Genomic DNA, 57,671 nt, shown 5'->3' with positions numbered 1-57,671 from the left:
CTCCCAGGCAAGTTTCATGGTGATAATTCAGGTAATCGCCAATGACCGAGATAAACTCGTGCATATCCTGAACCGTGTTGGAATCCAGGCGATACGAAATCCGCGCATCGTCATGCGCGTTACTGACCGAGAGCAAGGCCCGAGGCTCCAGCTCACGCTTAATGTGTTCAATCGTTCTCATGGGATACGATTACCATGTCTGCTTACAGACCCAGCAGGCATGCGGCCCACCATGACCCGATGGCTTTTCACAGACATTCGACCAACATTCGGGACAGGATGAACCGCATGAACCGTAGCCGTGATGATGATCCTCCTCACAGGTGCAGGTTACCGAGGTCTCGGGCGTGTTGATGGTAGTCGTGTCAGTGGATTCGTATTGTGTATCTTTCATAGTGCGTCGTGGTTGTTCGATCGTTACTGGATGCGGCGGTATCCTTCGGAAAAGATCCCCGCAGTCAAAATGCCATCAGTCGCAATGACGGAAGAACGCTCCAAAGCTCCCATCGCAAAAGCGTTTTTGATAAAACAGTAGCGTCTGCCGGTTTTGGTTGGAGAGGCAATCTTTTGCAGGCGATTAACATCAACACTGCCGGGGTCACCAGCAATGCCAATGCAACCAATCGTGATCCCCATCGCAGCGATTTTATTTGATGCGTCCACCGGATCAAGTCGTCCCTCATCATGCCAGCCATCGCTCAGCAGCAGAATCTGCGCATGAGAATTGATGCCCGACTGCTCAAGCAGTTTGGCCGCCAACATCAAGCCCAGGCTGAGATTGGTCTTACCCATACCAGAAAGAGACTCCACTGCCTCACGCAGATCCTCGCATTTGTTGGGCGAAGTCAGTGGACACACCACCTCCGCCTCGGAGCCAAACGCCACCACCCCAATGGATTCAGTGTGCGATTTTTGCAACAGGTCCTGGTGCAATGTCCGCGTTACCAGAGCTGCCCCACCCAGGCGACTGGGAAAGTAGTCGCGCTGCAACATGCTTTCGCTGCAGTCCAAAGCAAACACTGTGTGTTTGATGACCATCCCCAGAAATTGCCCAGTATCGGAGCTGGCTTTTCAAACATAGTAAATTATCCGTAAATGCGATCTAAAAAGTAAGAAACACGCCATTCTTATGAACTAAAATCCAATCATAAGGCATCACGTTTACTACTATTAGAATTATTGAGCGCACGAACCGCATGAGCCTGACTATCGCTGAGCCTCTCGCACCAGCCCTTCTAGCGCCTGCCGCGCATGACTGGACTCCACCGCCAGTCGGTTAACATCCAATCCCCGAGGCAACTGCAAGCGGCTGGTTCTGACCCCACATTCATCAAGCATCTCCGCTGCTTGAGAGGCGCCAGTGTCACCTGCCTTATCCGCATCGTACGCCAAAATTACCTTCTTGACACCTGCCTGAGCCATTTGCTCCGTGTATTGCGTTTTCATGCCATGCGCCCCATAAATTGAAACCGTATTCTCAAACCCCAGCCCATAGCATGTCAGTGCATCAATAATCGATTCGCACAGAATCACCGTCTTCTCATCCAACGCTTGAGGATTGAACAAGGTTTGGTGAGGGCGAGACAGATAGCGGTGCTTATACTGCTCCTTCACGCTTCGTCCATAGAATTGCCTCACGGTCCCTGACGCATCACGAATGGGAACGGTGATTCGTCCAAAGAACGCATCCTGTCCTTTCTGGGTCACCAGTCCCAATTGGGTCAATCGCTTGGCGTTCTTGGGCAAAGCCTTCGCCAAAAATCCTATGCCATACCCCAAGTCAAAATCCTCGATAGCACTTGGCATGATTTTTCGGGAAGCCAGGTAGTCTTGCACAATCTCGCTATTGCTCAACTGGCGCTGGTAATATGCAGCGGCCTGTTCCAAGGCCAACGTATCCGCCAAAGTTAATGGTTGCGGAAGGTCGGGCTCGACTGGCTTAGGAGGCATACTTTCGATGGGATGACCACAAGCGAAAGCTCGGACCCGCTCCACCGCCTCATTGAAACTCAATCCAAAATGCTCCTGAGTCAGGGCAAACACATCACCCTTTGCCTGGCAGCCAAAACAATAATAACCCGAATGCGTCGAATCGACGTAGAACGATGGTGTGCCATCATCATGAAGCGGACAGTGTCCCCGATACCGGGCTCCAACCCGCTTCAACTCGGCAATTCCGCTGTGCTGCACATACGCAGCCAAATCAACGCGTCCTTTGAGCGCGTCCAGCTGTTCCCGAGAATAATAATTCGCCATTTACCCATACCAGCGGCACTTGCCAGCAGACTATTTCACCCGCGAATACAATTCAGCCCGTTCGCAAAGCAAAAAATGCTGTTCTCCGGTCAATGTCGCTCGATAGCCATCGTGCGATGCGATTCGCCTCAAGTCTTCTGCTTCGTATTGCAGCCCAAATGACTGCATGGCAGCCGCAATGGTTGCCGTAGCCATTCTGTGACTGGTCGATAAGGCTCGGATAACCGCGTTGCGCTTAAATCCAAACATGGTACCGGCTCCGAGAACCACCACTTGATCCTCCAGCCCTTTACGGTATGCGGCTTCCAGTCCCTCACGCAGGTCCCAGACCGAGCAGGTCGGAAAGTCGAGGGCATCCATTTTTCTGGATTCGAGCGTTTCGATCCCAAAACAGTTTTGGGCAATGTCTTCAAATATGTCGTCCATGTAAAAGCAGGACCACTTCCAAGTAAAAACACTTGCGCCAAATCACTGGGAGCCGCTGACCGAACAAAAGCATCACCAAGAACAATCATCTAAGCCTGAAATTAATCGAGCATGCATATGGTACTACCGCAATAACGCCATTCGATAACAGCAAATCATTACCAAAAAGGCCCGGATTTCTCCGGGCCAGAAAACGATGGAACATAACACTATGGCAATCAAGATCGACGATGACGAATCCAAGCCAATCCGAAAGCAACTAGCCCACTAAAGATAGCCCAAGTTTGGGGCTCGGGCACTTGCGACACTCGAAAACCGACCTCCCTTAAGTCTAGGCTGGCATTACCGTTATTTTGAAAGTCGCGTGTCAAATTACTGTTTCCCATATCACCATTCGAGCTTCCTCGAAAAGAGCGATTTGTAGTTGAAACAATACCTTCGTTATATTCCCACGCATTGCCTGCCATGTCGTAAAGTCCGTAAGGGCTAAGAGTGTTTTCATAAGCCCCCACGGCGGTAAATGTGCTACCAGGCGTTCCATAATTGGCTGAATTTGTTCCCCCTGGTGGATTTTCGGCAATTGGCTGTATATCACTGGCTGTTGGATAGAGGTAGTATGACGATGTCGCGGAATTGTAATAAGCCGCCTTAAACCACTCATCCTCAGAAGGAATGAAGTATAGACCCGCAGCGCTTCCAGTATTGGGGTTAATGGTGTTTCGCGTCACTGATAAGTTGCTCGGATTTGTTACGCCACCGAGCGTGTAAGCGCCATCCTCCGTTGTGGCGGCAGACTGAGAGCCAGTCGGTTGTCCATTTGACAACCAATTCGCAAAACGAGTCGCATCCCAGAAGCTCACGAAACTAATGGGACGATTTTCGTGTCCGGCAGTCGGCATGTAGACAAAACTACCACTACTGCCAGTACGTTGAATGCCGTTTAACGATCCGTCGGTTTGCATTCCATTACTATAAAGGCTGTGCGTATCAGTTTTGGCCACAGCATTCAAAAACTCAGCATATTGTGTTGTCGTTACTTCATGTTTTGAGATCGAATATTGATAGGGAACCGAACCAAAATCACCTTGAGGAGCCGCATAGGCCGGATTGCCAATATCGCCAACAATGGCCATATCGAAGTTCACTGCCGCAAAGCCGGCAATGGCGTTAATGTGAATACAGGTTATGAGTATAGTAGTTTTCATGGAATCTCCATAAAATATCTAATACAATCATAAATCTACCATAAAAATCTGATAATCATGTATCATGCTATATTCAGCAGTTACACACGAACCAACCGTAGGCAATCTGAGCGAAGTGAATAGGCTACCTAAAAAATATCAAAGCGCCCCTAATTTGGCCAACGATCCTAGGATACTGAATTGCGGTTTCAGTTCGCCACCCCGACTCCACACTGCAGCTCCGGCACCCGCCTGCGCCAAGGACTTATATTCAGTGAGCCAGACAAAGGGTAGCGGAGCCATCTTCTGGCAAACACGAGCAACACCGCGAAGTCGCTTCCATTCCTGACATACCAGCAGCACCCGGAACCCGCGACACGACTCTCCGAACTGTTTATAGCTGCCCGCCAGAAACGAATCACGGTAGGCCACCAGTTTCTCCTCAAGCACCGCTAGCGACTCAGTCCCCATATCTATCTCCAGGAAAAACAGGAGTGATTTGCCTTCATGCGTCAGGATGACAATTCCATCCGGCCACAGTGTATCCAAGGAACCGCGCCGGAATTGCACTGCAAGCCCCGGATACCGCTCCGATAACTGCATCAGCCAGATACGCACCCAATTGAGATGATACTGGTGGGAATAGCAGCGGGATTCCAGTTCCTTGCCTGACAGGCCCAACTCCCCAAGGCCCTTGAGGGTTACTGCCAGCATATTCTCTGGCCGACCCTTGCCATCTGGAGTTTGCCAGGCACCACTTCGAATCAGCCCAATGGCAGTCAATGTGCGAGCATAGCGCCGAGTCATCTGCTCACTGGCAAGTCCCGCCGCCACACTCTGGCGAACCGTTAAGCACCGATACTCAGCCAACGACTGTAAAAAGAGCGATTTTCCAGAAAGTTGCATCGCAAGCATAGCGGCGCAACCGGTGTGGCGGTTTCAGGCACTCTTACCACGAAAGGTTTCCTTACTACTTGAAAATGTAAGGAAAACTATATAAAGTAAGAATAATTCTAAAGATTATGACAATCTCAACCATGACCAGTAAGGGGCAGACAACCATCCCCAAGGAAATACGGGAGTATCTCGACTTGCACCCGCAACAGCAAATCGCTTTTGAAGCCAAGGACGGCTACGTAATAATGCGATCAGTGAATAGCTCCCTGGATCGTTTTGCAGGGATTTTGCCAAGCAAGCGTCCAGCCGCCAATAAGGCGCAGGAGCGAAAAGCTGTCGCAAAAGCACTCGCGCTTAAGGGTAAGAAGCGATGAGCAAACCGGTATTCCTCTGCGATGCCAATATCGTGATTCGCCTATTGCAATGGGATCACGAGAAACTCTCGCCGATTGCCAAGGAAGTATTTGCCAAAGCTGAGGCAGGCGACTACCTGCTGTATTTCACCAGCGGCTGCATTGCGGAAATCGTATGGGTGCTGACCAGCTACTATGAGCAGGATCGCAAACACGTCGCCAGAATCTTAAGTGAATTTCTGCAGCGACCTGGCATTCGCCTCGAACACGCCAAAGCAACGCTTGCGGCGTTGGATGACCTCCAGACCAAATCAGTTGATTACCTCGACGCCTTCCAAGCGAGGTTTGCGATCGAAAAAGGATACGCAGTCATGTCCTTTGACCGGGATTTCAAAAAATGGCCTGAACTGGGTTGGCAACTGCCCGAAAACTAGCCACGGAATCGAAGGCTATCTGCCTACAATTTTTGGCACTAAGCGATGATGGCGCTGTCAGCCTTGCAATGTGACCAGCACTCGTATTCCTTTTTTGTACCCAAGTCATTTTCGGTTCTTACGCCTTTGGTAAAGACCTGTTGCAAATGACGTTCGTCAACCTGAACCCGGTTCCAGGTAGCCAGACAGTTCAGCGAGCGGCGCTTGTCTCGTATATTGCCGATGATGGGCGCGAGTATCCTAAGGGCGTATTTACGACCTTTGCCGACCTTGAAAAGTATCTCACCGCAATGGGTCGAGGTAGCAACCAAATCTATTGCTATGCCGGGTGCATAGATCCAACCCAAGTCTCAATTGGCGATCAGACCGTGTCCATCCACGCATTTAGAGCAATGTTCGAAAAGGCAGGCGTACCACTGTCAATTGGCGTTGGCTTTAAAACCAGTTCTACGCATCATCCTCCATCACAACAGATCGGTTTCGCCCCCTTACTCATCCAAGGGAAGAAACCGTAACAACTGTCACGGCATCAACCGATACGCAGACGACGAGGCGTCCACGATAGTGGCAACAATCCAAATGGTTAGCTGAAACGTACTTGAGTGAAGCGCCTTTTGCAGCTTTGAGCCCCTTCTCGCTCAACTAGAGAAAAATCCAAACCGGCAGGATAACAAAGCAAATACTAATTGAATAAACTGATTCTTATACCTATCTATAGCTTCTTTATTATATTGAACTTACTCGATGTTTTCATACGTGTTCACTGTGCAAAAATTCCTAATAGCTTTTAGCATTGCCCAAATCCTATGCCCTATCGCAGATGCGGTGATCATCAAGGGAACTACCAGTTATCGAGATGATGCGTTTGCCGATGCGGCGTCAAGCACGGGAAGTCCACTGATATATGGTGGCGCATTAAGCATATCGGATGCCCTCTCAGGGAGCGATCTTACCACAGGTGTTGAGTTCGTGGGTGCTGAAACGGTTCAAATCGATTTCATCGATAACACCATCAAAAATATAGCAGGAAACGACTTGGTCATCTTTGAGTATGGAGCCAATCCAGAAACCATCTCCCTCACGGTCGGTTCGATGGAATCAATGTCAATTGTCTATGCCTCCGTGTTTTCCTTCCAAGAAGGTGGCACCAATATTAATGAAATTCGTGTTGATCTTAATGATTTTGGCATCGCAATGGGAAACAGTGTCTCCTCGATTTTCATCAAGGTTGGCGATTCAGCCCATAAGCCTGAAATCTCTGGAGCCGCAAGCTTGGAACCGATACCTGAACCGGGCCAGTATGCGTTAATATTTGGACTGGCAATCCTTGGATATTTGCTGCTCAGGCGCAAAGCATAGTGGCGACGATTCAGCTGTCGCCTATAAATTTAATGACGGCGACTGTCATAATAATGTAAACGAATCCTTCCCATCACAACAGATTGGTTTCGCCCCCTTACCCATCCAAGGGAAGAAACCGTAAAAACTGTCACGACATCAACCGACACACAGACGACGGGGCGTCCACGATCCGTGGCAAAGCTCCAAATGGTTAGCTGAAACTCAACAAGTGAAGCGCCTTTTGCAGCTTTGAGCGCTTTCGCGCTCGACTACTCCAACGCTTCCCGCCTTGGTTCGCCCCAAAAAGGACCATGAAAACAATCCACATCAACAACAAGGCCAAGGAAGCACTCGATCGGCACGCGCATGGAGGACAGCTGTCCATCGGCAGTTACCAGGCAGTCACCGAGGATGTCTGGGAAATCACACTCACCGATGACCTCTACGAGAGACTCACGCACATAGGACAACGCCTGCGGCAAAATGGACTCTCCTCAACCTTTAGCGATATTATCCTCACGGTAGCGCAGCACTACGAACAACACACAGCCAAAGAAATGCACTAAGCACCAACATTTATTAACACGCTGCAATTCCTTGAGCATACATGATTTACTTGGATATCGTCATCAAGGAATTACAGACCCTGATCGCATACATGGATAGGCTACCCCTTACGCTCGGCGAAGCGGAAACCTACAATGCGATGCAAAAGCTTAAGGGATCGACCGAAGCAGAAGTTCAAGCCTGCATTGAACTATCCAGACAACGGACCCTTGATGCCATCAAACGACTAACCAACCGAAAAATTACGTTCCACGACCAAACCGGTGAACTAACCTATCAGATTGTGAATTGGGAGAGCGTGTTTGCAGCCCTCAGCCACCGGGAAGATGAGCTCACCAAAGACATGGCTCACACCAAGGAATTCTCGATTGAATTTCAAGCACTGCGTATACTCTACGGTCTGCTGCTCATCTTCCATCAGCATATCGCAAAGGAATTGGTTCCAGCGAATGATCGGTAGATCGCCTGCGTTGCGTTTCACTTCTTAGACAATCGCATCGCAGCATCCAGATGTATATCAAGCTTCTTGCCTTTGGCCGTAATCTCATACAATCGCCGGGTTTCTTTCGCAGAGATTTTCACAATAGCCTTTGCAATAATCAAATCCGACAGCACCCGTTGCAGGGTGGTGTGGGATACCTGCGTTAGTTTAAACAACCTAGAATACGTTGCAGCCTCAGTGCTCAATCGCTGCAGGACCGAGTGCGTGCAGTGGATTTCCTTAAATTCATACCAGCTCATGACCTACGAAATGAGAAGGTTTATATATAACTGCTACATCGATATACCGATGCAACATGACAGCAAAATATTCAGTCAAGGATCTGGAACACATTCCAGCAGATGCACGGCTTATCGCAAGCAATCTGCTGATTGCCAATGAACTGCACGACATCGCCCAAAGCCTTCGAGAGTTACTCAATCAGCAGTGACGGCCATCGGGAAGTCCCCTGCCCCTTTCCTAATCGTACATTGAAGACGGGCGACCTACCCCTAAGCCGCCCGTCATTGTTTTCTACTTTATCTCGTTGCTTGTTACCCCATCTCCCGTAGGAGAAGATAATGCGAAACAAGGTGGATACTAATACCCCACTGTCAACTTAGAATCAAAATGCAAAGACCTTTCGCCCCATGCAGTAGACCGCCTAATATGGCAGAGCCTAAATACTTATTTTCGGGGCTCGACTAGCACGGAGCTTGCCTGCTTGGTCAACGAAAATGGATGAGATCGACCAGCAGATTGACACGCTAGCCGCCGAAATCGCCACGTTTGGCTCCCTGCTCAACGCCTTTGGTCAGTGCGATAGCAACATCATCACCATCGATCCTGACACCTTGAGCGAACTGGGCGCCATGATTGAGCGACGGGCACTCCAGATCAGAGAACAGCTCAGTAACCGATAAGGGCGCCACAGGAGTATCGACATCAGCGGGCCAGTATCTTCCACTGGAAGGATGCCAACGCCGCCCACACTGCATTTCGATCAGGGAACGCTCTGTGCTCCCCTCGAGCTGGAGAGCGACTTGTGCACAGCGGCCAACTGGAACGAGGATCCCCGCAGCGGTTGTCTGCGATGCCATCCATTACCACACGCTCCAAAGTACACGGATCCCGTTCATCGACACAATCCCGGCATGGCTCCCAACGTCTCTGTCCACTCTACACCTCAAACCATTGCGAGACTACCAGCAAGAGGCCAAGAGCGCATGGCTCCAAAACAAGCGTGGCATGGTGGTCATGCCCACTGGCACCGGCAAAACCGAAGTGGCGCTTTCCATCATCGCAGAACTACAGTGTTCGGTTCTTATTGTCTGTCCGCTCAAAGCGCTCATGTATCAATGGAAAGAACGGCTCCAGCAAGCTTTCGACTGCAAAATTGGCGTCATTGGCGATACCCATTTCCACCTCCAGCCACTCACGGTCACCACCTATAAAAGCGCGTGCATTCATATGCCCAAACTGGGCAACCAGTTCCAGTGTCTGATCTTTGATGAATGCCACCACCTGCCAGGACCCGTGCTGGGCGATTCGGCGCGAATGTCGGCGGCCCCGTATCGATTGGGACTGACGGCAACCCCAGCGGAAAGCACCGACTGTGAATCCTTAATCGGCCCAATCATCTATATGCTGCCACTCGATCAGGTTCCAACGGATTCATTGGCGAAACATCGCGTCAAACGCATCCCCGTTGAACTCACGAAATTGAACGAATCGAATACACACGGCTCGGACAAATCATCCAGCAGTTCGTCGCCGATAAACGAAAAACGATCCAAACTTTGCTTGGAAGGATGCGTATGCCGAGAGCGCCACGGAGCTTGCCGCCCGCAAAGCGCTGAAAGCCAAGCGAGCCCGCACCGCCATTGAGGACCGGGCGGCGAACAAAATCGTGATACTCGAAGAACTCTTATGCCTGCACGCCGATGCGCAAACCCTCATCTACACCGGCTCCAACCAGATGGCCTATGAACTCTCCTCCCGGTTTCTGATTCCCTGCCTGCTCGATCACTGCCACAGCGACGAACGCGCCTTCATTCTTGAAGGCTACCGTGAAGGGAAATTCAAGGCGATCATCGCCAATCAGGTGCTCGATGAGGGCATTGATGTGCCAACCGCCAAGATCGCCATCGTGCTCGGCGGAAAATCCACCACCCGGCAGGCCATCCAGCGGCTGGGACGAATCCTGCGACCCAGCGGCAACGCTCAGGCCATTCTCTACGAAATCGTCTGCGATAATACCGGAGAAGTGCAACGCTCCCGCAAACGCCGAAGAACCGATGCTTACCAAAAAGGAAGTTTATTACCACTTTGATGGCCCGCAGGTTCGACCGGACTGGATCACGCGCAAAGAATAAGCAGTATCTACCGCTGGCAGAGCGTATGCTGAATGTCTACCGCACCGGAATCGGGCTCTCGCGTAAAGAACTGCACCGACGAATCGATGCCCTTTTCGATGACGTTGACAATTGTCCTCCCAAACGCGTCGCGGCCTTTCAAAAACTGCTGGATGAGGGCGCGACTTATGAACGGGGAAATAAGTGGACGAAGCTGCGCCAGAAAGTCTATGCGCTAGCCGCCAAGAGTCACCCGCTCATCTACGAGTCCACCGAAAGCATCTTTGGGAAACCACAGCAAGAAGTAAAAACGGCCATTGCCGAAACACTCAAGCTCCCCTGGGAGGACATCGAAGATAACCTCTTCTCCGACGTCCTGCATTTTCAGCGCCTCAGCAGTTTCGAAGGGTACGCATCGCCAGAAGACCTCTTAGCCCGTTACAACGTCGCCCAAACCCAAGGCGTGCTCTTTGATGCGATTGAACTGGAGCTCTATGTTACGCGCGATCTCAAGCAGGTCATCCGTCAGGCAAAGCTGGCCCGGCTCATGCACACTATCGATAAAACCGATAGCGGCTACCGGATACTCCTCGATGGCCCCGCATCGGTGCTGCGCGAAACCCGCCGCTACGGCTCGGCAATGGCGCGATTTCTGCCCGCGCTCCTGGCCTGTCAGGACTGGCGGCTAAACGCTGCGATCAAGCTCAAGAACACAGCCTTCAACCCACGTTTTACCCTGACCTCCGACTGTCGATTGCGCAGCACCATCACACCGGATGAGGAATTTGATTCGAGCATCGAAGCCAGCTTCGCGGAAAAGTGGGGTGACCAGTCCCGGGATGGCTGGCAACTTATGCGCGAGGAACGTATTCTCCATCAAGATCAAAAAGTCTTCGTCCCCGACTTCGTGTGCGTCCATAAATCCGGCAAAGAAGTCTTCTTTGAAATCGCCGGGTTCTGGACCGAATCCTACTGGAACCGAAAACTCGAAACCTTGCGAACCTTCAAAAACATTCCCATCATTCTCGCGGTTCCCAAATCAATGGCGGGAAAATTGCCGCCCAGCGATCTTCCGGTAATCTGCTATGGTAAGTCGATTCAGTTGAAGGCCGTCTTGGAAGCACTGCAATCGACCAGACCTTAGATAACGGCCACTGGCCACCTACAGCCGAAAACCATATATACCTGAGGCACTGATATGGTGCTATGGCCAACACAGATCAACAGGAACATGTCATCGACAGCATGGTGCGGTATGCACTTACCATGAATGAAGCCCACGTATTCGAAACCTGTAGAGACACCGAAGGAATAAACGCGGAGACAATTGCCAAAGCAACACAGTTGCCTGTTGCCGAAACAAAACAGATATTGGATGCATTACTGACCAAAGAGGCGATTGCGCAGAAACCTGCTGGGACATACCGCGCCACACCATTGAAGATGCATGACCAGATCGCAGGTCTTCAGCAAATTCGAAAACTCGCTTCAAAGTTCTAAGCTAACGCCAGCACCTGACACCGAAATAATAACTTCAACCTGTTCCCACTGGTCACCTACAGCCGAAAACCATATATACCAGTTTGCCTAAATACCCACTCATGGTGAGGCAATCGGTGCGGTATTACTGCGAACTCTACAAAAAACATAAAGACCATGCGGTCGCTCTCGACATCGAGACCGAGTCCATCGACGGACCAATCTCCGTTCTTTCGCTTTGCAAGCAGCACCCCAATGGTTCCGCCGAGACCGTGCAGTTTGCCAAACATCCCGCGTTGCCCAGCAAGTCCATTGCAACCGAACTGCGAACCGCATCACTGATACTCACCTACAACGGACTCAAACATGACCTGCCCAAACTCAAGGCCGAGCAGCCCGGAGCACTCCCAGTAAACACTCCGGTCCTCGACCTCCTGTTACTCGCGCAAGCCATCGGCCTACACGGCAGCCTAAAAACACTGGAACGGGTGCTGGGCATTGCCAGGCCAAATGAAGCCGCCTCCGCAACCGGCAGAACGCATCATCTCTGGCGGCAATATCAATTGCACAATGACCAGGAAGCCCTCGAACAACTGCTCAGTTATGCGGCAGCGGATGTGCGCAATCTCTTCGCACTGGCCGATGCACTAGTCGAGTGGGCGGAAGCCAAGCTATTATTCCAGGAAACACGGGCCACAAAACCACAATTTGACGCGAGCACACTGAGCTTCGATCTCGGGTCATTCGAACAGGCTTTGCCATAGCGAAGCGAACAAAAATTCGGCTTCACGGCGCACCTTCGAAATCCACTCTACTGGAATCAATCGCCTCCGCAATCTCCCGTCGTTCTTCCTCAATCAAATGCTTCAACGTCGATTCCAGAACTGCAAGGGCGCTGAGCACATCCCGGTAACCAGAGAGACTCACCGCCGAACGGGCGCAGCCATGTTCGACTGTCAACCTTGCCAATACCGATCCGCCATTCTTGTCCAGACTTAGCTGCACATTACCGTTTTCCAATACCCGTCGCTCCATGTTCCATCCACCCATCCTGGACCTGCCTGACCAATCCTGCGAAATTGGTACTATTCGACTTTCGTCACCCGAGTAACCCGCTGACAACTAGCAGGTTACCAGAGAAAGGCAGTAACATTACATTACGCTTTTGTTACCCTTATATTACTGGTTTCGTTACCCGGTGTTCATCGCAAATCGCAGTCCCTGGCAAGCCGATCCAATGGTTAGTGATGGTGGGGCATTCGCCCTTAAATACCTTAGCCGCCCGCCTGTCCAGTGGCGAGATTCAGGGTGAGTCGCGGTGGCAAACTGCCAGCTTGATTTAACGCAATGACTGAATAAATCTCTTCGTCATGCCTAAGAAAAAATCCACCAAAAAGAAAACTGTATCCAAGAAGGCCGCCCGCAAACAGGCTGCGACCAATCGTGCCGCTGGCAAAACTCAGATATCCATCAGTCTGTCTGCGGATCTGGTCGAGCGCATAGACAAACTCGCCGCCGCCGAGAATAGGAATCGAAGTAATTTCATCGCCACGGCATTGGATGAACTGACCTCCAAATAGCCAGGAGGAATCCAATACCAGAGTGTGCTTTCAGTGTTTGTTATTGAGCGAACCAACGGTCCCGTTTCGCTGCAGTCGCAAGTACCGGTCGAAGCAATGTCTGGCCAGTTCGTCGAACCGAATCACGTTGCTGGGAATCACGACATCAATCGCTTCGGGACCGATCTGGTAGGTGAGCCGCAACTGTTTGAGCAATCCATTCTGCTCGATCTTGAGTTGCGATAGATTCGACCATGCGTATTCCTGACGCATGAGACTCAGCTTCTTTTCGTCAATGGCGATCACATATCGCCACTGCCGCAGAAACTGATGACGCCAAATCCAGTAGGCCCACCCGAGCGGCAGAAACCCGATCAGGTTCCAGGGCCAGATCGGTGCAGCAATTATCGTCACGCCAACCGCGCACCAGAACATGCACGTCGCCACTGGTTCAATGAGCGGGCCTCGAGGCAAACGATAGTTCTCGGACAATGGCGCATCGGCCATTTTATTTCACCCGCTTTAGCAAAAGTCCACGAGGGTTCACCAATACTTCGGTAAGGTGGAGTTCTTCGCCTTCAGCATTTTCATAAACCGAACGCACCACCCGACCAAGCAGTTCGATGTGGAATCGATCCCACTCCTTGCCCATCAGCATCTCTCGGTGAGCTTCACTCGCCTCGAGCAGAATGCACGGCACGATGGTAGAACCAAATTTCATTCCCGGTTTTTTACTCGGGAAATGTGTTCTCACCAAAAAGCGGATCATTTGCTCGTTGCCTGCGGAAATGGGTTTGGCCACCAGTCTGCCGCTGATCGCGCAAACGTTCATTTTCTCACCTCGGTTTCTTTGTCCTCTTGCTGCTTGGGAGCATAGAGACTGTCTTTAAGGCGGAAGATCACATGTTCCACCTTGGTGTCGATGTCTCCGATCCGGGCAATGAAGTCATCAAGCTTGCGTGTGTTCGACAGGCGCCGGGGTGACGCTGGTAGTTTGGTCTGTTGCTTTTTCATAGTAAAAACAACGAACCACCAGACATTTTAAGCACTTGCCGCCAATCGCTGGGAAAACCGCACCGTATCTTTACTCGTTTCTCCCGGCAGTCAGGTCACGCCGGATCTCTAGCATTTCTTTTAGCAGCTCCTCCTGGTTGTTCCGCAGCGACTGCTCCCGCTCTCTCACGGATTGAAGTTCGGCCTTGAGCAAGGTAATTTCATCGGATCGAGCATCCGGCGAGGTTTCATTCAACTGCCGCTGCGCATGAAAGCGTTCCATCGCGTCTAGAGAAGACGTTGGCAAGCCGCATTTATGACACCATGACGCCGATTTGCTTAACACCATCTTGCACCCTGAACAAGTATGGTGCTCGATGGTTTCGACTGGGCTTGGCGATTCGCTTTCTCGTCCGTAGTGACTGTTGAATCGACGCACCACATCATCCACCGACAGTCTGCCATATGTTCCAACAAAATGCTTCACCGTATGCCCATGCCGCTCCGCCGCCAAATCAGTGGGGAGGTTCGCCATTTTGTCGAGACGGCAACTGGAATGCCGTAGAGGGTAAAACGCCAGAGGTTTGGTCAGTGATATTTTTCGCGCAATACGCCCGATTCGAGAAACCATGCCCTTGTATCCGTAACGCTGAACCCGCATCGGTTGACCGGGCAATTTTCGCATCGAGCCCAAAGCAACCCACAGGGGATCCTCGGGGCGTTTGCTCGGATGGGCATCCAGCCATTTCATGAGGGCGGGCACACACCGGTGAGCCACCACACTTCGGGCACCCGTTTTTCCATCACGCACGTCAATGATCGCCAGAGCGTTCTCGATCTTCACGCAGGAATAATTCAGTTCATGGAATTCCGAGGGACGAAACCCGCAGTCAAGCTGAGTCAAAATAATCGCCGCCATCTGAATATCACCACTGGCCTCCGCGAGTTGCACGCCTTCCTCCCAGGTCATCATGTCCTCGGCCCGAAGCTTTTTATTGCGCGAAGCATTACGACCCACTTTCACATCCCGTAAACTCGCGGGCTTTTCCCCATCATTGAGCCAGGTTAGAAAACGACGGATCACGTTGATGTAAGTCGCATAAGTCGCGGCGCTGTACCGCCCTCGAAGATTCGCAAAGAACAAATTGACCTCATCCCGGTCGGTTAAAGCCGTTTCGACTTTGGGGAAATGAGCCAGGAGCACTCGAATCTTATCAAAGAAAATACTACGGCGTCCGGCGCTGACATCGTAGCTGACCAAAAATCGACGTAGTGCGGTTTTATTGTGCTTGGAAATTTCCTCATCCTCAAACAGGCGGGCTTCGTATCTTCGGGCCCGGGCAGCGTAGTCAACAATTGGCATCGTTACCCATCACCTCATTGCGCCCAGCTTTAAATCTACTGCTGCATTGCTGGAGTGAATGGCTGCTACGACAGCCAACATCGCAACTGGACCAGACTGGAATTTCCCATTGGGAAACTCCACTGGCATTGTCGCCAACCATAGAAAACGGTTGGGGCGTCGAACGTTTAAGTAAACGCCCTGGCCGGAGGTAACGCCTGTCGGAGTGCGCATCTCCAGCCTTCCTTGCATACTTTTCTAATTCCATCATAATTGCCACAAGTCTCCGAAAAATAGCGCCTCTTTATAAAGCTATCGCGCATGCCTGGCCTGTCGCATTACGGGGGTAAACCCGTGGTGTTTTTCTACAGAAACTTGTCCTGCTTATCCGCTTGCGCTTTGGCCAGAACATCCCGGCCCAATGCAGTCAGATCAAAAATCTTGAGATTTCGCTTGGCGGTGTAATCGACTACTTCGACCAGCAGGTGTTGCTCCAGGTATTTGATCGCCGCCAGGACATGGTTCAATCCCAAAGGATGGGTTGGAACCAGGTTTTTCCGAATCTGCGAAGCCGTCAGCGGCTTGGGCTCGAAAGTATGGTCGCGGCCGATTTCCGCCAGCACCGACATCCTTGCTTTAGCTCGACGCAGTTTAGCTTGCAGTTCTATCTCTGGTAAAGAAAGCGCATGTTGGTCCCGTTCGCTGGCCAGCACATACAGCCTGCCAGTCTGATTTTCCGGGTTCAGGCAAACAGCGACTCCCTGATCCTGAAAACTACGCAAGATGTGCCGCAAGTCCTGATAGGTCATGCGGGGCGCCTGCTCACGGGCCAATTCGAGTATCTGCTTACCGGTGCGCGGAACCCGCAGGGCCTCATGCACAGCTTGGCGCTGCTTGCCCCGGATGATTTTCTTAGCAACTGAGAAAGTGGATGTCATACGGGTAGGGACTGCCCCCTGCCGGTCATGTTTGACGCTGTATTAGTGGGGAGACCCTGTAGAATTTGGCTGACTATCCCACCAACATGGGAGTCTCTTTTTAAAGGTGCGTCATTCCGGTTGAGCATGAAAGCGCGTTGCCACTTCACAAAGGTAACGCTGCTCACGCCTCACGATGACCACCGAATCCCCAAACCCAAACCACGATGACGCCAGACCCAGCGGTCCACTAAAAAGCCCGCTCGGTTATCTGGGCGGCAAGTCGAGACTGGCGAAACAGATCGTCGAACGGATCCCCCACCACCTCTGCTATGTGGAGCCCTACTGCGGAGGCGCCTGGGTGTTTTTCACCAAGAAACCCAGCCGAGTAGAAGTGCTCAATGACATGGACGGCGAACTGGTGACCTTCTGGCGGGTGATCCAGCACCACCTTCCTGAATTCCTGCGGTGCCTCGAATTTACCACCATCTCGCGGGAAGGCTTCCAGCAGGACAACGCGCAGGACCCGAGGCTGCTCTCTGATGTGCAACGGGCTGTGCGCTACTACCGTCTCCAGCGAATGGGTTATGGCGGCAAGACCACCGGACGAACCTTCGGAACCAGTTGTGTGCGGCCCAACTCCTTCCATCCGCTGGCTGCTGAGGATATTTTACGGCAGACCTATGAGCGAATGGCGCGGACCACCATTGAGCATCTGGACGCCTGCGAGTGCATCCGCCGGTACGATTCCGAAACCACGTTCTTCTATATCGATCCACCGTACTGGGACTGCGAAAAGATGTACGCGGTTCAATTCTCGAAAGACGATTTTCTGAAACTGCGGAATGCCTTGCGGGAAGTGAAAGGCAAATTCATCCTGTCGCTCAACGACACCCCGGAGGTGCGGGAAATCTTCCAGGACTTCACCATTGAGGAAGTGACCACCAAATATTCGCTGGGCAATTCCCGAAAAGTTGAGGGCACCCGAAACGCGGATCGCAAAGAACTTTTTATCCACAATCTGGATGAGGTGAAGGCTTGAGCGAAGAGCTCCGGCGCATGTGCCAGCGGCTCCGTCCGCTAATCGGAGATGGCGCTGATGCGCTCTGGACTCAATACTCACTGGCGGAAACACCAGTTCAGAAAATGGAAGCGGCTAACCTCATTCAACTTATGGGGCTGCGGCATTTGGGCAGCGGCGCCAGTGACGCCAAGATCTGGCTCACGCCTCCGAGCGCGTCCTTTGGCGATCTGTATCTGGGTGAAGCGCTGTATCCGGGAAGGCCCCCTTCCCCACTGCGGCTGAAACGCAAAGACCTGACCAGGCACATGGGCGTCTTCGCCACCACCGGTAGCGGTAAAACAAACATAGCCTACCATTTACTCATCCAGCTCAGCAAGCAGGGAGTTCCTTGGCTAGCGATTGACTGGAAGCGAAGTTACCGGAATTTGAAGCAGCATGTCGAGCTGCGGAATCTGAAAGTGTACACGGTTGGCCGCTATGCTTCCCCGCTGGCCTGGAATCCCCTGAGACCGCCACCGGGCGTGCATCCGCATACCTGGATTCAAATTCTCGCGGAGATTCTCGAGAAAACCCATGTCTCCGGCCAAGGCGTCGCCGATGTCCTCATCGAACACATGGCCCGAGAATTCGAGTTGCGAGAAAAAGATAATTTGGATGAAGCGGCACGCTCCTGGCCGAACCTGTTTGATGTCAGGGGCCGGGTTGAACGGGCGCGGTATAGTGGACGACAGGCGCTCTGGCGGGACAGCGCCCTGCGAATCCTGCGGACCTTTACCTTCGGCCCCGCCGCCGCCAGTTTCAACTCGAGGCAGCCTATTCATCTGGAAACCCTGCTGGAGCAACCGGTCGTGCTGGAACTCGATCAGGAATTGCCCCGAAATGTGCGAACCTTTTTCAGCGAAGCGATTCTGCGGTGGATTCATCTCTACCGGCTCGGTCAGGGAGAAACCTCAAAGCTGCGCCATGTGCTGATCCTCGAAGAGGCACACAACATCTTTCCCCGAGTCACGGAAGCTGGTTTGCAAGGTGGACTCGAAAACCTCTACCGGGAAATCCGGTCCTTCGGCCAGGGACTCATCTCCATCACCCAGCATCCATCGTTGCTGCCCATCTATGTGCTGGGTAACACGCACTCCCTCATCTTCCTCTCACTCACCCATGAAGCCGACATCATCGCCGCCCGGCAGGCGCTGTTTTTACCTCGAGGCAGCGATCAGTATCTGGACCGGCTCAAACGCGGTGAAGGCATCATCAAAATCAAGGAACGAACCGGGCCCTGCCATGTTCGGTTTCCCCACATCAAAGTGAAAGCAGGCGCGATTCGGGACGAGGATCTGACCGCATGAGAAAGCGTCAATGGGTCGGCTCGGAGATTACCGAGGACTTTGACCTCCGGCAACAACGTCTGCTTGATCTGGTGCTGGCCAAAGTGCGCCATTACTATGTGGAGCTTTACCAGATGCGTGAGCGTGATCGCTACCCCCTAAGCCTGTCCCGGCTCATGAAACTCTGCCATCGCAGCGGATCAGCAACCCTGATGGCGGTGCGGGTGCTATCCTTGTCCTACGATGTCGAAAGTGAATCTACGCCAGCCCTGTACTATGACCGCGCCCCCTCCAAAAAGAATCCCATGAAACGACCGTACCGTATCTTCCTCCGGCACCGGCAACGGCAACGTCCCGTTGCATCGGAGATTGCGAATAAACCATCAGATTGAAAACCAGCCCTGAAGACAACCCCTTCGATCCCACGAAATTATTCACCGACCGGACTGGTCGGCAAAAGGCCAAGCTGGATGTCCTCGTGGCATTCCTGCACGAACGGATGCGGCTGCATCACGAGGCCTCTCAATCTTTGGAATCGGATGCGAGTCGGGTGCGACGAATGCTACAGTCATTTGAGAGCAGACGTGACGACGGGCGTCTGGATGCCTCGCCACTGGAATCCTCGCTCATATCCCAAGGCTTCGCGCTGGAGCGGGAGAATCGCTCCCAGGATCAGGCCTGCTGGCATGATCTGCTCCGGCTCATTCAGCCGCTCATGGAAGCCTGGAATGCATTCGAGGAATCCCAGGCAAAACAGGAAATACTCAAAAGCGCCAGTCAGACTTACCGGCTCAATCCCGAGGAGGATTATTCCGCCAAAGGGCATTCAACTCACAACCGGTGAAATCATGAATTTAGAACAGCAGATAGAAATTTTGAACGAAGTGGCCGAGAACATCGGCGGTGAAGTCTATGAGGGCTACAGTGGACGGTTTATGTATGGGGCCAAGTGCTATGGCATCGTTTGCGAGGAAATCGTAACCTGCATTGAAGAAGCTGCCGAGCAGGGAATCAAGGGCGCCAAATATGATAACCTGGGACTGCAATACATTGTCTACTGGCCGCACCTCAGGCGCGATTGACGAATTAGCTTGATCCAGAGGCTCATTCAATGCAATATCATTACAAATTCACTACATTACGCAATGAAAACGCTGCAAGTCAGAGTGCCCGATGAATTACGCTCCAACGCCGATCAGGTATTGGAGGATATCGGTTTGGATATGCCGACTGCCATCCGCCTGTATCTCAATAAAATTGTGCAAACCCGCAGCATCCCCTTCTCTCTGGAGGCCCCGGACGTCATCCTGAAGGAAGTCGAAGTAGACCAGCCCACCCAGCGCAAAATGGACGCCGTGGCCAAAGTCTGGCGCAAGCGCAAACAATAATGGCGCTAATCGTTGGCTATTCGATTCGCCAGTTAGAATTTGGCGAAACCATTCCCGATCAGGATAAAAGCGTTCTACTGCGCGCAGCCCGTGTTGACCTGACTACACCAATTAAAGGCGAGGATTTGCCCAAGGGAACAAGGCTGCTCAAAGCCTATGCGACCTCGCCAGCCGGCGCCAAACGCATCGTCTTCATGCTGGTCGTCGAGGAAGGCGATCTCTTTCTTCTGTTTTACCGGAATAAGAACGATCCAGTTGGAGAAAATATCACCATCAAAAACAAGGCGTTCAAAACGCAATTGTCCAAGCATCTGGATGTGTTGCTTACAGACATTGAGAACGGCAGGTTTGAAACCCTGGAAATCTGATCATGAATTGACCTCCACAAACGCCCGGGCAAATCCGAGTGGCGTCCTGCTGCGCCAGTTTTTACATTCTCTCGAAGTAAATGAGTAGAACTTACCGGTCTCTGGATCACGCAACTTCGCCATCATACTGCCATGCAAAGGTGGAACCGGCTTTTTTTCTGGCATTCGAAAATGCCCCCAAAGGCAAGTCTTCTTGCTGTAAGCCTCCACGGAAGGATTTTCCAAATACCCAGCATATTCATGAGGATGGAACATGTGTGCTGGTTTCCCAATGAATCGAGTAAGTCGCCCAACCGGATTTTCGATCAGCCAGAAATGAGGCCGGTAAATCTGAACGAGTCGAAACACGGCATCCACACAGCTCAACGCTTCCAGTAATGCCGCATCGCCTTTCTGTTTCCACCAGCGAGCGCCACTGCCTGCTAAATGCGTGCAAGGCGGAAAGGCCAGAATGCCGACGACATCAGCGTATTGCTTGGGCAAAAGCCGGACATCGGTTCCATCCAGTTGCTGGTCAACCTGAACAACGTGATAGCCGAGATTCCGGTAAAGAGTAGAAAAGACTCCTGATGCTTCGTAGAGCACCAGGATGGTTCCTCGCTGGATTACGGGAACTTTGGCAAGGTCGTGTCTTTACGAAACGTTCTTTTATCCGGCAGTTCATTCAGCCGGTATGATTTGAGCAGCGCACACGGATAGTAACCCATCCGGTCCGGCCCCATGTCATACCGCTTGGCTCCCTCCTCGCTCGGATTCAGTTGTTTTCCGCGCCATACCTCGAAGGCATGAGCATCCAAATTGACGATGTAAGCCCATTCACAGTGCAGACTGTCGTAAATAAAATCACTCCCGTCCGCCATGAAGGTCAATTTGCCATTCAGATAGGGTCTCAACGTTCCCTGAACCGGCTTGAACAGGTCATAATAATCCCGGGGTTGACGGTCGTATTTGACCTCCGGTAAATGCCTGCGCATCTCCGCGATCACCATGCCATCGTTTGGGCCGAGCTGTCGCTGTTCGCTGATCGTTACCAAGCTTCGCGCCCGCTCACGCACTATGTCCCACGCATCTGGGTCCACTTCCCTCACCTCTTCCCAGATTCTTGAGCCCAAGTGCTCCGGGTTGGAATCGTAATGGTTGTAGGCGAGTTTGTCGGCTTCATTGAGCCGAAATCCAATTAATCCTCTGGTTGCCATTCTGGTATCACCAGAGAGAAGCAACGAATGCCGCTATAAAGGGTTGTCGCCAAATCAGTGGTGTACGCTGAGATGCGGCCCGAATATCCTCAAGCAACTTTGCGCTTGGCTCGACATACGGAATCACTGAGCTAGGAAATCGACTATGGTTCGAACCGCCAGCAAATGGGATCATCGCCTGCTTATCAAAATCGCCTTGTTTGGCGGGTTAGCTCAATTGGTCCTAATCCCAGTATTTATTCTGATCGGCAATGCCTTTGCCGAAGAGGAAGAGGTGCCCTCCTCCACTGTCGTTGAAGCTGAAGTTGAAACCGCTGAGCCTAAAGAAGAATTGCCTCCAATTCATAAGTCAGACGGGACCATCGATCCATGGCGGCTACTCCAAGCTAATCGGCAGAGAACTTATGGCGACCAGAAAGCTGACCTGCATTCCCTGATTGCGCGAGGCACGCTTGCTTATAGCAATGGCGATGTCGCGGAATTCTCATTGATGCGACGCGATGAAGATAAAATTCGAGAAATCGCCGAAACCCATCAGATCAGGCTGGAATACATCAGCGACGGAGAAACCGTGCGGCGAACGCGCTCTCGTATATCCAATGGCTCAACCAGCGATTTGGAACCGGCGGAGGAGAGCCTTTGGCGCCACTCACGCCTAGCCCCCGGCATGCCGCTGGGCCAATGGCCAGGCGAAGGCACAGATGTGTCCGTTAGTCAACAGGTCGATGGCGCCTATCGCTTAGTATGGAGCGACTCGGAACTCCAGTATGAGGTCTGGCTGAATTCCGATACGCAGCTGGTTGCGAAGAGCCGACTGGCTCAGGGCGAGCAAATAATCGAAGCAACCTTCGCGGATTACCGGGAAGTGGACTCCATGCGACTGCCCCACCAGATCGCATTCACCTACTCGGATGGACGTTTTCCCGAAAGCATTCAGGTAGACGAATATCAGATTAATCCGGGACTGCTGCCCTCCCTCTTTGCGCCATAGCTTGCCAGATAAGTCGCGCCCAAGTTAATCCGCTTTGATCGTTTTCTGTGGTCTGCCCCAATTAAATCCAAGCCACTTGAGGCGATTGATTTGCCGCTTGGTCAGCTTGTTTGCGCGCCGGAGGACGCGCTGCTTACGGCACCATTTGTTGAGCGACGGATTGGTTTGAGGGCTGACGCGGCAGTGGCCATGTTCCTGTTTAAACGCCTTGAGCGCGGCGAACTGCTCATCCCATCGGTCGGTCTGCACGCCCCATGAAAACTCAATCTGGTTGAGCAAAATGACCTGTTTGCGTGGCATCGCGCCAGATGCCTTGCGCTGACGTTGATGGAGCATCCACGCCTGCAGTTCGCGGTTCCGCGTGCTGAGCTGAGGAAGCCGGAGATGACCATGTTCCTCGTAAAAGGCTTTCAGCTCCGCGTAGGCCTGCTCCCAGAGGTGTTCCCACTTGTAAAAAACAAAGCCGATGGACTTCAGCTTTGCCAACTGCTCATCAGTCAAGGGGTTGAAACCGCCAGATCCACGCTGGCGTGAACGCTGCACATCCACCCACACCGAGACCTCCTGGTATTCCGGATCCACCGTAGCGGTGGCCAGTGGACCGTGTTTGGCGTAAATCGCCTTAAGCTTCTGGAAATTAGCCTCCCACTCATCATCGTAGGGCGTCCAAACAAAGCCTATTTTATCCAGGAGCAATACCCGGCGCGGCTCCATGCGCTCGCGCTTCGTCCGCTGCTTTTTGACCCAGCAGGCCAGTTGCTCATATCGCGGTTCATTGACAGGAATTTTGCAGTGACCATGCTGCTCCATGAACGCCCGAAGCTCCTCATAGTGCCCCATCCATTGCTCATAAAGTGGGTCCCAGGAAAATCCAAGGCGCTCCAGCATCAGCCGCTGATCCGTGGGTAATTGAGCGCGGCGCTGGCGCGGCGCCCGAACCCAGAAGTTAAGGGTTCTGTGGTCCGGCCCCACGATACAATGGCCCTGCTGCTGTTGAAAATCACACAGTTCCAAATACCTCTCCAACCAGGCCATCAAATTCCGATCGCGGTAGCTGTACTGAGCCTCGGATAAATCGCGCAGTTGCTTCACACTCAATTCCGAATAGCGGGCGTCGTTGTAGTGCATCCATTCGCCCAGTGGCTTGCCCTGAAAATTGCTGCGGCGCAGTTGCTTGCCCCCGGCATCTTCCTTGGCCTGGCAATACTCACGGTAAAGCCGTCGCCAGCGAGCAGCGGACATTTTGCATGGAAGATCCGGTTGTGGAGCCGATTTCATCGAGAGGGAGAAGCAAGCAGTCAGTATAGCAGTCAGTGCCGAGTTAAGCATCATAACGGCATCAAGCCCAAGCTCCAATCAAAGGCTATCGTCAATCAGTCAGCACGCTAATTCCGCTCAAGCGGACAATTTATCCTGGATTCGACAGAGCTCGATTAGTTCCTTCTTCACTTGATGAAGATGAGCCGTCGCGGCAATGTAGTGGGCAGCGTTGGGTTCGCTGGAGTGGTAGGCGTTCAGTTTTTCTTGGGCAAACCGGGCCAAACGCTCGTACAGATCGAACGGAACGTCGACATCCGGTTCAAATTGGATGACTGGCAATATAAGCCTTGGGGACGTAGCAGCAGGAATCGTCTTCATGGCAGCAGAATCAAGTGGTGAGTGGAAACAACGCCTCGAAAGTTAAGCGATATCTCCTCGCTACTCGATTCTCGAAAGCCCGCAAATCTCAGGGGCGATAGCCTATTGAGTGCTCACCCGAGTCTGCTCTGCCTCCACCGATGCGACTCCAATTGCCTTGAGACGCGCCAGTTCCAAATTGCTGTCCTCATAGGCAATCGATTCGAAAAAAGACTTCGGGGAACCGAGCGCGGCGGCAGCATTAAGGGCCGCCAAAGTCAACGCCTGTGACTCGTGGGCCTGCGCCATTGCCTCCGCATCTTCTCGGACTGAAACGATACCGTGCTTCGCCGCGACCTGTAGGGCCATCAGTTGCACCGCCTCACTGGAGCGCAAATCACGCAGACCGCGCAGTACCCGCTCCTGCATGACCTCTCGATTCACCAGACTGGACTGACGCTCCAGCAGGTAGGCGTCGCCCTCAATCACAGTGGCGGCCAGCGAACTGGACCGGTCGGTGAACAGTTCTGCGCGGACTCGATCAAACACCTGTTTGATTGCGGAATTGGTCTCATTAGATTGACCGAACAATTGATACAGCAAAATTAATGATTGATTGCGTAGTGGCAGCGCTTTGTCCTGATCTAAGGCGATGGATGAGCATCGGTTAATAAGCGATTCTGGTTCCACCTTCGAGCGGAGGAGTATTCCCCCTGCCTGACTCCTTAATTCAAGTGTCTCCAACACGGGATCGTTGGAATTATCGCTAAAAATCACTTCGATGATTCGAGCGATTTGCGTCTCGGAGAGCTCACTGGCGGGTATTTTACGCAAGGCCAGCAAACGTTCACCAGATGGTATTTCCGTGTCAATCGATTCCGCAACCAGCTGATTCACATCCACTTCTAACTCACCGGAAGGAGGCTGGCTTACCGGAACCGCCTTTGGCGATGGCGGCTGCTTCATCTGATAGAGCTCATAAAACAAGTAGCCCACGATCAGGACATTGACGATCGCGAACAAGCGGACGGCGTTGAATTTCATGTCAGTTGGCGGTGAAGATTTTCTAGGGACTACTGCTTATAGCAGTGATAAGCAGGCTCTAACGCATGAGCTGACAAAATAAATTATAGTGCGCAAAGCATTGATTAACAAAATTTTGATTTAATGGTGCAAAATAACCATTGACGGCATAGCTCATTCAACCAGCTTGGTGGCTAATTTTGCAGTCCCCCATTATTTGGCAGCAAATGATACACTTTACTAAAAACATCAATCGCAATCGCCATGAAAATTCGCCTGTTCTCTTTTCTCCTTCTTATGCTGCCAAGCTTGGCCTTCGCCGGTGAGACTTCAGGGGGCACGCTAATTGAGATGTCCAGCATAGGGACTATACTCCTTACCACCACAGGGCTAATGGTCCTTGCCGACAAGCGTAAGAATAAATCAGGCCGCAAGTAAGCGATAATTTCGCAAAGAAAGTTCCCCTTATGCGGCGAGTCAATACCATTCGACTGGCAGGGTGCATTTCGCTCTGCCTGACCATTAATACGGCCTTTGGGCAGACGGTACTGCCTTTTGAGACGGATTTTGAGCCCGCAGAAGGATACCAGGTTGGGACATTTACGACGGATTCCAACTGGCAGGTGGAGGCGGGCTCCCCGGAAATCACCGATCTTGACTCAGCTTCGGGTCAGCAGGCCCTGTTTTTTACCCTGATTGATGCGCCCCACGTCATTGAGGCCAGCTTTACCGGGCAGCAAGGCCCGATTGTTTTCGTTGATTTCTATTTGAAGCCCGAAGCGGGCGAAGTGGATGATCTGCCTAACGGTCCCTTTCCTGGTCTTTCCGCCCAAACTGGCTTTGTGCGCGTGAGCGAAGAAGGCGAAGTCATTGCGATGCATGGCGATGGCGCTGGCAGTGGCGAATGGATTTATTCTGGGGAGCGCTATGTTCTTTCTTCTGGCGCTAGCGCTGACTGGCATCGTTTCACCTACCGCTTAAACTACTCAACGAAAACGTGGGATCTTTACCTCGATGACCAATTGGTTTTGGTCGATTTGGGATTCTTGGACGCCAGCCTGTTATCATTCAGCAGTTTTCGCATTTCATCGGATGGGCAGGCTAGTCTTGGCTTTGATTTCTTTTATGCTGGCGAGGTCAATCCCATCTTCGCTGACCTCGATTTGGACGGGATTCCTGACGCCTATGAAACGGCTCAGGGTATGAATGTGAATTTAAACGACCGCTATGGCGATTTGGATTTTGACCGTCTCACGAACTTGACGGAATACCTCTTCGGCACTGACGCTGGCGATCCCGATAGCGATGGCGACGGCATGAGTGACTGGCGAGAGCTGGCGACGAATGCGGACCCCTTGACCTTGGATAATTACGTATTTACTGCGATTCCATTCTGGGAGGGATTTGAATCGAATTCATCAGGCCCTTTGAGTGGGGGCAATTGGCTGGCGTCGTCTACGTTAGCGACTGTCGCTTCGGATAATCCCCATGAAGGCGCTCAACTTCTATCGGTTGAGGCAGAGGAGGAGGAAATTGAAGTCTCCAATTTGTTTTCCGGCGATGCCTTCCGTCCGGTTTGGGTCGATTTTCAGTTGATGGCGCGGCCATTGCGTGATGCGCCCACGCTGGATGAGGGTTCTTCGGTTGGTTTCTACTTTTCTGAAGACGGTCGTTTGATGGTTTTTGACGGAAATAGCCAGGGGGGCGGTGCATGGCGCGCATTGGACGCGCCAGTCCTGGAGGCAGACGCTTGGCGCCGCCTTACGGTATATTTGGACTACTCTCTCCAGAAATGGGCGATTTGGGTAGATGGCGTCCGCGAGGAAGAGAATCTGGGCTATGCTTATTCTGTTCCGTTTTTTACGGAATTCAGCATGAAAACAGGGGCCAGTGGCAGCAGCGCCCTGGATGCCTTTAGCGTGAGCTACTCTGAGCCGGCTGAATTGGACAATGACGGGGATGGTCTTATCAATGCGCTGGAAGACTTGAACGCCAATGGCGTTGTCGATGCTGGTGAAACGAGTAAGGAGCTATATGACACGGATTCCGATGGCTTTGGAGACGGGCTGGAAATGCTGTATGGCAAGGACCCCTTGATGGCAGACCCTGATATTGCGCCGTTGGCGGATGATGGCAATGGCGGGCACTTTTGGGCGACGAGCTTTGCGGTAAGCGAGGGTTATGCCAGCGCCGGACTAAACGGGCAAAATTATTGGGATGCCGCCAACGTGAATGTGACGCCCGAAGAAGAAGCTGAGTTGACCAGCGATGAATTCTCCATTGCGGAAATGAAACGTTTTGTTGGAGCGGGTGAGTTGAACCAGGTGTGGCTGAGCTTTCGCGCCAAGTTGAGCGCTGGCGTGCTGCCCGACCCAGCCTCGCTTACCGGCCCTACTGCCGGCGTGTTTGGCTTTACTACTGAAAATGATTTGCAGGTGTTTGACCCAGATGCTGGAGAATGGTTGAAAGTGGCGACGGGTGTCACGGCTACAGAGTGGAATCACTATGCGGCGTTCCTGGATTATGAAGCCAAGGAGTGGCTTTTGGCGATTAACGGGGTGATTGTAGTCAGGAACATTCCTTTTGTTGATGACTCGCTGCAGACCTTCTCAAGGTTCAGGGCGTTGCAGGCTGTGGCGGCAGAAGAAGAGACGCGCTCTGCATATTTTGACGAGTTTCTTGTCTCCAGCTATGAGCCCGCAGGCATGGATTTCGATGGAGACGGCTTAAATAATGAATTGGAGCGTTTGCTAGGCAGTAATCTGAATTCGTCAGATTCAGATGAGGATGGCATGCCGGATTACTGGGAGCATGGTTACGGACTGGATTTGTTGGCCAATGACGGATCGGACGACCTGGATGGCGATGGTTTATCAAATCTCGATGAATTCCTGTTCGGTTTGGACCCATCAAGCGTTGAGCAGGACGCTTTGCCTGGGGTTGTAAACTGGCATACATGGACGCATTTGAGTGGAAAGACCGTCGACGCATTGACAGGGCATTCCAAATTTCCTTTGGAACCTGATCGGCAGAGCCTGTTGAGCGAGCTTACCACTGAAAACAACGACCCAGGTGAGTCCAACTATGGCGCAAGAATCAGGGGAGTGTTGATTGCACCTGTCTCTGGAGAGTACACGTTCTGGTTGGCTTCGGATAACAATTCAGAACTATGGCTCAGCACGGATGAGACCACCTTTGGCAAGCAGCAAATCGCAATGCTCGATACTACGGTTAGCTTTCAGGATTGGGATCGATTTCAGTCGCAACGCTCAGCGCCAATACAATTAACAGCCGGAGAAGCCTACTATTTTGAAGTGCTTCATAAAGAAAGCACTGGACGCGACCACGTTTCCGTTGCCTGGTCATATCCCGGACAGGCACGGATTGTTGTGCCAGGAGAGCATCTCATGACCGCTTCTGAGACGCCCAATGACGCTGATCAGGATGGCTTGCCGGATGACTGGGAAACCCTCGTTGGACTCGACCCGCTTGCAGGCTATGGCGTGGACGGATTCTCCGGTGATAAAGATAGCGATGGAGTGCTCAATTATGAAGAGCTGCAATATGGTTCACACCCCGGCTTTGCTGACACCGATGGCGATGGTTACGGGGATTGGACCGAAATCCACGAACTGGGAACCGATCCCGGGACGGCCGAGTCGGTTGCGTGGCAGCAGCTAGTGGAACTTAGCGGAAACACAGCGGCCATTGACAGTGGTTTCTGGCAATCAACCGGGCTATTTCTGCTTGGCGCTGGCCAAGGAGGAGGGCGTATTTCCTGGAATGTCGATCTGCTTGAGGACGGCATCTATCAGCTAAAGAATTCCTTCATCCGAATTCAGGATACTGCCGCCTCGGTTGATCAGCCAATCGTATTTCTGTGGTATCTGGATGGTGAGCTAATTGGGACGACTGAGACTGATGCGAGTGGATCGGGTTCAAAGCAAACCACCGCTTATCTGCGCACGCCATACGTTTTAGCAGGTGCGCACCAACTTTCTTTGAGGTGGATGAATGTGTACTCTGGCAATGCGATTATGCTGGAATCGCTTACGATTGAAGAACCGGTGGAACAGGCTCCGGAGAACCTCGAGAGCTGGCAACAGGCGGAAATTGCCAAAGTTGCGTCATTGGACAGTCTGACGGCGGTTTCCTACGTTTCTCCATACTGCCTGGAGGGTGACGCCCGGTTTTTATCACGCCTTTCACTCGGAGAGGGCATTGATCCCATTCGGACTGGCAAAGACCGGTGGTATGCGAATGTGCCACTGAGCGAGGATGAGCCAACGGAGATCGCTGCTTCGTTCCAGGATGGCGGTTACATTGAAAGCGCCCAGATCGATTGGGCGCCGACAAACCTGTTTGATGTGGAGAGTATCCGAATTCGTGAAGGCGATTCATTGAAGCTCTTTGCTTTACCCGAAGGACAACTGGGTGGTTCCTTTTCGGTGAGCATCAATGGGGTGGAAATCGCCTCTGGCGCCACGGATTCCGTTGTGCGCGCCTTCTTCGAATCAGGTGAATATCTCATTGATGCAGTTTATGTGGCGTCTGATTTGACGGAATATCCCGCGACGGCCATTGTTACCGTGGTGGGCATTGCCCCGCCAACTGACTCACCGACGATTTGGACGGAGCGTCTCCGCCCCTGGAAGTGGGAGGGGGCGCCTGAAGGCATAACCTTTGACGCTGACGGCATGCTGCTAAGTCTTGAATCTCATTCGGGTGGAATCGCTGCGTTTGTCCTTGGGCGGGAAGAAGCCTATGCCGATGTTTCAATCACGGCGCGTCTCGAAGAAGGCGGCCCTGTTTTGGCAACGGCGCCAACGAATGCATTTTGGTTGAGAGCTGCGGTGGAAGGCTATCTGCCTGCCGTGGAATTGGATGAGTCAACCTGGGAAGTGCATAACACTATCTTCATGTATGGACTGCCAGATTCAACAGATGTGCTTATTGATGTCTTTAAGGCTGGCGTGGTCCTGAGCGATGGCGAGAGGCAACGCTTTCTCACGAATAACGACTTTAGTGAACTGGGGGTTTATTCCTTTTCTTTCATCAAACCGACTGAGGTCGGGGGCGGGCCGTGCCACCGAATCAAAGCATATCAGGACAGTCTTTATCTTGGCCGACGCTAAAGGGAATTCAGCATATGTATTTTATAAAACGGACATCTTTTCTTGCCTGCCTTACCTTCAGCGTAGTGGCTCAATCTCTTTGGGCAATCCCTGCGGATAAGACTGGCGCGAGCGCATCTTCGGAATTTGAGCGGGCCTATAGCGACAGTGACTTTGAGCGTGAGGCCAGCGCTGCTTCGCCCGGGCGGGGCAATCAGCAGAATCAACTTAAAACATCTTTGCAGGGCGTTGAGTCGTCATTGAAGCTGGGCGCGGAGCCTCTGCCGGTCGAGGATTATCCCCAGAGCTTGAAGCTCTTGGTTGAGGATGACGGCGATTTCAGGCTTAAAGACAGCCTGCTGCGTGAAATGCGCTTTGAGGATATCAGCAGCGAAGATGTTGCTGCGCTCATGTCCTTTCTGCTGGTGAGGAAGGTCGATGAATATGGCGCTGAGAATCTTCAGCACCTTTCCCATAAGAATGATGCGTTGGTTTGTCTTCTGGATCAGTCGCCCATGCCCGAAGACCTGGGCAAGCTGATGCTGAAAATAGTGCATGATGAGTCTGAGGACATCGTTTGGCGTGAATATGTTTTACAATATTTCGCGGAGTATTACCGCTCGATGTGGCCAATCGGGGACAACGCCGGTAATCCTGATATGCCGTTGCGGCGGGCGATGCAGCGGACGTTGGCGCAGGCTTTGTTTATGGAAGATTCCCCTTTGTCGGGAACCGCTCTGATCGTTCTAAATAACTTGGCGGATGATTATCCGGAGTTTGGGCGCGGGGTTATGGCCAAGGCGTCCAGGAGACTGGCGGCTTCGCCTGAAGCATGCACGGCTTCATGCATTACTGCTCTGAGCCTGTTGCCTGACGCGCCCGAGAATGAAGATGTGTTGATGACTTCCGATATCGCGCAGAATTCTTCAGCGCAATACGCTGTCCGGGTGGCTGCTGCCGGTCGTCTGGCGAAGTGGTCTGAGCGTAACCATCCTCTGGCCAGTGAGCGGTTGCGGGCTTTGGCGATTACAGCTGGCAACTCGAAGTCGGATAATCGAATCCGAAATGCGGCACAGTCAAAATTGGATAAAATACAATTAGGTGAGTGAGGGTATAATTTCGATGCATAGCATGAATTCTTTTTTTACTACGCGGCTCAAGATGCCTTCAGTTCGCCGATTGGCTCATACTATTCGGTTTCTGGTGACCCTTTCCTTTTTCACATTCATGGGGCGCAATGCCCTCGCGGATGGCGGGGATAACGTCGGCCCGACAATTGTCGAAGGGCAGGATTACCCCGGTCTTGCCTTGGATCTTGATTCTCTGATCAATAACTTCCCTTTGTATGAGCTCTACACCCAATATGAAACTTATACATTAGTCCTTGGACCTGGCACAACTGCTGGAACCCAGATCTGGCATTGGGACCTTAGGTTGCCCTCGCCATTTGAACTGCCCGACTCAATTGGAAGAAGTGAAATGGCCCATTGTCCGAATGACGGAACGGTCATTCCCAGCGCAGAGTGGCCCGGCATTGATCCAATATTAGCGCAAAGTGTGGAGTATCGATTTCTCGCGATGCAAACGGTGGATTTTATCCCCCACGATGAGGTCTATCTGGAGGAATACGAGCATTACGTAACGCAATACACCTACAATCACACCACCTTGCGCATTCGGTCAGATGTCCTCTTCGATCTTTTGAATAACTACTGGCCGACAGAGCGTTCGAATGACCCGATCAATTTTACTTTTACTGTTCCGGTGCGGGAGTTTGATCACGGTGGAGGCGAAGTAATTGCATCCAACTTGGGCAAAATGATTGATTCCGATCGGGATGGGATTCCAGATTGGTGGGAGCGGGAAGTGGCAAATGGCTCACTCGATCAACTGCATAGCATGTTGGGCGACGAGGATGATGACGGCTTGGTGAACTATGACGAATACTTGCACTTCACCTCCCCCTTGGATCCTGATGTTGATGGCGATCTCCTGCTCGATGGCGCAGAGATTGCAGCTGGTTCTTGTCCTCGGGTGGGCGACACAGACGGCGGCGGCCTTAGCGATTATTACGAAGTTGCCTATGGTTTTGATCCGACCGTTGCGGGCGATGAAATTGGCGACCCAGATAGCGACGGTTTAGAGATTATATATGAAATCACCGTGGCCGGAACCGATCCCTTTAACCCGGACACGGACGGTGACGGCATGCCAGACCCATGGGAGCTACAGTATGGCTTTGATCCGCTGGATGCGTTAAACCTCGCTTCAGATGAAGTCCCAGAGGATGATGCGTTGGCGGACTATGATGGCGATGGGCTGGTAAATCTCGAGGAATATCATTACGGTTCTGATCCAATCAGCGTTAATTCGGACCTTGATTTCCTGGTTTCTGAATTAGCGCCGAAAACCATCGGGATTGAGCCAAATGTGATTACGGTTCCTCTGCCGGGGAAGGGGCAGGATGTTGTCGACAGCCATGGCTATCCCTATCTGGACCCCCGCACGGAGAGTAGCGAGTATCCATTGGGTTATCTTCCCTACCGCGCGCCTGGCGATTATTCGGATTATCCACTGGTATTCGGAGATGATGGATTGCCTATCCCCAATCCAGAAATCAACCCAGGGTTCTACTACTTTGATTCATCCACGACTGCTGGTTTCACGATATCAGATCGATACCCGGAAAAATACTTCAACAATGCCAATCTCTATTCGGACGCATTTGAAGAGGGAGACCTTGAATCAACCTATCCTGAAAGTGCGCGGGTGATTCTGGAGGAAGTTGCGTTGGTGATTTATGACACGCCAATGCTCGACGAGAATGATCAGCAGATCATGGTGACGCGATTCCGCTACGTGCCTTGGATTGGTGAAATGGTATGGGATGAATCCTCCTACTCCCTGGTGGATGATGAAACGGGACTGACAGATGCCTATGAGATCAGCAGAGGCCTTGATCCGACATTGATTAATGATTCATTATGGGAGAGTTTGCGGCGCAATTTCCTGTTGCACTCCACTGAGTTTTTATTGGGCAGTCAGTTAGCAGACGATGCAGAGCCTGACGGCATGCCCGATTTATTAGAGGGCGAATCCTACTACGACACGATCATTGGCAATACTGATTCTGACAATGATGGAATGCCTGACGGTTACGAATTGGCCCTTGGATTAGACCCCGGTAATCCTCTTGATGGCGGCCTTATCGTAAGTGATGTAGATTTGCAGGATATAGATGGTGATGGCCTGAGCAATCTTGCTGAGATGCAGGCTGGGTTGCTGCCAAACTACAACGATAGCGATGGCGATGGTCTGCTTGATGGCTGGGAAGTCGAGTATCAAAGCCTATCGAACTACTCGGGCGAATTAGAACCGACGGAGTTACTGGAAAACTTGGTCGTTTGGTGGAATTTTGACTCTAATGATGAAGGCCGCGTCTATGATCGATCGCCTTACTTTGGGGTAGGCAATATGATGGACAGGCATTCCTTCAATGACGCGTTCATCCATGGTTCCAGTTCTTTCGACTTCGGAGGAATTAATGAACTACAACCGAAAACGCTGAAGTTGCAGGACTCAACTATCGATATGGGCAGCTATGGCTACTTGGCGACTCCGGACGCCCCGGATTTACGCCTTGATCCGAATGGCTTTACGTTGGGCTTCTGGTACCGGTGGAGCGACGATGGGGTTGACCATTTTACCCATCCATCGGGTTTATTACAGATCGGAGAAGAGCGCTCATTGCTTGTTAAGCCAGGCGCCTATCAGTTGACGCTAAATCCAGCAACGGCGTCGGTATCTTTTTCTGCCGAAACTTCAGATTTGTTCGCCAATGTTTCAGTAGGCGGCGTTGGGGCTAATCAGTGGCATTATTTAGCTGTTGTCTATGACGGCGACACTGGCGAACTCTCGCTCCAGCGGGTCAGCCCCGAAGGTTTTGAATCGGTCAATGGCTCACTCCCTGCTAACGTTTCAAATTCTACGTTCCTAACAATTGGAACTCAATTTACCGATGCTGGCTTGCCGCTGCGGCTGGGGGCGTTGCGTGGCGTTCCATCCACGTTTATCAACAGCGAATTCGACGATTTTCGCCTCTATCAGGCCACTCTTTCAAGTGCTGACATCGCCAAGCTTTCTTACCCGCTAAACCCGGAGTGGGATAACCTGAAAGACCGCGATGCTGACGGCGTCACTGAGTTTTTCGAGCAGGCCTGGGTTCTATCCTCAGATGAAGAGGATAGCGACGGTGACGGAATCTCAGATGGATTGGAAGTCTACGGTTTTATCATCGATGGGGGAGTCCCCGTTGCTGCTGCCGGCGCTCCGGACGCCTTCCTGACCAACCCGCGCTTGGTGGACTCGGACAACGATAACGGGAATGAAAGCCCTGATGAAACTTTAAATGATCTCGAGGAGGCATTTGGCCGGACGATTGTGGTGACAGTTACCAATCGGGAGGGGGATCCCAGCTTGGCATTTACGGAATCGCGCTTCATTATTACTCATCCGCTTAATCCAGACACCGACGGTGACGGTCTTTCCGACTACGATGAGCTGAATGTATGGCACACCGATCCCACTGACGCTGATACCGATGACGACACCATGCCGGATGGCTGGGAGGTGGCAAATAACCCCTACCCCGCCGAGGGACCATACCTGCCGTTTGATCCGCTGGACCATTCAGGGGAGGAAGATTATGATGGTGATGGTCGAAATAATGCGGATGAGTACGACACGACCAATGATTACCTGGTCACTGTTCATGAGGAGGATTTACAGGATCTGGTTGATGAGATTTTGCCTGAGTTCATTGACAGTGACGGCGACGGGATCTCGGATGCGCGTGAAGTAGAGCTTGGAACCAATCGCTATGCTAAAGACAGTGACGGCGACGATGTCGACGACGGCGACGAGCTTCGCTATGGGTATGATCCCACCGATTCCAATGATCCAGAAGCAACGCAAGACAGCGACGTTGACGGTGAGGATGATAAAACTGAAATTGCAAATGGCACCAACCCTTATGACTCTGAGGATGAATCTATCCACCTCTCAGATCGTAACATTCTGACGCCGATTGTCTGTCCGGAAAACCTTGTACTGATCAATGCAGGGCAGAGTCCACATCATGATTCTTACAAGACCTCGGCGCTGGTTCATTTTCCCGTCCCGACGGTCCCTAATCCCGAGTATGAAAACGACCCGAACGCCTCGGAGGAATTGCCCCTGCCCTCCGCCCCCTGGGATGTTTATTTGACCGGCGGCGCCGAAACAGAAGGGTGGTTCGCCAATGCCGGCGCCGTGGTGCTGGGCGGCTTTATGCGCACCGACATGGTTGAGTTTGAAGGATTTGATGACCCACGGTTTGATATCAAGATCAGCGATGCAGCCCGCCCCTATGTCGAGTGGGTGTTTGATGGGAATCAGTCTGATTGGCATCTTTTCTATGACTACTATGACGAACTTGGCCCACTGGAAATTCACACTGAAGAAAATCCATTTTACCATCGTCCAATCAATCTGCGCCGTTTCCTCAATTGCCTTGAGCGATTACCCAACGACTACGTTCAAGTCAGCGTCACCTACTACGCGAGCGTCCAATGTGAAGTCGGATCAGGTCCTGACTTCCAGCCTCCACTCGGAAAGGATATTGTCACCTTTAATGAAGACCTTCCCAATACTGGAGGGGATACGGTGCCAGTCGAAGGAGGGAAGCATGTTGAGCCCCGTGAGGCTCCTAGTATAGAGCCGCCAAAGGCAGAGGAGCCCCCAGAAGATGAGGAAGAGCTTATTCAGCCAAACATCCTCGCCTACACGCGCAGTTCAATATCGCCGGTTAAAGACGAGTTGCATCTCAATCATGGCGACATCGATGACGATGGCGTACCCAACTACGCCGATGGCTTGATTGGGAAATTTGAGGGGCATGGCGTTCGTTCTACGCCTACGGATGAGTTTGCGGAGAGTGATGACTTTTACGAGCTAACTTTGGTGTTGCCGACAGTAATTAATCTTTCTGATGACATTAATCTTAAGATTACCTACGATGCCTCGAATCCAGCTGATTTGGAGTCCACTGACACCGGGAGTGGTTACGAGTATCAATTGCCGAACGAGGGGACCCTTCGCCTCTGGACAAAAAATGGCGATAAATTACGTGATGTCAGTGCGGTTAATGCCTCATCTAACCCAGGCGATTTCATACCCTCTGGCGTGTATCTGGATTTGGATAAGTATGGCTTTGAACTCAATCCAGAGACTGGTCGCATTGAGGCGAACCTCTATCTCGAGACAGTGCAGCTGGGCGAATTTTTGAAACCCGCTCTCATCCATCTCAGCTACGCAAGAGCCCTGAATGGCGAAGTTCCAGTTGGAGCAGATCCGTTAGTAGAACTCGTAGAGGGCTTTAATTATCAGTGGGTCGATATTGATATCGATTCGGATAATAATCAAGGCACGCAAGTCCCGGCACGTTCCTTTGCTGAAGAAAAAATAGAAAATCAACTGGAGGATTTGGAGTACGATGCTACAAATCCTGATCCAACGAGATCAGGTAAGGTTATCTTTAAGGCAAATGGGGATGCAGACACCGACGGTGTCCCAGATTTTGCCGATGGATTAGATTTGTTTTCGGAGGATGGCGTGCGATACGCAGAAGAAGACAACGTAAACGAAGTTGCGCCCCTAATTCCTGTCTTGGTGACAATTCCCAATCTTGAAGGGGTGAAAGTCATATTCAAATACGACGCGTCTGATCCAACTGCGATCACCAAAACTGGTGATGACACAGACGGATTTACGTATGAACCGGCTTCAGGAAAAATTCGCCTTTGGACCAAGAGTGAAGCAGACATTAGAAGGGTAAATCCGATAAGTCACCCCGACGCTGGAGATTATGTTGCGCCGGGAGTCTACTATGCGCTATCCGAATTAGGCTTAGGAGATAGTGAAACTACTCTGGAGCTTTACCTTGAGGCAGTGACGCACAGCACCTCAATTGCCCAAGATTCTATTGAGATTGGCTTGATTTATGACCCTGATGGCACCGCTGGTGCCAATTCAGCACCCATTGCTACAGACGAAGTGGCTATTACGGTGGTTAGCCTCGATTTGGTAGAAGTAGATGAAAACAATAATACTACGCCTATTGCAGCAATGGAACTGGGCGAGCCCTCTCCTGTGGTTACCGTTGAAGCACTTTCCATCTCGAATATCCGTGCAATAGACAATGATCAGAAAATAGTCGGAGATATTTATATTAGCGGTAAAGTGAGCTCCGCTATGTGTGATATCACCCCTGGCGAAAACGGTGAGATTACTTCATTGGATGTATATGTTAACGAGGGTAATCAAGTGGAGGAAACGGTCAGTGTTTCGTCTTCTAAATCGACTGATGATGGCTCATTTCTTCGGCCCTACCCATATGATGGCAGTTTTTCACAAACGCTGACTGAAGTAGCGGTTACTGAGGGGGAGAATATCATAGAATTTAGTGTGGTGAATCCTATTACTGGCGCTGTCGGCTATTCACGGCATTCAATACAGATATTGGCCACGTCTCCATTGGAAGTTCCTAGTCCAGCAGCTCAGTATTACGAGCCAACTTACTCGCTCAGTCTGGATTTTAGTCAGGCTCTCGATTTGGCCTCACCCGATACAATCACTGCCAGCTTAACTCATATAGACGGATCAAGCGATATCAAGGTGCTGACTGAAACCGGGTCAAATACACTGGCGTTCGAACACACCGATGTGGATGCGGAAGGCAATCCCTACGTAACGTTTAGCCTCAGCCTGAACTCAGCTCCAGGATTTAACGATAGCGTCACTGAGCTGCTTAGTGTCACATTGGTGGAGCATCTAGCCTTTGGAATGGCGAACGAGGTGTTTAATCTGGTCGAAACAGGCGCCGATACCAATGTCTTTGGGGAGACTTGGTATCGACTGATAGATGATTACGAGCTGACCAGCTACGCTGATTTCTCTTTCTCACCGGGCGTAGTTGAGCTGATTGAGGCTGGTAATGGTGGCAAGCAAAAATTTTATATGCTTCAGGTCAATGGGCCGGACGCGTTATTGGCCCAAATCGTGTCAGTTGAAACTCTAGACGGCCCGCGTCAGGTGGAAAAGTCAGAGATAGACGACCATTACTACGTAAAGATGAAGAATTCTCCTCCGGCGGTTTATTATCTTCAGCCAGGGGATGTGACCAGTGAGTTCTTGTCGGATGCTGCCGAAGTCATCGAGCACGCACAGCTAACGGGGGCTGAATACGTGGGAGGATTCGTTGTTGGCTTCTTCGATGGAGGAGTCGAGGTAGTCGAGGGCGCCTGGGTCATAGGTAAATTTGCCGTCGTCGAGGTCATCGCTTCGAATGCCGTCGTCGACTATACCCTCGAAATGACGTTTGGGGATAGTTATACAAGGCACAAGGTGGATTGGGTTCAGGTGCGCGCGTCTGCCATGCTGCTGGCCGAGTACCTATATAATTTCGCCGTGGCCGAGGCAAGCGCGCGGGGCGAGATTCTCGCCCATATATACGCAGGTGACTTTAGCGAAGCATGGGAGGCTAAACTGACCTCCCCGCAGATGAAGCTGCTCTTTTTGATGGGCGAGGTAATGGAGGGCGCTGTGGTGGCCTTCGCCAACGAGGAACCCGTCATGCAGGGTTACTACCTGGGGCGTATTTTCTTCGAGGTCGTTAGCTCCATTGTTCCGCCGGCCAAGCTGACTAAGGCCACCAAGCTCAACTTCCTCAATCAGGTGCGCGGAAAAATCGAGGCCATGAGCCATTTGCCTTCGGGCAGCAAGAGCAGCATCCTCAACCGCCTCGATGATATCATCGCCGTTTTCGAAGCCTCTCATCTGGACGACGCCCGTCTGATTAGCCAGCACCGCGCGAGCTTGGAAAAATTAGCGCCGGATCCCAAAAATCCCGGCACTCAACGCTTCCCTGCCCTCAAGAAAACTCGAGACGCGCAAGTCGGCAAGACGCCTGACGCGAAGTTGCTCAAGTTCATCCGCGGAGAATCTGACGCGCTCTATGCTGATTTGGCAGCAGGCAAAATTACGATTGACGATGTTCCCACCGTGAAGGACTGGAAAGACATCATTTTCACAGATGGAAAGCCGAGCCGCCGAGCCGGCGACAAATTCGATGACCATTCGGATATACACCACTCAGTCGAATTTCAGTTCCTAGGATTCCTGAAGGACAGCTGGAAAAAAGAAAATGGCTTCACTAAGGCCGATTCAAATGCTATTGTGCCTGGGTATGTGATGCCGAGGTCTGAGCATGCCGTGCTTGCCGGACAGTTGAAATCAGCGCTCAATGAGGTTCCAAATAAGCTCAGAAACCCTAGGGGAGTGATGGAAGCGATGAAGAAGGTGTATAAAGATAACGGATATAACGATCTTTGGTATGCCGCGCGAGAGTGGTTGATTTCCGAGGGGATTCCTAACGTTCCTGATTTATAGATATGAAAGTAAAAGTCAGTTTTTCAATTAGTCAGAATAGTCCTCGCGCTTCTGATAACCTTAGTAATGAGTCTTTTGCGGTAATTAAAGCTCTTAGTCCTAGAGAGGGTAAGAATCCCAATTATCATATTGTTGAATTGTATGAAGATGACCCCAACCTGATAGAGATACTCAGGCTTGTTAAGCAAGAGACGGGTATGGTGCCATACATGGGCGATCAAGCGAATCCACCCGGCACATTCTACATGCCCAGACTACGTATGTACAGCGCGCAGGATCTAGCTGGAGCGGAATACCTCTCTCTTGAAGGCACTATTGATAAGATCGCTACCATTTGTGAAAACGCTGACATCGAGTCTTACGTAGTTGATATCATCGAAGATTATGAGCCCAAACGCCGTATCGGGCCGATTGATGTCGGATATTATCTCGCAGTTAGCGAGGAAGTAGCCGAGTTATTGCGTTCGGAAGATTTAATTGGATTAGAGTTGGTTGATTTGCCAACCAATAAGCCTTTACCAACCAACCAGAGCGCTGTGTTGGGGTTGTCGAGCAGCATCACGCTTCCTCGAATGCTGAATACCGTCATCGAGATGGAAGGCGATCCATTTCCTGGTGATCCAGCAACTTGGGAAGGGGCGGATGAAAAAGCTGGTTGTTTTATTAGCGATGGCGCTTACGGGCCAGTTATTGTGCGCTATGACGCAAAAGAACTAAGCAAGCTTCCTTTTGATATTGCTTTAAGCTACGAAGCCTTTGGTCGATATCGACGCGAAGCTTCGCATTATCGCATTATCTCCCAGCGCTTTTACCAAGTCTTGCGAAAGCATAAATTGGACAAGAAGCTCAAGTTTTCTCCGGTTCGCTTGGAGTAGTATTTGAAAGGTTATTCGAACGTTTGTCTTTTGATTGTATTTGAAATGTCTTTCTAAGAGCGCATCTGAAGGTATAGTGCCTGGTGGGTGCAAATTTACGCCGCACAGGATGAACAAGCTGATTGACAGCCTTTTACGAAACTCTAGAAAATTGTGCCTTGAAGACGCAAGCACGAATAATTCTGGCAACTTTGGCTGGTTGGATGAACCGAAAACAACAGGATGTCATTGAATATCTGCTCGAGGAAAATCGAGTTCTCAAGCAACAGTTCGACGCCACAGGTAAGAAACTCGATCTGAACGATTGCCAGCGCCGCAGTCTCGCCGAAAAGGCCAAAAAGCTCGGGAAAGATCAGCTCGAAAAATACGCCAATTTAGTGACGCCAAAAACCCTGCTCGCATGGCATCGCCGTGGTGGGTGCAAAGTTACGGCGCACTCAATGAACAAGCTGATTGACAGCCTTTTACGAAACTCTACAAAATGCTGCCTTGAAGACGCAAGCACGAATGATTCTGGCAACTTTAGCTGGTTGGATGAACCGAAAACAACAGGATGTCATTGAGTATCTGCTCGAGGAGAATCGAGTGCTCAAACAGCAATTCGACGCCACAGGTAAGAAACTCGATCTGAACGATTGCCAGCGTCGTAGTCTCGCGGAAAAAGCCAAGAAACTGGGTAAGGATCAGCTCGAAAAATACGCCAACCTGGTCACGCCGAAGACCTTAATGGCGTGGCACCGACGCCTGATCGCACTCAAATATACGGCCAAGCGCACGGTTAATACCGAAGGACAGAAGCGCATGCAAGTCATCCGTCAGCTGTGCATCAAATTCGCCCAGGAAAACGACCATTGGGGCTACGGGCGCATCCAAGGCGCGTTGGCCAATCTTGGCTACGAAGTCTGCGAATCAACCGTTGGTAACATCCTCCGGCAAAATGGCATACTTCCCTCCCCTGAACGCGCTAAGCGCAAGCAGTGGAAACGGTTCATGCGAAACCAACTATCAGTCATCTCCGCCGCTGATTTCTTCACGACCGAGGTCTGGACGCCACACGGACTGGTTCGCTATCTGAGCTTTTTCGTGATCAATATTGCCAAGCGCGAGGTGCAAGTTGTGCACACTGGTTGCCAGGTCAACGGCGAGGTCATGTGCAACTTGGCCCGAGAGCTGACCAACGACTTCGATGGGTTGCTTGGCGGCATGAAATATTTGGTCGTCGACAACGATCCGCTCTACACTCCTGCCTTCATAGAGATCATCGAGAAGTCAGGCGTGAAAGTGGTTCCGACAATGAGAGGCTGTCCTGAGCAAAACGGCTACGCGGAAAGCTTCGTCAAGTGCATCAAACGCGAGTGCCTTAACCACTTCATCTTCTTGGGCGAGAACTCGCTGCGGAGGGCTATTTCTGAGTATATGAAGCATTTTTACCATGAACGCAACCATCAGGGTCTGGACAATCTCATCCCATTCCCCTACTCGCCCGCTAAGCCCGATCAATCCTCAGAGATTCGTAAATTTGAGCGGCTCGGCGGCCTCTTAAATTACTACTACCGAGACAACGGAAAGGAGGAACTAAAAGCAGCCTAAAAATCCACAGTAGATTGTTCCGATTTTCTATTTTATGAAACTTATCTCCTCAGGTCAGACCTGTGGGGATGCAAACCGAATTCCCCTGTTTAAAGGGGTAAAAAGCAGCGATTCGAGACAAAGCGGCTCAAAAATCGCCAATTTTATTTTCGCAAACACTTCCCCATAGGTGGACCTATGAGGACAAACAAAGTACGAAAATTCTGCATAGCGGTTAGTATATCTATCCCCATAGGCCTACCGCGATCACGGTAGAGGCACTGCATCCCGGATAAATTGCGCAGTGGGACCACTCTTATTGTCAGCGCGTGCGATATATTGCAATAAACCTCTCTGCTCCAAGTCATTAAGAAGCAAACTGGTCTGTTTTACTTTGAGCGATTTCATCGGCAGTCGGCAGGGCCCCAAATCTAATCCGGTGTAAGACATAGCGGCTTTTATCGCGGATAACCCACCATGCTTAATCATAACGTCAATCAGCTCTGCGGATTGTCGTTGCAATTGCACAGCAGTTCCATGATCAGCTTCGGCAAAAGCACTGATGATCCGACTGTAGAGTGGCGCGGCAAAGTTGTATGTGCTCCCTACGGCTGAAGTTGCCCCTAATGCCAGTGCTGAAAGGAGTGCTTCATCTCGCCCAAAACTTATATCGTATCTTGCATCGCATGCATCGCGACAAAGTTGAAAATCGAGCAGATCTTCATAGGTAAATTTAATGCCGCTTAAGTTCGGAACGCGATCACATGCGCACTCAAGCATTTGACGCATAGGTAAGTTGACGCCAGATATACTGGGAATGTGATAATAGTAAAAGGGCAGAAGAGTTGCCTTTGCTATATCTGCTATCCAATTAACCAGCGTATCTATATCGGATATTGGCCAACGACTGCATGGCATCGCTGCAATTGCTTCTGCGCCAGTTTCAGCCGCGTGGACTGCGAGCTCTCTTGACTCTTTGGCTGAGGCATGGCCTATGTGGGCGATAATTTGCAATTCACCCTTTGCAGCGCTAACCCATGCCTGAAGCACCTGCTGACGTTCATAGATGCTTAATGACCCTCCCTCACCGGTAGTTCCGCAGATGAAAATGCCGTTTACGCCTATTTCCTTAAGGTAAGCTGCGTATTCCGGTATAATTGCTAGATTAAGTTCACCATCCGCGTGAAACGGTGTAAATGGGGCCGCAATGAGTCCATCCAGTTTAAATGCGCATGGATTGTTATCGTATGTTTTCATGTCGAATACTCGAGGATTGTTTGTAATATAAAAACCTTCTCAATAGTTACGCGATAGTAGGGGCAATAAAAAACGCCTGCCAGTCAGCAAGCGTTTTGCAAAACCGGATGATCAAACCTGAAGAGCTTAGCGATTCCTTCTTTTTAAAGCGACAATAGTCAGGAGAGACAGGGAGCCAAGTAATAGGGCATAGGTAGTCGGTTCTGGGATCGCAGCAGCTTCACTAAAAGTAGTCGCTACAACGATATTGGATAGAACGCCGCCTACTTGGTCCTGTCTGATTTGATAGCTTCCTACAGTATTGAGGCTTGCGGCTCCGCTTCGAGTGTAGGCGTGGTAAATCGTGTTGTCTCCTTCAGTGCTACTAATCGGGTCAACGTAAATGGTGTAGCCCGCAGTGGCCCCGGAACCAGCAGCAGTGTACGCCATTACCACACGGTAGTCCTGATTGAAGTTTAGGTCTATTGTTCCGTATTCTTGACCGCCAAATGCTCCAGTTCGGCCACCTAGCAAATAGTCACCAGTGCTTACGCCATCTGTTTTGACATAAACTCTTCCTGCACTGGAATCTGTCGTATTGTTTGAGCTAAACGATGTAAAAAATGTTCCTGCACTAGATACGCTAGAGAGGTTCATGGTAAAACCCAAATAGAGGGTTGTGTCGCTAAAAGTATCACCATTCAGGAAATTAACTGATGTATTTTCCCCTGTTGTGGTTAAAGTTAGTGTGTTGTTGGAGACATTTAAGGGATTGGCAACGGAGCCAAACTGAACCCAAGTCTGACCTTGGGGCGTTGATTGCCCGACCAGTGCGCCATCGGCATTGCTGCCGAACCCGCTAACCAGTGTGGTCGCGTTAACAAGCGGCGTGACGATTGAAAAGGCAAGTAACGGAAGAATGAGTCGATTATCCATTTTTGAATGTGGTTGCTATGGGTAAGTATTAGGGGTTTTTGTTTGTATTCATTATGACATTTCCAGGATCGGAGTCAAATGAATATGCCTATAGATATATTATATATTGGCTGATCTTTCAAGGATATTGTTCTCAATTAGCTTATGGGATGCTGAAGCTCTTTAAGAGTTGGAAAACTGCCCAATTCAGAACGAAGAAAGCTGATTTGGATGACTTGACGCATTTGGTGATCCACAAATAAATGCAAAGTATCGCCAATGCAAATAAGGTCTGCATATGAAAGCATTGGCGTGGCAGAGCCCCAGCCTGTTAACTTTTCGGGAGTGCATGCGTTTACCGCCAGGAAGCGAGGCTCCGACCATGTGCGGCTCCCATCAGTCGACAACGAAAACCAAAGTTCAGAGCGAATTTCCTGAGAAAAAATTAAATTATCGATGACGTCAGGTTTATCCTTATTGTGAATGAAGGCTATCAATGTGCTGCCGCCATCGAGCGTGAATACCATTGGAGGTGCATCCAGATGCTTTAGCGGTGTGCTTTGGAACTCAGTCCAACTCATTCCATCATCAATGCTTCTGGATTGCCATAAGTGGCCTTCGGGTGTTCTGGCGATGAGTAATATCTGCCCATCGGACAGCACTATAGGCCGCGCTTCATCCATGCGGCTATGGCCGGGGCATTGCCATCCTTTAGTGTCTGGCAAAAGCGTCCAGGATTCCCCCTGGTCTTCGCTTCTGAGCAGGAACTGCTCAGTTATTACACTTTCATCTCCCTCTTGGTTTCTGCTCCATTTAGCTCGATGAGTTCCTAATAGCCATGTCCCGCTAGGTGTTTCACACATACGCATTGCGGACATGCCCTGGAAGTCAGGGCAATTAAGTGGTCTGATTAAGCGAACATCATCCCATTCTTTGCTCTGATCGTTGAAGCGACGAAAACCGATCGGGGCATTTTCTTCACCTTGATAGTGGCCGATCATCGGTTCTGTACCAAAAACATAAAACTCACCTGTCCGTTGTGAAATAAATGGGATTGGCGCGTGGAGCGAATAAGGGCATTGCCAAGGCAATACTGGATCTGACCACGATAGACCCTGATCTTTCGATACGTGCAGAAGCATTTTATTCTTGGCTTGATTGCTTCCTCTCCACGCATAGTGCATTCCGCCGGCGGCATGCATAAGCAGGATGTCTCCATTCTGGCTAAGGATACTGCGAGGGTGGCATGCGTATTCGCCTAGATAAATACGCTTAGCTTGCGCGTTTCTTGCGGTGACGACACCAAGTTCTGCATCTAGCTGTAGCTCAGAAGGCAGCGAGTTCGTCGAAAACTTCAATCGACCGATTCGGATATCGGGCTCGAGCTGTATCGCAATATTCTGATTGGTTAGGGGTAACACTGAATTCAGGCTTGTTATCGGGTGATTCCTAGGTAACGCAGCTCCCAATCGATATCCTCTGCACCAACATCGACTGAAAGATTTTCATTGTCATCTGCAAACGTACCAGAGCCGTTATTTAAAACGATACGCGAGGTTGATTCAGATCGATTACCTTCAACCTTCAGTCTCGATACGTGATCATACACTGCGCTGGTTTGATACCCCGAAAAGTCATTGTCGGACAGCTCGAAATTGCTCCCGCCGATAAGACAGATTGCAGCAGACCAATGCAACCATTCCGGCCTGCGATGCTTCAAGCGAAGTTTGCTCATTTCAACGTCTTCACTAAAGTGATTGCCTCGTATTACAATCTGATCCATTGCACTCGAGGAAGGTCTTGGCACAATGATATAGCCAAATATCGCAGCACCTCCTGTCCCAATAAAGTGATTATTCTCAATACGAACATCGCGAGGTGCCGGGCCCTGCATTTCATGCCTTGCACCTGCTGTCAGCAAGATTCCCGAATAAGAGGACGCCTCCACCTCACAGTCGCGAAATACGACTTTATTTGTCGAGAATACGGCAGCACGAGCTAACATACCTTTAAATGTACAATTCGAGACTTCTACCTCCGCCAAGTAGAGTTCGCTGCTAACCCAATCTCTCTTACTCACTCCTGCCGGCAAAGGATCAGAAAACTTTACCAAGAAACGCTTTGCACCAGAATTCCAGTACGCTTCAGTTACCTGTGCTTTTCCAATATGCTCAAGCGATTCAGCGCGCCAAAAGTTTAATACTTCACCTTTACGAGGAGTCGGACCTTGCCACCCCCGATTACGGTCAAAAATCATTTCAACAGTATGACTATCAATCAATCTGTAGACGTTTCGCATTTTGGCATATACATTAAGAGCATCATCCCCCACCGCTTGAAAGTGGCAGTCGTTCATTTTCACTTTACCACGCATATGACTTAGGTGCACTGCATCCTTCGTGACAGAGATCAATCGTCCACTACCCTCCGGCGGCTTAACATTGAATCTATTCAAACTAAAATCACCGCTCATCGACGCCAGAATTCCCATGCCCGCAAAGGAATGAACCGTAACATCCTCAAAGCTGACATCATCTGAATTGATGATGTGAAAAGCGGAGCCACCATAACCATAAAACCGCATAACAATACGATGACCAGGCATCACGGATTCCAGTTCGTGCAAGTCTCGAAATCTATCCTCGTTCTCAGTGCTTGAAATTTTCTTAAAGTTAACCTGATACCGATTATCTGCCAACGGAGTGATTGATTTGATCGCCGAACTATAGAGGTCGATGTTCGCTAGGAATAGACCTTCATCTGGATCACAGTCGACAATGGATTCAACATGCTGTCCATCTGGCAAAGGAAACTTGGGATCGATCTCCAGCTCAATACGCCCATCTCCATCAAAAGAAAGAATACGGCCCTGAGCCGCCATCGGCAACTCACAGTCAATGCGGAAGTTTTTAAAATGCAGATTTTTGCAATCTCTCACATCGAAAAACTTCATATTTGAAGGATCTCCCTTAATCAGCAAGGTCGCCCCCTGCCCGTCCAAGGTAATATCGGAGGAACCTACTATTTCTAAAATACTACGAGCACCGCCCAAGCCTTCCGTGGAAAAGCGCAGCTTTCCCTCAGGTAAAAGTAGAACGCGGTCACCCTTCAAACCATCGCATGCCTTAAGCGCACGCCGCAAGGCCATTGTGTTATCTGCTGAATCCACACTCACGCCATAATCGGTGGCCAGAATTTCACTGTGATGCTGGGCCTCTACCGATCCTGAAAAAAACGCAAATAATGCAATTGCTAAGGATAAACGTAGTGCCAAGTTTTGTGCCAAAATCAAAATGTTCACAACTAATATAAATATAAATTCTGACTTATTTGGAGATGCGATACTTTCCAGTAGAAATGCGAATTGATTTCATTTGCCCATCGAAAAAATAAGCCTTATTTTCAGCACCACTATGCCTCCCAACAAATAACTCAGAGTCATTCTTGAGTGAACCGGTCAAGCCATTCCCCTCTGTGATTAAATCACCGTCAAGGTAGAGTTCCATCCCGCCATCAGCCCTGCGAGCAATCGCAACTTCGCTCCACTCATTCAGTGGGATGGACTCTCGTGACTTCAAAACTTTTGCTGGCATCCCCTCTGCCGCAATAACGAATACCAGCCGTCCATTAGTATCGATGGCCAACGACCAGCCATGATAATTCCCAGAGCGAGCTCTTTTCATAATTATCTGACGTGCAGTTTGCTCTGTGGGTGCGTATTCAGTTGGGTAGACTGAAACTTCAACAGCAAATGCCTCACCATCACCAAAATCATATGGGCCATCACTTGAGCCATAGAGTGAAGATCGTTGCTCGCTATTAAACTTCAAGGACGTCACGTTCCCGGAACGTATGGTAAACGGACCATAATCGAACTCACTTTGCCTTAAAGCTGGCGCACCATCCGAAGATTCAACTTCCAGGATGACTTCATCAGCCGGGAGATTGGTAAAATCCCACTCAGCAACCGGCTTTGCCAAGATCAAATTCCCCGTGAAAATCATGCACGCAATAAATCCTGTTTTTAACATAATAATTTTTCTCCAAATTTTATTTTTTGTTTCTCCAAGGCAAAACATCGCTGAAAACCTCCTCTTCAGATAACACACGCGCGCTACCGTCTAGGAAAAGCATCTGCACTTGATCATCGTGGCGGAAAGATAACCTCGGGCTGCCGCTCAGGGGTGGAAGAGTGCTTTGATCAGTGGCAAAATACCAGGAACCGACAGTCGCTCCACTATCACCGACCTGCTCGCAGTCAGCCAAAATAGGCGTCTCCGATGGATTCAACAATTCAGCCATAAGCATTGAATTCGCGCCATTATCTGCTTTGCGGACTGGGCCACGAATTTGATGATAGGCAATGCCATAGTCACCACGGCGATTATGCTCATCAAGACGTGGGCACATAAACACCTCGGCGGCACTAACACGAGAACCATTAACGATTTCATCATGATCCACATATTGTGCTATTCTCGTGTGCCAGGCAGAATCAAGATCCCAACTACCCGATTCGCTGTCCACACCAACAAGTGGAGGAAGCCGATTGTGCTCATTGCAATAAAGTTGAAGGGCAGTAAAAACCTGTCGCTTATTACTCAGCGAAGAAGCAGAATGAGCCTTCGCTACCACCCCAGACACAACTGGTATAATAATTGCGGCTAAAATCGCAACAACCGCGATCACAGCCAACAATTCCACTAGAGTAAATCCAGTCAACTTCTTACCTGAAGGATTGCATTCGGCATTCAATGACAAGGGTGGAATTGAGCAATTGAGATTTTTCATTTTGGGTAAGCTAGGGTAATAAGAAAATCCTCTGATATATCACCAGGTGTGTCAAATCGTTTTTTACCTACGCTGTAAATTTCATATCTAAATAAATTTGTGGCAGATACGAAATTGGCTTTCTCGGCTGTAAAACTTCAAAGTTTAGATTTTGCGTCCAGCTACGATGTCGTTTTTCCATTTATTCTTCATCCATGTTTATGAGGTCAGGCGTGCGTCTTCTGAGCTGTGGACGCTCAACTTCATCGAAAATGCCATACGCCTCTCGGCCCTTGGCAAAAAGAACTTCCTGTTCATCGGACATCCCGATGCCGGACAACGCTCCGCCATCATCTACTCCATCGTGGTCTCCTGCCAGCGCCACGGCGTCAACCCCTTCGATTACCTCCAAGATGTCCTGAGTCGCCTACCCAGGATGACCAACCAGGTCGATATCGGCATACTCACACCATCGAAATGGTCGTTACCAACCACGTGACCTCACAGCATCAATCATTGGTAAATGACGTCACCTCATGGATCCATATGAAGTCACGTCATTGCCAAATAAAGTCATACCTACCCAACAACACTCCGCGTCAATAGGGCCGAGCGCCGGACGTTTACTTTGCTCCTGAAAACAGGGAGGGTTGGTGGTCGAGAAACTGTTCATGGCGCATTTTACTTTGTCCCGGCATGTAGTTGACATGCTCTCGGCTATGGTTGGCCTGTAGGTTCATTTCTTTGAAGAAATGGCCTAAGCTTGGTGCCGGAGTGTCTCTCCCTCCACTAGCTTGCCATCAATCATGAGCGTCATGGGAATTTCAGGAACGCCGCATTCTCGACGATGCAGAAGATCGACCAGAAACTCGATGGCACGGGCACCAATCAACCGGGAATTCTCCAATATGCCAGAGCAGTTCTGACTTTGTTCCTGGATGGTAATAATCGCCAAGCCCAATGTTTCTGGGATTTGCTCGCCGATGCTCAATAACCACTTTTTGGCGTGCCTCTGTTCAGTCACCACGACATCCGGGCGATATCGCTTCAACCATTGAGCCAATCCCTCCGGGGTAATCTGCGGTTTGGTATGTATCGGCAGGCGATCTTTAACTTTTAAAGATTGCTGTGCCCCCCAAAACGCCGACGACCAGTTATGAATGGTGCGCTGATCGCTTTGTGTAGAAAGCGCGAGGCCGGGCCTTTGATATCCAAGGTCCAAAATATGTCGCATCAGTCGGGTCATGGATTTTGCTTGATGAGAAACCACGGTGTGTAGTTCTGGCGATTGCAGACTGTGCCCAAAGGTCACGGCGGAGAACTGCGAAAAATCGAAATCCAGGCATGTATTTGGACCTGCTTGCGGTGCTAATAAGATACCGGGTATATTCCGCGCCCACAAGAGAGACGCTAATCGTTTGCCCGACATCCCGTCTTTCTGTAACTGATGCTCCTCAAGCTGATAACCAAGCTCTTTGGCCCGATCGATGGCGCCAAGATAGTATTCATTATAAAACGCAGGTAATCGCTTCCATTGTTCGTTATCCGGATCATTCACCAGCCAAGCAAGCGTTGCCTGGTATTTGGCAGAAGTCGAACGTTTGCGGTAAGTGGAAAGCGCAGTAAGGTGAGGGTCGGGTCGGTAGCCTAATTCATTGGCGACTTTCTGGACGCGCTTGCGTGTTGCTTTGGAAACACGTGGATTATCCGCCAAAGCCATAGATACCGTTGCCTGCGTCAGTTGGGTCAGCTTCGCGATTTCTTTCTGGGTGGGTCTATGGTCGAACATCAAGCAATAGCCTAGCAAGTTTAGCCGGAAGCTCAAGATTCTGATACACTGAAACCCACCTTTCAAGACAGGTCCGGACGAACGTGCCCGTTGTCTTAGGGGACAATGTAGATGCTATTGACGCCCGCAGATTCCGTTTGCAGTGGTATGTCTTGCTGCAGACAAACCTCCCAGAAGTTATCCATGGTCATTCGTGGGCGTTCTTTATCGATTATCCAATAGACTGCTTTCCAGGCGCGATGTGCATTGGATGTGCCATTCATCTCACTTTGGTCGCCTGCTTGGGCAGAAATACTGTTGTTATCAATGTAAAGGTCATTCGGACTAACGAAAGATCCAGAAGTGAAACTGCGAAACGCACCGTCGTCCTGTCTGAATTGCTTTAACTGATTCGTGGCAAATTTAACTACGTTGACCAGTTCTTGTTCCGTTGGCTTTTGGCCAGTTTGTCGGGATAAGTAGAAAAGCATGTCGCAAGCATTTCTGATGAAAAATATTTTGTCTATGTCCGGATCACTGGTAAACCATTCGCCTATTGTGGTCTGGAGTTTATCTGCTCGGGGAACCGGGCGGCCCGAATTCTTGCAGAAACTGACAAATTTGAATGCCCCGGAAATGCGAACTTGCGGATCGCCACCACCGATCAATCCGGTGTCAGGCTCTTGTATTGCGCTGACATAGCGGATGGCCTCGTTAATGAGCGCATTGCGCAATTTCGGGGGCAGAGCGTTGATCAGTCGGCTTTGCGATGAGAGGTTATCCAGCGCCGTCCAGGAATAATCCCACGGGCGCTTGTCCAACCATAAACGAAAGGCTTCAACGGAAGCCAGATGCGGCGGCGCATCGGCTACTTCCTGTTTTGAAAGCGTTGCATCGTTGGGCACAATGTAGATGTTCTTAGTCTTGCCGGTGCGGGTTTCGTTTGTGTCTTGGATTTGTTTGGAAGCATCCCGTAGTGAAGGGTTTTCGTCATCACTAGATTTGGTTGTTGCTGATTTCCGAGCTTGACCAGGCAGTGGATAAAGCGGTTCGCTACCCAACATTTCCAATGAGCCAACCGAAAATGAGAGGGCTCTCCCTAGCACACGCTGATTGTCCCACATGTCAGGATAATCCGGATCTACAAAGTAACCCGTTTGCGGATCTTGGCGGCTTTGAAAATAGTGGATCATCTTCTCTTTAGCATGGGTAGGCATTGTCTCCAGCAGACCGGTGTTTTTAAGGATGATGATGGCAAAGAAAGTCGATTGGATGTCCGGACCATACTCTCCGGGTTCCTTGCCTTCCTTTAGGCCGATTGATTCATAAAAGCCGCCGCTTTCTGGATCATAAAGCTGCGCCATCCATGGGAGTACCTCTGCATAAAGCGCATCCAATTCACGAAGTGCAGCATTCAGCTCTTCACTGTCTTTTTCAGCATGCAAGGCCGGAAGCACAATCAGCAGTGGTAGGAGATAGAGCTGTAAGCAACGAAATGAAATCATTTATTACGCTTTCTCATGCTGATTGGTCAGTTGTGTTTCTGTTAGCGGGAAAGGATAGGACGTATAGAAAGCAAATCGATGCTCATGGCCTGGTCGACGCCTTCATTATCCTCATCCACCCAACGGAACCAGATGCTTTGGCCGGATCGTATTCTAAGTCCTTTGATTTTGGCGGACACATCGGTGCTCGGTACGCCGGTGGTAATCGTAAGGCCCACATGGTCACTTGATCCAGAGTCCTGTAAGCTCTCGAAACTCAGGTCATCGACGGTTGTCCAGTTACCAGAATCGAGCGTTGTGGCGTCGGTGGAATATTGAAAAGTGAGCTTATCCTTACCGCCGGAATTATGCTGCCATTGTTGACCGACGTAGCTGACGTTAAACCCAGTGATGACTGAGCCTGTTTCATTGCCCAATTCCAGTCCAATCGCGGTAAATCCGGCATTGGAGGATGCCCTAATCGTCCCAAAAGATGCGTCAGATCCATTAGGGCGAAACAGAAATATACCGGGCGCTCCTGACTGATTGTTTCCATTCGAAGCCTTGTATTCCGCAGGTGTCTGTTCATCGACAATGGCGTACCAGCCAACGACCGTTGCATTGTCGGTCCATGGTTTGCTGCCAGCCGAATTGATCTCTGTCTCATTGCTGACGCCATAATTATCTTCCTTGAAAGGTTGATAATATTCTGAGTCTTCCTTAAAAACGACTTTAGCTGGTGAAACGCTCGCGAAAGCTAGTGTCAAACAGGATAGGAATATTGCGGGTTTATACATCGTTGTCTTTGGTTGATTAATTATGGGCTCAGGCCATGAGTTGGTAATTTTCTTGGGTGACCGGATAAAGCGGTGATTCTCCACGGAGATAGCGTTGGCATTCGGTGATCGCGAGGCGCCCCATACGGCGACACTCCCGACCCATTGATCCTGCAATGTGGGGCGTTAGCAGCACATTGGGCATAGTAAACAAAGGCGAGCCATTTTCGAGTGGTTCAGTTTCCGTTACATCCAAAATAGCAAGTAAATCCGGGCGTTTGTGTAGGGCTCTGATCATCGCCGGTTCATCGACGATGGCCCCGCGTGCGGTATTAATAAATGTCGCGCCGCTCGGCATTAGATTGAAATGCCCCTCCTTGACTAGCTGCAATGTTGCATCGAGTTTTGGCGCATGAAGACTGACGACATCACACTCCGCAAATAGTTGTTCAAGGCCAACCTTTCGCGCACCCAACTCAGCCATTTTCGATTCACTGATGCATGGGTCGTAAGCCAGCACCTCCACATCAAGCTGTTGAAGCCTTTCGCACACCATTTGCCCAATGGCACCCAAGGCAATGAGCCCGACCTTGGTGCCGTCGAAACAACCCGGAATATCGAGTGCTTGCGTCCATGCTCGCTCTGACTTGAGCTTGAAGACATATTGCCAGGTGCGCTTCAGAGACATGATGATTTGAGCAAACGTGAACTCTGCCACCGGCTTCGCGTTGGCATAGTATGCGCTGGTTACCGTGATGTCTCTTTCCCAAAGGGAATCGGTGACAAATCCCTTCACCGTCCCAGCGCCATAAAAGATAGCTTTCAAGCGAGGCATCCGCTCTAGCAAGTCTTGATCAAACTTCGGAGCGCCCCATCCCGAAAATACGCATTCCACCTGCTCTAATTCGGTGTTGGGCACATCGGCTAGGCATACTGGGGCAGGAGCAATGTCCAGTAAGTGATTAATTACTGCCCGCTCTTCATCACCGTAAATGAGCGGGAAAGAATTACTTCTAATCAGATAAATACCTCGGGGTTTTTTCATTAAGCTACAGCGAATATATTAAGGCTCGTGTGAAGGACAATCCTAGTGGTGTGAGTTTGCTCAACGGCTAGCGACGCCCGCTAGAGCGACTTGCGTGCGCCATAAAGCGATTCGCTTTGTTTTTGAAAACGCGTTAATCGTCAAAACATTCTGCTCTGGGGTGTTCATGCGGGTAAGAGGACAAGCTACATCAAGAACATATGCTCTCATTGTCCGGCATCTCTCGCAAGTCCTTCGGGAGTCTATACATATAAACAACAGCGAGATCGAATTTTGCACACATGCTACTTTTAAATAGCAGCGAGCACCTAGAAGCAGTCGCCATTCGGCTTAAAAGCACTAATGGCTTCACATCATTTCACTGACTCACGAGTCCTTTTATCATCATGAATTTACGTTGTGATCACGATCTTACGCTCCCGTTATGGGGACCGTATTCTAAAGAGTATTTTGGCGTTAGTCATATCGCCGATCAGCAGTTGGGCATGCGATTCGATCTGTCTTTTGTACCCGGCCGTTTCCGGGGTGAGTTTTTCACGGCCCAGGCTATTCGACCTTCCGGCTGGCTGCCATGGTCGGCAAATGAAGGTCTTCGCAATTACAGCTATCGGCAGCAGATCGTCTGGAAGGATCAAGTCTATGCTCAGATAAGCTTTGCGCCTGGCGCGGATGGGGCTCAGATGAAGGTGGAATTGGTTAACCAGACAAGACACACTGAGTGCTTGTCTCTGCATCTGTGTGCTCGCCTTTCAACGCCCGTATCTTCTCAAACCGGCAAAGCGATATCGTATGTGCAGGCGGTTTTGCCAAGTAACTGTGAGTGGGTCGACGGGCTGGCCTATCATGATCTTGTTCTGAAATCTCCAACAGTCTATTCGGGGCTCAACTATGACGCGGTTCTGAGTGGCGAAACTCAGGTCAACAATTCAACGAATGGCTTTGCCCTGAGCTTCGGTGGTAACCGTAGTGATCGTGTTTCTTATGTCATCCCGGAGCATGCACAGGAGTGCCTGATCCGTTGTCGCGGAGCCGGCAATCAGCCGTGCGAGATAATCATTACCGTAGGCCAATGCTCAACCAGGCGTTCGCTTCCCGTTGGAGCTTTCACGCTCCTTTCGCTAGCCATACCAAGCGGTGCGACTTATATTACTTTCCGTAGCACTAATCATCAGCCATTGGAAATTGATGGCCTGGCTTTTGAACAGTCCAACTTTTCGCACGAGGTGAGTTTTGAGGCATTACATCCTCAGACCCATCCACGTTTGGTTAAGAGCAAGCAGGGGCTCACCTTGCACTATCAAGAACAAAGCTATGTTTTATCCTGGAGTGATTCTGGCGCATGGATACGTGAGGTCCTGTGTGACGACTTGGAGGATGGCGTATTGCGCACGTTGCATGAGCACACTCAGGATGTTGTCGATGCCGGTGGCGATGGCCACATGACGGACATATTTTTCGGCCCCATTAATGTAGCTCCACAGAGTAGTCGCATGCTCTCCTTCGATGTTGCCCAACTGGATAAAGTGACTGACGTGCCGGCGGTCAAAGACCTGTCACCGTCGAAGACATACATTGATTTCAATGATTGTCCGAAAGAAATCCGCTTTGGTCAGGAGCGGCTGCAGGCTGTTGTCATGACAAATATCGTCTTTCCAATTCGTAATCAAGGTCGCTGGATTCGACATCTTACACCGGGGCGGTGGTGGGATTCATTGTATACTTGGGACAGTGGATGCATCGGGCTAGGGATCGCCACTATTGATAGGCAGCGCGCGGTCGATTGCCTGCTTGCTTATTTGACTGAGGCGGGCGACAAGCAAGCTGCGTTTGTTCATCATGGATCGATGGTGCCAACGCAATTTTTTCTGGCGCTGGAGTTGTGGAACAAAACGCAGGATCGAACATTTCTGGAAGTTGTCTGGCCACGACTCCTTCAATATTACGAATACTTCATCGGGTTGTCGCCAGGTTCAACCATGAGTCCATTTACCTCGGGTTTACTCAGGCCTTGGGATTACTTTTATAATTCCGGCGGTTGGGATGATTATCCGCCACAGAAAATGCTAGCTGAGTTCACGAAGCGGCGGAATCGCGTTGCGCCGTGTATTACAACGGCGATGGCGATCCGCTGCGCCAAAATAATGGCTATGTTCGCAGAGATTTTGAATCTGGACACAACGCCATTTCTCCAAAATAGCAGTCGCTTGACGGATGCCCTGCAGGCATATGCCTGGGATGAGACGTCGGCTTTTTTTGGCTACGTTGAACACGACGATCAGGGGCAGGTATTGAATATTTTGAGAACTGAATCAGGCGAAAACTTCAATCGTGGAATGGATGGCTTGAGTCCGCTGTTGGCTGATGCAGTGACACCAGAGCAGGCAGATCGGCTATGGCGGACCTTGTTAGACGCCAATCGCTTTATGAACCCATTGGGCTTATCGGCGGTGGATCGGCAAGCCTCCTACTATCGGCAGGATGGATACTGGAATGGTAGTGTTTGGATGCCCTATCAGTGGTTCTTTTGGAAGGCGCTTCTTGACTATGGAATGCTCGATCAAGCGCAGCAACTCGCAACTCGCGTACTGAAGATGTACGGTTTGGAAACAAAGGAACGCTATGCTTGCTGGGAGCACTTCATGGTTGAGAGCGAGCGCGGCGCAGGCTGGCACCATTTTGGCGGTCTCTCAGCGCCACTTCTGAATTTATTTGAGGCGCATTATAAGCCGGGGACGGTTACGGGTGGGCATAATTGCTGCCTGCTGGAACAGGACTGGAGTCCTGATTTTAAAGTAGGCTCACTTCGCTTGAGTTATCATGGCGCGATTGAGCAAGAGCGTGCTTTGCTCATCGTTGTGCCGCAAAATTTCAAATACCAAGTTTCTATTGATGGTCAGCCACATGGCTATAATCAAATACTCTCGGGCTGCCTCGCCATCACCAGACAATGGCATCAATCAGTAACTCAAATCAAATTACGTGTCGATTGATCGCTTCGATGAGACGAGATCATTTTTCTGAAATGGACGTTATTATGATGAGCGCGGATTCCAACATCTAGCGAATAAAAGTGCGGATGGCTCCAATAGGCTTGAGCATGGCGGTTTCCTACAACCAA

Annotated in this window: 58 protein-coding genes (1 of these 58 running past the window's edge); 29 read left to right on the top strand and 29 right to left on the bottom strand. The window is 50.7% G+C overall.

Annotation, left to right across the window (positions count from 1 at the left end):
- From RBB62_RS15840 to RBB62_RS15815, 6 genes are all read right to left on the bottom strand, one after another.
- On the bottom strand, nt 1-181 hold the start of the coding sequence (locus RBB62_RS15840) for a hypothetical protein (RefSeq protein ID WP_309400011.1). It extends 383 nt beyond the left edge of the window; 181 of the gene's 564 nt are visible here — the first part of the coding sequence; its start codon is at nt 179-181; the stop codon falls past the left edge of the window.
- A gap of 236 nt (nt 182-417) precedes the next feature.
- The gene (locus RBB62_RS15835) at nt 418-1,038 is read right to left on the bottom strand and encodes a vWA domain-containing protein (RefSeq protein ID WP_309400009.1); all 621 of its coding nucleotides are present in this window, start codon (nt 1,036-1,038) and stop codon (nt 418-420) included.
- Between the two features lie 168 nt (nt 1,039-1,206).
- Nucleotides 1,207-2,256: a CHC2 zinc finger domain-containing protein gene (locus RBB62_RS15830; protein ID WP_309400008.1), complete on the bottom strand. Its 1,050-nt coding sequence runs from the start codon at nt 2,254-2,256 to the stop codon at nt 1,207-1,209.
- 30 nt (nt 2,257-2,286) lie between these two features.
- The gene (locus tag RBB62_RS15825) at nt 2,287-2,682 is read right to left on the bottom strand and encodes a DUF6900 domain-containing protein (RefSeq protein WP_309400007.1); all 396 of its coding nucleotides are present in this window, start codon (nt 2,680-2,682) and stop codon (nt 2,287-2,289) included.
- A gap of 218 nt (nt 2,683-2,900) precedes the next feature.
- Nucleotides 2,901-3,887: a formylglycine-generating enzyme family protein gene (locus tag RBB62_RS15820; protein WP_309400006.1), complete on the bottom strand. Its 987-nt coding sequence runs from the start codon at nt 3,885-3,887 to the stop codon at nt 2,901-2,903.
- Nucleotides 3,888-4,025: 138 nt separating this feature from the next.
- On the bottom strand, nt 4,026-4,772 hold the full coding sequence (locus tag RBB62_RS15815) for a replication-relaxation family protein (RefSeq protein ID WP_309400005.1): 747 nt from the start codon (nt 4,770-4,772) through the stop codon (nt 4,026-4,028).
- Nucleotides 4,773-4,888: 116 nt separating this feature from the next.
- On the opposite strand from RBB62_RS15815, the gene RBB62_RS15810 reads away from it, so the two are divergent.
- The 6 genes from RBB62_RS15810 (at nt 4,889) to RBB62_RS15785 (ending at nt 7,918) form a co-directional block, all read left to right on the top strand.
- A complete protein-coding gene (locus tag RBB62_RS15810) occupies nt 4,889-5,137 on the top strand; it encodes an AbrB/MazE/SpoVT family DNA-binding domain-containing protein (RefSeq protein ID WP_309400004.1) in 249 nt (82 codons plus the stop codon).
- Nucleotides 5,134-5,550: a type II toxin-antitoxin system VapC family toxin gene (locus tag RBB62_RS15805; protein ID WP_309400001.1), complete on the top strand. Its 417-nt coding sequence runs from the start codon at nt 5,134-5,136 to the stop codon at nt 5,548-5,550. Before RBB62_RS15810 ends, RBB62_RS15805 begins: the two co-directional genes overlap by 4 nt.
- A gap of 146 nt (nt 5,551-5,696) precedes the next feature.
- A complete protein-coding gene (locus RBB62_RS15800; protein ID WP_309400000.1) occupies nt 5,697-6,065 on the top strand; it encodes a hypothetical protein in 369 nt (122 codons plus the stop codon).
- Nucleotides 6,066-6,306: 241 nt separating this feature from the next.
- On the top strand, nt 6,307-6,909 hold the full coding sequence (locus tag RBB62_RS15795; RefSeq protein WP_309399999.1) for a PEP-CTERM sorting domain-containing protein: 603 nt from the start codon (nt 6,307-6,309) through the stop codon (nt 6,907-6,909).
- 293 nt (nt 6,910-7,202) lie between these two features.
- Entirely contained in the window at nt 7,203-7,457 is a 255-nt protein-coding gene (locus tag RBB62_RS15790) for a hypothetical protein (protein WP_309399998.1), read from the top strand.
- Between the two features lie 41 nt (nt 7,458-7,498).
- The gene (locus RBB62_RS15785) at nt 7,499-7,918 is read left to right on the top strand and encodes a hypothetical protein (RefSeq protein ID WP_309399997.1); all 420 of its coding nucleotides are present in this window, start codon (nt 7,499-7,501) and stop codon (nt 7,916-7,918) included.
- Between the two features lie 17 nt (nt 7,919-7,935).
- Here the strand turns inward: RBB62_RS15785 and RBB62_RS15780 are convergent, their stop codons facing one another.
- Entirely contained in the window at nt 7,936-8,199 is a 264-nt protein-coding gene (locus tag RBB62_RS15780) for a hypothetical protein (protein ID WP_309399996.1), read from the bottom strand.
- Between the two features lie 56 nt (nt 8,200-8,255).
- Here RBB62_RS15780 and RBB62_RS15775 point away from each other — a divergent pair, with 56 nt between their 5' ends.
- The 7 genes from RBB62_RS15775 to RBB62_RS15745 all read left to right on the top strand — a co-directional run bounded on the left by RBB62_RS15775 (nt 8,256) and on the right by RBB62_RS15745 (nt 12,536).
- On the top strand, nt 8,256-8,390 hold the full coding sequence (locus tag RBB62_RS15775) for a hypothetical protein (protein WP_309399994.1): 135 nt from the start codon (nt 8,256-8,258) through the stop codon (nt 8,388-8,390).
- A gap of 286 nt (nt 8,391-8,676) precedes the next feature.
- Nucleotides 8,677-8,862 carry a hypothetical protein gene (locus RBB62_RS15770; RefSeq protein ID WP_309399993.1) on the top strand — a complete coding sequence of 62 codons (186 nt, stop codon included), beginning with the start codon at nt 8,677-8,679 and terminating at the stop codon, nt 8,860-8,862.
- Nucleotides 8,863-8,956: 94 nt separating this feature from the next.
- On the top strand, nt 8,957-9,826 hold the full coding sequence (locus RBB62_RS15765; RefSeq protein ID WP_309399992.1) for a DEAD/DEAH box helicase family protein: 870 nt from the start codon (nt 8,957-8,959) through the stop codon (nt 9,824-9,826).
- 22 nt (nt 9,827-9,848) lie between these two features.
- On the top strand, nt 9,849-10,271 hold the full coding sequence (locus tag RBB62_RS15760; RefSeq protein ID WP_309399991.1) for a helicase-related protein: 423 nt from the start codon (nt 9,849-9,851) through the stop codon (nt 10,269-10,271).
- Nucleotides 10,271-11,437: a DUF790 family protein gene (locus tag RBB62_RS15755; RefSeq protein ID WP_309399990.1), complete on the top strand. Its 1,167-nt coding sequence runs from the start codon at nt 10,271-10,273 to the stop codon at nt 11,435-11,437. The genes RBB62_RS15760 and RBB62_RS15755 overlap by 1 nt, the downstream gene beginning before the upstream one ends.
- A 62-nt stretch (nt 11,438-11,499) precedes the next feature.
- A complete protein-coding gene (locus RBB62_RS15750; protein WP_309399988.1) occupies nt 11,500-11,793 on the top strand; it encodes a hypothetical protein in 294 nt (97 codons plus the stop codon).
- Nucleotides 11,794-11,876: 83 nt separating this feature from the next.
- Nucleotides 11,877-12,536, top strand: coding sequence for a ribonuclease H-like domain-containing protein (locus RBB62_RS15745; RefSeq protein ID WP_309399986.1), 660 nt, complete (start codon nt 11,877-11,879; stop codon nt 12,534-12,536).
- Nucleotides 12,537-12,558: 22 nt separating this feature from the next.
- On the opposite strand, the gene RBB62_RS15740 is transcribed toward RBB62_RS15745, so the two are convergent.
- From RBB62_RS15740 to RBB62_RS15710, 7 genes are all read right to left on the bottom strand, one after another.
- Nucleotides 12,559-12,807 carry a hypothetical protein gene (locus RBB62_RS15740; RefSeq protein ID WP_309399985.1) on the bottom strand — a complete coding sequence of 83 codons (249 nt, stop codon included), beginning with the start codon at nt 12,805-12,807 and terminating at the stop codon, nt 12,559-12,561.
- 239 nt (nt 12,808-13,046) lie between these two features.
- Complete coding sequence (locus tag RBB62_RS15735) at nt 13,047-13,367, bottom strand: hypothetical protein (RefSeq protein WP_309399984.1); 321 nt, start codon at nt 13,365-13,367, stop codon at nt 13,047-13,049.
- A 15-nt stretch (nt 13,368-13,382) separates the two neighbouring features.
- Nucleotides 13,383-13,838, bottom strand: a complete 456-nt coding sequence (locus RBB62_RS15730; RefSeq protein WP_309399983.1) for a hypothetical protein — start codon at nt 13,836-13,838, stop codon at nt 13,383-13,385.
- A 1-nt stretch (nt 13,839) separates the two neighbouring features.
- A complete protein-coding gene (locus tag RBB62_RS15725) occupies nt 13,840-14,133 on the bottom strand; it encodes a hypothetical protein (RefSeq protein ID WP_309399982.1) in 294 nt (97 codons plus the stop codon).
- A 26-nt stretch (nt 14,134-14,159) separates the two neighbouring features.
- The gene (locus RBB62_RS15720) at nt 14,160-14,345 is read right to left on the bottom strand and encodes a hypothetical protein (RefSeq protein ID WP_309399979.1); all 186 of its coding nucleotides are present in this window, start codon (nt 14,343-14,345) and stop codon (nt 14,160-14,162) included.
- Nucleotides 14,346-14,415: 70 nt separating this feature from the next.
- On the bottom strand, nt 14,416-15,687 hold the full coding sequence (locus RBB62_RS15715) for a tyrosine-type recombinase/integrase (RefSeq protein WP_309399978.1): 1,272 nt from the start codon (nt 15,685-15,687) through the stop codon (nt 14,416-14,418).
- Between the two features lie 344 nt (nt 15,688-16,031).
- The gene (locus tag RBB62_RS15710) at nt 16,032-16,604 is read right to left on the bottom strand and encodes a hypothetical protein (RefSeq protein ID WP_309399976.1); all 573 of its coding nucleotides are present in this window, start codon (nt 16,602-16,604) and stop codon (nt 16,032-16,034) included.
- 175 nt (nt 16,605-16,779) lie between these two features.
- On the opposite strand from RBB62_RS15710, the gene RBB62_RS15705 reads away from it, so the two are divergent.
- From RBB62_RS15705 to RBB62_RS15675, 7 genes are all read left to right on the top strand, one after another.
- Entirely contained in the window at nt 16,780-17,625 is an 846-nt protein-coding gene (locus RBB62_RS15705) for a DNA adenine methylase (RefSeq protein WP_309399975.1), read from the top strand.
- Nucleotides 17,622-18,953 (top strand): ATP-binding protein, encoded by a 1,332-nt coding sequence (locus RBB62_RS15700; protein WP_309399974.1) that lies wholly within the window; start codon nt 17,622-17,624, stop codon nt 18,951-18,953. The genes RBB62_RS15705 and RBB62_RS15700 overlap by 4 nt, the downstream gene beginning before the upstream one ends.
- Complete coding sequence (locus tag RBB62_RS15695) at nt 18,950-19,324, top strand: hypothetical protein (protein WP_309399973.1); 375 nt, start codon at nt 18,950-18,952, stop codon at nt 19,322-19,324. The genes RBB62_RS15700 and RBB62_RS15695 overlap by 4 nt, the downstream gene beginning before the upstream one ends.
- Nucleotides 19,321-19,776, top strand: coding sequence for a hypothetical protein (locus tag RBB62_RS15690; RefSeq protein ID WP_309399972.1), 456 nt, complete (start codon nt 19,321-19,323; stop codon nt 19,774-19,776). Before RBB62_RS15695 ends, RBB62_RS15690 begins: the two co-directional genes overlap by 4 nt.
- A 4-nt stretch (nt 19,777-19,780) precedes the next feature.
- Complete coding sequence (locus RBB62_RS15685; RefSeq protein ID WP_309399971.1) at nt 19,781-20,014, top strand: hypothetical protein; 234 nt, start codon at nt 19,781-19,783, stop codon at nt 20,012-20,014.
- Nucleotides 20,015-20,077: 63 nt separating this feature from the next.
- The gene (locus RBB62_RS15680; RefSeq protein ID WP_309399970.1) at nt 20,078-20,320 is read left to right on the top strand and encodes a type II toxin-antitoxin system RelB/DinJ family antitoxin; all 243 of its coding nucleotides are present in this window, start codon (nt 20,078-20,080) and stop codon (nt 20,318-20,320) included.
- Entirely contained in the window at nt 20,320-20,688 is a 369-nt protein-coding gene (locus RBB62_RS15675) for a hypothetical protein (protein ID WP_309399969.1), read from the top strand. The genes RBB62_RS15680 and RBB62_RS15675 overlap by 1 nt, the downstream gene beginning before the upstream one ends.
- On the opposite strand, the gene RBB62_RS15670 is transcribed toward RBB62_RS15675, so the two are convergent.
- Together RBB62_RS15670 and RBB62_RS15665 are read right to left on the bottom strand one after the other, a co-directional pair.
- Nucleotides 20,689-21,273, bottom strand: a complete 585-nt coding sequence (locus RBB62_RS15670; protein WP_309399968.1) for a hypothetical protein — start codon at nt 21,271-21,273, stop codon at nt 20,689-20,691.
- A gap of 20 nt (nt 21,274-21,293) precedes the next feature.
- Nucleotides 21,294-21,884: a hypothetical protein gene (locus RBB62_RS15665; protein WP_309399967.1), complete on the bottom strand. Its 591-nt coding sequence runs from the start codon at nt 21,882-21,884 to the stop codon at nt 21,294-21,296.
- Nucleotides 21,885-22,029: 145 nt separating this feature from the next.
- Between RBB62_RS15665 and RBB62_RS15660 the strand changes: the two genes are divergently transcribed.
- Nucleotides 22,030-22,875: a hypothetical protein gene (locus RBB62_RS15660; protein WP_309399966.1), complete on the top strand. Its 846-nt coding sequence runs from the start codon at nt 22,030-22,032 to the stop codon at nt 22,873-22,875.
- 24 nt (nt 22,876-22,899) lie between these two features.
- Here the strand turns inward: RBB62_RS15660 and RBB62_RS15655 are convergent, their stop codons facing one another.
- From RBB62_RS15655 to RBB62_RS15645, 3 genes are all read right to left on the bottom strand, one after another.
- Nucleotides 22,900-24,117: a helicase associated domain-containing protein gene (locus RBB62_RS15655; protein ID WP_309399965.1), complete on the bottom strand. Its 1,218-nt coding sequence runs from the start codon at nt 24,115-24,117 to the stop codon at nt 22,900-22,902.
- A 153-nt stretch (nt 24,118-24,270) separates the two neighbouring features.
- Nucleotides 24,271-24,513 (bottom strand): hypothetical protein, encoded by a 243-nt coding sequence (locus RBB62_RS15650; protein WP_309399963.1) that lies wholly within the window; start codon nt 24,511-24,513, stop codon nt 24,271-24,273.
- Between the two features lie 102 nt (nt 24,514-24,615).
- The gene (locus tag RBB62_RS15645) at nt 24,616-25,536 is read right to left on the bottom strand and encodes a hypothetical protein (RefSeq protein WP_309399961.1); all 921 of its coding nucleotides are present in this window, start codon (nt 25,534-25,536) and stop codon (nt 24,616-24,618) included.
- 446 nt (nt 25,537-25,982) lie between these two features.
- Here RBB62_RS15645 and RBB62_RS15640 point away from each other — a divergent pair, with 446 nt between their 5' ends.
- From RBB62_RS15640 to RBB62_RS15615, 6 genes are all read left to right on the top strand, one after another.
- On the top strand, nt 25,983-30,650 hold the full coding sequence (locus RBB62_RS15640) for a PA14 domain-containing protein (RefSeq protein ID WP_309399959.1): 4,668 nt from the start codon (nt 25,983-25,985) through the stop codon (nt 30,648-30,650).
- 14 nt (nt 30,651-30,664) lie between these two features.
- Nucleotides 30,665-31,738: a hypothetical protein gene (locus tag RBB62_RS15635; RefSeq protein ID WP_309399958.1), complete on the top strand. Its 1,074-nt coding sequence runs from the start codon at nt 30,665-30,667 to the stop codon at nt 31,736-31,738.
- A gap of 22 nt (nt 31,739-31,760) precedes the next feature.
- Entirely contained in the window at nt 31,761-40,115 is an 8,355-nt protein-coding gene (locus tag RBB62_RS15630) for a LamG domain-containing protein (RefSeq protein ID WP_309399957.1), read from the top strand.
- Between the two features lie 2 nt (nt 40,116-40,117).
- Entirely contained in the window at nt 40,118-40,990 is an 873-nt protein-coding gene (locus RBB62_RS15625) for a hypothetical protein (protein ID WP_309399956.1), read from the top strand.
- 203 nt (nt 40,991-41,193) lie between these two features.
- Nucleotides 41,194-41,553: a hypothetical protein gene (locus tag RBB62_RS15620; protein ID WP_309399955.1), complete on the top strand. Its 360-nt coding sequence runs from the start codon at nt 41,194-41,196 to the stop codon at nt 41,551-41,553.
- The gene (locus RBB62_RS15615) at nt 41,525-42,580 is read left to right on the top strand and encodes an integrase core domain-containing protein (RefSeq protein WP_309399954.1); all 1,056 of its coding nucleotides are present in this window, start codon (nt 41,525-41,527) and stop codon (nt 42,578-42,580) included. The genes RBB62_RS15620 and RBB62_RS15615 overlap by 29 nt, the downstream gene beginning before the upstream one ends.
- A gap of 246 nt (nt 42,581-42,826) precedes the next feature.
- Here RBB62_RS15615 and RBB62_RS15610 read toward each other — a convergent pair whose 3' ends face one another.
- From RBB62_RS15610 to RBB62_RS15585, 6 genes are all read right to left on the bottom strand, one after another.
- The gene (locus RBB62_RS15610) at nt 42,827-43,816 is read right to left on the bottom strand and encodes a dihydrodipicolinate synthase family protein (RefSeq protein ID WP_309399953.1); all 990 of its coding nucleotides are present in this window, start codon (nt 43,814-43,816) and stop codon (nt 42,827-42,829) included.
- 126 nt (nt 43,817-43,942) lie between these two features.
- The gene (locus tag RBB62_RS15605) at nt 43,943-44,731 is read right to left on the bottom strand and encodes a PEP-CTERM sorting domain-containing protein (protein ID WP_309399951.1); all 789 of its coding nucleotides are present in this window, start codon (nt 44,729-44,731) and stop codon (nt 43,943-43,945) included.
- 137 nt (nt 44,732-44,868) lie between these two features.
- Entirely contained in the window at nt 44,869-46,131 is a 1,263-nt protein-coding gene (locus RBB62_RS15600) for a sialidase family protein (protein ID WP_309399950.1), read from the bottom strand.
- A gap of 14 nt (nt 46,132-46,145) precedes the next feature.
- On the bottom strand, nt 46,146-48,011 hold the full coding sequence (locus RBB62_RS15595; RefSeq protein ID WP_309399949.1) for a right-handed parallel beta-helix repeat-containing protein: 1,866 nt from the start codon (nt 48,009-48,011) through the stop codon (nt 46,146-46,148).
- 25 nt (nt 48,012-48,036) lie between these two features.
- Nucleotides 48,037-48,789: a LamG domain-containing protein gene (locus tag RBB62_RS15590; RefSeq protein WP_309399948.1), complete on the bottom strand. Its 753-nt coding sequence runs from the start codon at nt 48,787-48,789 to the stop codon at nt 48,037-48,039.
- Nucleotides 48,761-49,501: a prepilin-type N-terminal cleavage/methylation domain-containing protein gene (locus RBB62_RS15585; RefSeq protein WP_309399946.1), complete on the bottom strand. Its 741-nt coding sequence runs from the start codon at nt 49,499-49,501 to the stop codon at nt 48,761-48,763. The genes RBB62_RS15590 and RBB62_RS15585 overlap by 29 nt, the downstream gene beginning before the upstream one ends.
- 151 nt (nt 49,502-49,652) lie before the next feature.
- On the opposite strand from RBB62_RS15585, the gene RBB62_RS15580 reads away from it, so the two are divergent.
- Nucleotides 49,653-49,979 (top strand): transposase domain-containing protein, encoded by a 327-nt coding sequence (locus RBB62_RS15580; RefSeq protein ID WP_309399945.1) that lies wholly within the window; start codon nt 49,653-49,655, stop codon nt 49,977-49,979.
- A gap of 258 nt (nt 49,980-50,237) precedes the next feature.
- On the opposite strand, the gene RBB62_RS15575 is transcribed toward RBB62_RS15580, so the two are convergent.
- From RBB62_RS15575 to RBB62_RS15560, 4 genes are all read right to left on the bottom strand, one after another.
- Nucleotides 50,238-51,269, bottom strand: coding sequence for a LacI family DNA-binding transcriptional regulator (locus tag RBB62_RS15575; RefSeq protein ID WP_309399944.1), 1,032 nt, complete (start codon nt 51,267-51,269; stop codon nt 50,238-50,240).
- Between the two features lie 95 nt (nt 51,270-51,364).
- Nucleotides 51,365-52,753, bottom strand: a complete 1,389-nt coding sequence (locus RBB62_RS15570) for a hypothetical protein (protein ID WP_309399943.1) — start codon at nt 52,751-52,753, stop codon at nt 51,365-51,367.
- A gap of 41 nt (nt 52,754-52,794) precedes the next feature.
- Nucleotides 52,795-53,499, bottom strand: coding sequence for a hypothetical protein (locus RBB62_RS15565; RefSeq protein ID WP_309399942.1), 705 nt, complete (start codon nt 53,497-53,499; stop codon nt 52,795-52,797).
- 58 nt (nt 53,500-53,557) lie between these two features.
- Nucleotides 53,558-54,553, bottom strand: coding sequence for a hydroxyacid dehydrogenase (locus RBB62_RS15560; protein ID WP_309380312.1), 996 nt, complete (start codon nt 54,551-54,553; stop codon nt 53,558-53,560).
- Nucleotides 54,554-54,939: 386 nt separating this feature from the next.
- Here RBB62_RS15560 and RBB62_RS15555 point away from each other — a divergent pair, with 386 nt between their 5' ends.
- The gene (locus tag RBB62_RS15555; protein ID WP_309399941.1) at nt 54,940-57,543 is read left to right on the top strand and encodes an MGH1-like glycoside hydrolase domain-containing protein; all 2,604 of its coding nucleotides are present in this window, start codon (nt 54,940-54,942) and stop codon (nt 57,541-57,543) included.
- Nucleotides 57,544-57,671 lie beyond the last annotated feature (128 nt).

The organism is Cerasicoccus maritimus, from assembly GCA_031296935.1.
GTDB lineage: Bacteria > Verrucomicrobiota > Verrucomicrobiia > Opitutales > Cerasicoccaceae > Cerasicoccus > Cerasicoccus maritimus.
Note: the sequence above shows the minus strand (reverse complement) of the source record. Positions and strands in the feature narration are given on the sequence as shown.

Excerpts from the sequence above, each read along its gene's own strand:
- RBB62_RS15750 (WP_309399988.1), top strand. The coding sequence starts at position 11,500 with ATGGCCAACACAGATCAACAGGAACATGTCATCGACAGCATGGTGCGG.
- RBB62_RS15655 (WP_309399965.1), bottom strand. The coding sequence starts at position 24,117 with ATGTCCGCTGCTCGCTGGCGACGGCTTTACCGTGAGTATTGCCAGGCC.
- RBB62_RS15835 (WP_309400009.1), bottom strand. The coding sequence starts at position 1,038 with ATGGTCATCAAACACACAGTGTTTGCTTTGGACTGCAGCGAAAGCATG.
- RBB62_RS15715 (WP_309399978.1), bottom strand. The coding sequence starts at position 15,687 with ATGCCAATTGTTGACTACGCTGCCCGGGCCCGAAGATACGAAGCCCGC.
- RBB62_RS15620 (WP_309399955.1), top strand. The coding sequence starts at position 41,194 with ATGAACCGAAAACAACAGGATGTCATTGAATATCTGCTCGAGGAAAAT.
- RBB62_RS15635 (WP_309399958.1), top strand. The coding sequence starts at position 30,665 with ATGTATTTTATAAAACGGACATCTTTTCTTGCCTGCCTTACCTTCAGC.
- RBB62_RS15590 (WP_309399948.1), bottom strand. The coding sequence starts at position 48,789 with ATGTTTTGCCTTGGAGAAACAAAAAATAAAATTTGGAGAAAAATTATT.
- RBB62_RS15585 (WP_309399946.1), bottom strand. The coding sequence starts at position 49,501 with ATGAAAAATCTCAATTGCTCAATTCCACCCTTGTCATTGAATGCCGAA.
- RBB62_RS15605 (WP_309399951.1), bottom strand. The coding sequence starts at position 44,731 with ATGGATAATCGACTCATTCTTCCGTTACTTGCCTTTTCAATCGTCACG.
- RBB62_RS15755 (WP_309399990.1), top strand. The coding sequence starts at position 10,271 with ATGGCCCGCAGGTTCGACCGGACTGGATCACGCGCAAAGAATAAGCAG.
- RBB62_RS15790 (WP_309399998.1), top strand. The coding sequence starts at position 7,203 with ATGAAAACAATCCACATCAACAACAAGGCCAAGGAAGCACTCGATCGG.
- RBB62_RS15740 (WP_309399985.1), bottom strand. The coding sequence starts at position 12,807 with ATGGAGCGACGGGTATTGGAAAACGGTAATGTGCAGCTAAGTCTGGAC.
- RBB62_RS15810 (WP_309400004.1), top strand. The coding sequence starts at position 4,889 with ATGACAATCTCAACCATGACCAGTAAGGGGCAGACAACCATCCCCAAG.
- RBB62_RS15665 (WP_309399967.1), bottom strand. The coding sequence starts at position 21,884 with ATGGCAACCAGAGGATTAATTGGATTTCGGCTCAATGAAGCCGACAAA.
- RBB62_RS15615 (WP_309399954.1), top strand. The coding sequence starts at position 41,525 with ATGAACCGAAAACAACAGGATGTCATTGAGTATCTGCTCGAGGAGAAT.
- RBB62_RS15730 (WP_309399983.1), bottom strand. The coding sequence starts at position 13,838 with ATGGCCGATGCGCCATTGTCCGAGAACTATCGTTTGCCTCGAGGCCCG.
- RBB62_RS15775 (WP_309399994.1), top strand. The coding sequence starts at position 8,256 with ATGACAGCAAAATATTCAGTCAAGGATCTGGAACACATTCCAGCAGAT.
- RBB62_RS15625 (WP_309399956.1), top strand. The coding sequence starts at position 40,118 with ATGAAAGTAAAAGTCAGTTTTTCAATTAGTCAGAATAGTCCTCGCGCT.
- RBB62_RS15680 (WP_309399970.1), top strand. The coding sequence starts at position 20,078 with ATGAAAACGCTGCAAGTCAGAGTGCCCGATGAATTACGCTCCAACGCC.
- RBB62_RS15825 (WP_309400007.1), bottom strand. The coding sequence starts at position 2,682 with ATGGACGACATATTTGAAGACATTGCCCAAAACTGTTTTGGGATCGAA.
- RBB62_RS15800 (WP_309400000.1), top strand. The coding sequence starts at position 5,697 with ATGACGTTCGTCAACCTGAACCCGGTTCCAGGTAGCCAGACAGTTCAG.
- RBB62_RS15780 (WP_309399996.1), bottom strand. The coding sequence starts at position 8,199 with ATGAGCTGGTATGAATTTAAGGAAATCCACTGCACGCACTCGGTCCTG.
- RBB62_RS15785 (WP_309399997.1), top strand. The coding sequence starts at position 7,499 with ATGATTTACTTGGATATCGTCATCAAGGAATTACAGACCCTGATCGCA.
- RBB62_RS15645 (WP_309399961.1), bottom strand. The coding sequence starts at position 25,536 with ATGAAATTCAACGCCGTCCGCTTGTTCGCGATCGTCAATGTCCTGATC.
- RBB62_RS15770 (WP_309399993.1), top strand. The coding sequence starts at position 8,677 with ATGGATGAGATCGACCAGCAGATTGACACGCTAGCCGCCGAAATCGCC.
- RBB62_RS15650 (WP_309399963.1), bottom strand. The coding sequence starts at position 24,513 with ATGAAGACGATTCCTGCTGCTACGTCCCCAAGGCTTATATTGCCAGTC.
- RBB62_RS15630 (WP_309399957.1), top strand. The coding sequence starts at position 31,761 with ATGAATTCTTTTTTTACTACGCGGCTCAAGATGCCTTCAGTTCGCCGA.
- RBB62_RS15820 (WP_309400006.1), bottom strand. The coding sequence starts at position 3,887 with ATGAAAACTACTATACTCATAACCTGTATTCACATTAACGCCATTGCC.
- RBB62_RS15570 (WP_309399943.1), bottom strand. The coding sequence starts at position 52,753 with ATGATTTCATTTCGTTGCTTACAGCTCTATCTCCTACCACTGCTGATT.
- RBB62_RS15610 (WP_309399953.1), bottom strand. The coding sequence starts at position 43,816 with ATGAAAACATACGATAACAATCCATGCGCATTTAAACTGGATGGACTC.
- RBB62_RS15695 (WP_309399973.1), top strand. The coding sequence starts at position 18,950 with ATGAGAAAGCGTCAATGGGTCGGCTCGGAGATTACCGAGGACTTTGAC.
- RBB62_RS15815 (WP_309400005.1), bottom strand. The coding sequence starts at position 4,772 with ATGCAACTTTCTGGAAAATCGCTCTTTTTACAGTCGTTGGCTGAGTAT.
- RBB62_RS15660 (WP_309399966.1), top strand. The coding sequence starts at position 22,030 with ATGGTTCGAACCGCCAGCAAATGGGATCATCGCCTGCTTATCAAAATC.
- RBB62_RS15675 (WP_309399969.1), top strand. The coding sequence starts at position 20,320 with ATGGCGCTAATCGTTGGCTATTCGATTCGCCAGTTAGAATTTGGCGAA.
- RBB62_RS15720 (WP_309399979.1), bottom strand. The coding sequence starts at position 14,345 with ATGAAAAAGCAACAGACCAAACTACCAGCGTCACCCCGGCGCCTGTCG.
- RBB62_RS15555 (WP_309399941.1), top strand. The coding sequence starts at position 54,940 with ATGAATTTACGTTGTGATCACGATCTTACGCTCCCGTTATGGGGACCG.
- RBB62_RS15560 (WP_309380312.1), bottom strand. The coding sequence starts at position 54,553 with ATGAAAAAACCCCGAGGTATTTATCTGATTAGAAGTAATTCTTTCCCG.
- RBB62_RS15705 (WP_309399975.1), top strand. The coding sequence starts at position 16,780 with ATGACCACCGAATCCCCAAACCCAAACCACGATGACGCCAGACCCAGC.
- RBB62_RS15710 (WP_309399976.1), bottom strand. The coding sequence starts at position 16,604 with ATGACATCCACTTTCTCAGTTGCTAAGAAAATCATCCGGGGCAAGCAG.
- RBB62_RS15805 (WP_309400001.1), top strand. The coding sequence starts at position 5,134 with ATGAGCAAACCGGTATTCCTCTGCGATGCCAATATCGTGATTCGCCTA.
- RBB62_RS15575 (WP_309399944.1), bottom strand. The coding sequence starts at position 51,269 with ATGTTCGACCATAGACCCACCCAGAAAGAAATCGCGAAGCTGACCCAA.
- RBB62_RS15640 (WP_309399959.1), top strand. The coding sequence starts at position 25,983 with ATGCGGCGAGTCAATACCATTCGACTGGCAGGGTGCATTTCGCTCTGC.
- RBB62_RS15830 (WP_309400008.1), bottom strand. The coding sequence starts at position 2,256 with ATGGCGAATTATTATTCTCGGGAACAGCTGGACGCGCTCAAAGGACGC.
- RBB62_RS15685 (WP_309399971.1), top strand. The coding sequence starts at position 19,781 with ATGAATTTAGAACAGCAGATAGAAATTTTGAACGAAGTGGCCGAGAAC.